General features: G+C 48.3%; 53 protein-coding genes and 1 tRNA gene (1 of these 54 only partly in view). 25 read left to right on the forward strand and 29 right to left on the reverse strand.

All coding sequences use genetic code 11. The features are described 5' to 3' along the window. Positions 1-411: 411 nt before the first annotated feature. On the reverse strand, positions 412-1,419 hold the full coding sequence (locus H6G50_RS20175) for a UbiA family prenyltransferase (RefSeq protein ID WP_190720427.1): 1,008 nt from the start codon (positions 1,417-1,419) through the stop codon (positions 412-414). A gap of 232 nt (positions 1,420-1,651) precedes the next feature. Next, entirely contained in the window at positions 1,652-2,734 is a 1,083-nt protein-coding gene (locus H6G50_RS20180) for an ATP-dependent 6-phosphofructokinase (protein ID WP_190720429.1), read from the reverse strand. 402 nt (positions 2,735-3,136) lie between these two features. On the opposite strand from H6G50_RS20180, the gene H6G50_RS20185 reads away from it, so the two are divergent. Beyond that, a complete protein-coding gene (locus H6G50_RS20185) occupies positions 3,137-5,095 on the forward strand; it encodes an adenylate/guanylate cyclase domain-containing protein (protein ID WP_190720432.1) in 1,959 nt (652 codons plus the stop codon). Here the strand turns inward: H6G50_RS20185 and H6G50_RS20190 are convergent. After that, positions 5,069-5,317: a hypothetical protein gene (locus H6G50_RS20190; protein WP_190720435.1), complete on the reverse strand. Its 249-nt coding sequence runs from the start codon at positions 5,315-5,317 to the stop codon at positions 5,069-5,071. The two genes, H6G50_RS20185 and H6G50_RS20190, sit on opposite strands and share 27 nt — an antisense overlap. A 70-nt stretch (positions 5,318-5,387) precedes the next feature. Between H6G50_RS20190 and H6G50_RS20195 the strand changes: the two genes are divergently transcribed. After that, on the forward strand, positions 5,388-6,260 hold the full coding sequence (locus tag H6G50_RS20195) for an ion channel (protein WP_190720438.1): 873 nt from the start codon (positions 5,388-5,390) through the stop codon (positions 6,258-6,260). 71 nt (positions 6,261-6,331) lie between these two features. Here H6G50_RS20195 and H6G50_RS20200 read toward each other — a convergent pair whose 3' ends face one another. Then, positions 6,332-6,709 (reverse strand): hypothetical protein, encoded by a 378-nt coding sequence (locus H6G50_RS20200; RefSeq protein WP_190720441.1) that lies wholly within the window; start codon positions 6,707-6,709, stop codon positions 6,332-6,334. A 147-nt stretch (positions 6,710-6,856) separates the two neighbouring features. Between H6G50_RS20200 and H6G50_RS20205 the strand changes: the two genes are divergently transcribed. The 5 genes from H6G50_RS20205 (at position 6,857) to H6G50_RS20225 (ending at position 11,027) form a co-directional block, all read left to right on the forward strand. Beyond that, positions 6,857-7,339: a GtrA family protein gene (locus H6G50_RS20205; protein ID WP_347239974.1), complete on the forward strand. Its 483-nt coding sequence runs from the start codon at positions 6,857-6,859 to the stop codon at positions 7,337-7,339. Between the two features lie 103 nt (positions 7,340-7,442). Then, positions 7,443-8,165, forward strand: a complete 723-nt coding sequence (locus H6G50_RS20210; protein ID WP_190720444.1) for a Mo-dependent nitrogenase C-terminal domain-containing protein — start codon at positions 7,443-7,445, stop codon at positions 8,163-8,165. 92 nt (positions 8,166-8,257) lie between these two features. After that, entirely contained in the window at positions 8,258-9,247 is a 990-nt protein-coding gene (obgE, locus tag H6G50_RS20215; protein ID WP_190720447.1) for a GTPase ObgE, read from the forward strand. A 50-nt stretch (positions 9,248-9,297) separates the two neighbouring features. Then, positions 9,298-10,455 carry an AAA family ATPase gene (locus tag H6G50_RS20220; protein ID WP_242032917.1) on the forward strand — a complete coding sequence of 386 codons (1,158 nt, stop codon included), beginning with the start codon at positions 9,298-9,300 and terminating at the stop codon, positions 10,453-10,455. A 2-nt stretch (positions 10,456-10,457) separates the two neighbouring features. Continuing rightward, complete coding sequence (locus H6G50_RS20225) at positions 10,458-11,027, forward strand: hypothetical protein (protein WP_190720454.1); 570 nt, start codon at positions 10,458-10,460, stop codon at positions 11,025-11,027. A gap of 93 nt (positions 11,028-11,120) precedes the next feature. On the opposite strand, the gene H6G50_RS20230 is transcribed toward H6G50_RS20225, so the two are convergent. Next, on the reverse strand, positions 11,121-12,143 hold the full coding sequence (locus H6G50_RS20230; RefSeq protein ID WP_199303284.1) for a pentapeptide repeat-containing protein: 1,023 nt from the start codon (positions 12,141-12,143) through the stop codon (positions 11,121-11,123). 183 nt (positions 12,144-12,326) lie between these two features. Here H6G50_RS20230 and H6G50_RS20235 point away from each other — a divergent pair, with 183 nt between their 5' ends. Next, positions 12,327-12,776 carry a tellurite resistance TerB family protein gene (locus tag H6G50_RS20235; RefSeq protein WP_190720457.1) on the forward strand — a complete coding sequence of 150 codons (450 nt, stop codon included), beginning with the start codon at positions 12,327-12,329 and terminating at the stop codon, positions 12,774-12,776. A gap of 59 nt (positions 12,777-12,835) precedes the next feature. Here H6G50_RS20235 and H6G50_RS20240 read toward each other — a convergent pair whose 3' ends face one another. The 3 genes from H6G50_RS20240 to ileS form a co-directional block, all read right to left on the reverse strand. Beyond that, a complete protein-coding gene (locus H6G50_RS20240) occupies positions 12,836-14,410 on the reverse strand; it encodes a B12-binding domain-containing radical SAM protein (RefSeq protein ID WP_190720460.1) in 1,575 nt (524 codons plus the stop codon). A 488-nt stretch (positions 14,411-14,898) separates the two neighbouring features. Further along, the gene (locus tag H6G50_RS20245; protein WP_190720463.1) at positions 14,899-15,513 is read right to left on the reverse strand and encodes a Uma2 family endonuclease; all 615 of its coding nucleotides are present in this window, start codon (positions 15,511-15,513) and stop codon (positions 14,899-14,901) included. Between the two features lie 109 nt (positions 15,514-15,622). Then, on the reverse strand, positions 15,623-18,496 hold the full coding sequence (gene ileS / locus H6G50_RS20250) for an isoleucine--tRNA ligase (protein WP_190720464.1): 2,874 nt from the start codon (positions 18,494-18,496) through the stop codon (positions 15,623-15,625). A 359-nt stretch (positions 18,497-18,855) separates the two neighbouring features. Here ileS and H6G50_RS20255 point away from each other — a divergent pair, with 359 nt between their 5' ends. The 3 genes from H6G50_RS20255 (at position 18,856) to H6G50_RS20265 (ending at position 21,587) form a co-directional block, all read left to right on the forward strand. After that, the gene (locus H6G50_RS20255; protein ID WP_190720467.1) at positions 18,856-19,878 is read left to right on the forward strand and encodes a CBASS cGAMP-activated phospholipase; all 1,023 of its coding nucleotides are present in this window, start codon (positions 18,856-18,858) and stop codon (positions 19,876-19,878) included. A gap of 4 nt (positions 19,879-19,882) precedes the next feature. Then, the gene (locus H6G50_RS20260; protein ID WP_190720470.1) at positions 19,883-21,139 is read left to right on the forward strand and encodes a cyclic GMP-AMP synthase DncV-like nucleotidyltransferase; all 1,257 of its coding nucleotides are present in this window, start codon (positions 19,883-19,885) and stop codon (positions 21,137-21,139) included. 139 nt (positions 21,140-21,278) lie between these two features. Continuing rightward, the gene (locus tag H6G50_RS20265) at positions 21,279-21,587 is read left to right on the forward strand and encodes a DUF2442 domain-containing protein (RefSeq protein WP_190720473.1); all 309 of its coding nucleotides are present in this window, start codon (positions 21,279-21,281) and stop codon (positions 21,585-21,587) included. A gap of 67 nt (positions 21,588-21,654) precedes the next feature. On the opposite strand, the gene H6G50_RS24495 is transcribed toward H6G50_RS20265, so the two are convergent. After that, complete coding sequence (locus H6G50_RS24495) at positions 21,655-21,786, reverse strand: hypothetical protein (protein WP_277882712.1); 132 nt, start codon at positions 21,784-21,786, stop codon at positions 21,655-21,657. Between the two features lie 53 nt (positions 21,787-21,839). Between H6G50_RS24495 and H6G50_RS20270 the strand changes: the two genes are divergently transcribed. From H6G50_RS20270 to H6G50_RS20295, 7 genes are all read left to right on the forward strand, one after another. Next, the gene (locus tag H6G50_RS20270; RefSeq protein WP_190720475.1) at positions 21,840-22,082 is read left to right on the forward strand and encodes a hypothetical protein; all 243 of its coding nucleotides are present in this window, start codon (positions 21,840-21,842) and stop codon (positions 22,080-22,082) included. Continuing rightward, a complete protein-coding gene (locus tag H6G50_RS20275) occupies positions 22,082-22,546 on the forward strand; it encodes a type II toxin-antitoxin system VapC family toxin (protein ID WP_190720476.1) in 465 nt (154 codons plus the stop codon). The genes H6G50_RS20270 and H6G50_RS20275 overlap by 1 nt, the downstream gene beginning before the upstream one ends. A 113-nt stretch (positions 22,547-22,659) precedes the next feature. Further along, the gene (locus H6G50_RS20280) at positions 22,660-23,430 is read left to right on the forward strand and encodes a class I SAM-dependent methyltransferase (protein ID WP_190720478.1); all 771 of its coding nucleotides are present in this window, start codon (positions 22,660-22,662) and stop codon (positions 23,428-23,430) included. A gap of 127 nt (positions 23,431-23,557) precedes the next feature. Beyond that, positions 23,558-23,686: a hypothetical protein gene (locus H6G50_RS24500; protein ID WP_277882713.1), complete on the forward strand. Its 129-nt coding sequence runs from the start codon at positions 23,558-23,560 to the stop codon at positions 23,684-23,686. An 83-nt stretch (positions 23,687-23,769) separates the two neighbouring features. Further along, complete coding sequence (locus H6G50_RS20285) at positions 23,770-24,558, forward strand: cupin domain-containing protein (RefSeq protein ID WP_190720480.1); 789 nt, start codon at positions 23,770-23,772, stop codon at positions 24,556-24,558. A 388-nt stretch (positions 24,559-24,946) separates the two neighbouring features. Next, positions 24,947-25,504: a GNAT family N-acetyltransferase gene (locus tag H6G50_RS20290; protein ID WP_190720484.1), complete on the forward strand. Its 558-nt coding sequence runs from the start codon at positions 24,947-24,949 to the stop codon at positions 25,502-25,504. A 295-nt stretch (positions 25,505-25,799) separates the two neighbouring features. Next, positions 25,800-26,372, forward strand: coding sequence for an Npun_F5560 family protein (locus H6G50_RS20295; protein WP_190720487.1), 573 nt, complete (start codon positions 25,800-25,802; stop codon positions 26,370-26,372). A 169-nt stretch (positions 26,373-26,541) separates the two neighbouring features. Here the strand turns inward: H6G50_RS20295 and H6G50_RS20300 are convergent, their stop codons facing one another. From H6G50_RS20300 to H6G50_RS20310, 3 genes are all read right to left on the reverse strand, one after another. Beyond that, the gene (locus tag H6G50_RS20300) at positions 26,542-27,654 is read right to left on the reverse strand and encodes an FAD-dependent oxidoreductase (protein ID WP_190720490.1); all 1,113 of its coding nucleotides are present in this window, start codon (positions 27,652-27,654) and stop codon (positions 26,542-26,544) included. A 7-nt stretch (positions 27,655-27,661) separates the two neighbouring features. Next, a complete protein-coding gene (gene psbQ / locus H6G50_RS20305; protein ID WP_190720493.1) occupies positions 27,662-28,111 on the reverse strand; it encodes a photosystem II protein PsbQ in 450 nt (149 codons plus the stop codon). Positions 28,112-28,296: 185 nt separating this feature from the next. Continuing rightward, positions 28,297-30,330, reverse strand: a complete 2,034-nt coding sequence (locus H6G50_RS20310) for a phosphodiester glycosidase family protein (protein WP_190720496.1) — start codon at positions 30,328-30,330, stop codon at positions 28,297-28,299. A gap of 457 nt (positions 30,331-30,787) precedes the next feature. On the opposite strand from H6G50_RS20310, the gene H6G50_RS20315 reads away from it, so the two are divergent. Further along, the gene (locus H6G50_RS20315; protein WP_190720499.1) at positions 30,788-31,594 is read left to right on the forward strand and encodes a DUF4344 domain-containing metallopeptidase; all 807 of its coding nucleotides are present in this window, start codon (positions 30,788-30,790) and stop codon (positions 31,592-31,594) included. Positions 31,595-31,834: 240 nt separating this feature from the next. Here the strand turns inward: H6G50_RS20315 and H6G50_RS24505 are convergent, their stop codons facing one another. The 4 genes from H6G50_RS24505 to H6G50_RS20335 form a co-directional block, all read right to left on the reverse strand. Continuing rightward, entirely contained in the window at positions 31,835-31,927 is a 93-nt protein-coding gene (locus H6G50_RS24505) for a cytochrome b6-f complex subunit PetL (protein WP_190720502.1), read from the reverse strand. A 79-nt stretch (positions 31,928-32,006) separates the two neighbouring features. Then, the gene (locus tag H6G50_RS20325) at positions 32,007-32,861 is read right to left on the reverse strand and encodes an alpha/beta hydrolase (RefSeq protein WP_190720505.1); all 855 of its coding nucleotides are present in this window, start codon (positions 32,859-32,861) and stop codon (positions 32,007-32,009) included. Positions 32,862-32,917: 56 nt separating this feature from the next. Then, complete coding sequence (gene gatA / locus H6G50_RS20330) at positions 32,918-34,378, reverse strand: Asp-tRNA(Asn)/Glu-tRNA(Gln) amidotransferase subunit GatA (protein WP_190720509.1); 1,461 nt, start codon at positions 34,376-34,378, stop codon at positions 32,918-32,920. Between the two features lie 117 nt (positions 34,379-34,495). Next, positions 34,496-35,224 (reverse strand): Bax inhibitor-1 family protein, encoded by a 729-nt coding sequence (locus H6G50_RS20335; protein ID WP_190720512.1) that lies wholly within the window; start codon positions 35,222-35,224, stop codon positions 34,496-34,498. A gap of 246 nt (positions 35,225-35,470) precedes the next feature. Between H6G50_RS20335 and H6G50_RS20340 the strand changes: the two genes are divergently transcribed. After that, a complete protein-coding gene (locus tag H6G50_RS20340; protein ID WP_190720515.1) occupies positions 35,471-37,762 on the forward strand; it encodes a GAF domain-containing protein in 2,292 nt (763 codons plus the stop codon). Positions 37,763-37,801: 39 nt separating this feature from the next. Here the strand turns inward: H6G50_RS20340 and H6G50_RS20345 are convergent, their stop codons facing one another. Next, complete coding sequence (locus H6G50_RS20345) at positions 37,802-38,374, reverse strand: hypothetical protein (protein ID WP_190720517.1); 573 nt, start codon at positions 38,372-38,374, stop codon at positions 37,802-37,804. A gap of 509 nt (positions 38,375-38,883) precedes the next feature. Here H6G50_RS20345 and msrA point away from each other — a divergent pair. Together msrA and H6G50_RS20355 are read left to right on the forward strand one after the other, a co-directional pair. After that, complete coding sequence (gene msrA / locus H6G50_RS20350; RefSeq protein WP_190720519.1) at positions 38,884-39,546, forward strand: peptide-methionine (S)-S-oxide reductase MsrA; 663 nt, start codon at positions 38,884-38,886, stop codon at positions 39,544-39,546. 221 nt (positions 39,547-39,767) lie between these two features. Further along, positions 39,768-39,841, forward strand: a tRNA-Val gene (locus H6G50_RS20355). 127 nt (positions 39,842-39,968) lie between these two features. On the opposite strand, the gene H6G50_RS20360 is transcribed toward H6G50_RS20355, so the two are convergent. From H6G50_RS20360 to fba, 6 genes are all read right to left on the reverse strand, one after another. Then, on the reverse strand, positions 39,969-41,312 hold the full coding sequence (locus H6G50_RS20360; protein WP_190720624.1) for a HAMP domain-containing sensor histidine kinase: 1,344 nt from the start codon (positions 41,310-41,312) through the stop codon (positions 39,969-39,971). Between the two features lie 42 nt (positions 41,313-41,354). Beyond that, a complete protein-coding gene (locus H6G50_RS20365) occupies positions 41,355-41,558 on the reverse strand; it encodes a DUF2949 domain-containing protein (protein ID WP_190720626.1) in 204 nt (67 codons plus the stop codon). A gap of 656 nt (positions 41,559-42,214) precedes the next feature. Continuing rightward, the gene (locus H6G50_RS20370) at positions 42,215-42,787 is read right to left on the reverse strand and encodes a DUF192 domain-containing protein (protein WP_190720521.1); all 573 of its coding nucleotides are present in this window, start codon (positions 42,785-42,787) and stop codon (positions 42,215-42,217) included. Positions 42,788-43,008: 221 nt separating this feature from the next. Further along, on the reverse strand, positions 43,009-43,704 hold the full coding sequence (gene nblR / locus H6G50_RS20375) for a response regulator transcription factor NblR (RefSeq protein WP_190720524.1): 696 nt from the start codon (positions 43,702-43,704) through the stop codon (positions 43,009-43,011). A gap of 117 nt (positions 43,705-43,821) precedes the next feature. Then, complete coding sequence (locus H6G50_RS20380; RefSeq protein WP_190720629.1) at positions 43,822-44,739, reverse strand: NAD(+) kinase; 918 nt, start codon at positions 44,737-44,739, stop codon at positions 43,822-43,824. Positions 44,740-44,935: 196 nt separating this feature from the next. Continuing rightward, on the reverse strand, positions 44,936-46,015 hold the full coding sequence (fba, locus tag H6G50_RS20385; RefSeq protein WP_190720527.1) for a class II fructose-bisphosphate aldolase: 1,080 nt from the start codon (positions 46,013-46,015) through the stop codon (positions 44,936-44,938). A gap of 231 nt (positions 46,016-46,246) precedes the next feature. Here fba and sipA point away from each other — a divergent pair, with 231 nt between their 5' ends. Continuing rightward, positions 46,247-46,465 (forward strand): regulatory protein SipA, encoded by a 219-nt coding sequence (gene sipA / locus H6G50_RS20390; protein ID WP_190720530.1) that lies wholly within the window; start codon positions 46,247-46,249, stop codon positions 46,463-46,465. 2 nt (positions 46,466-46,467) lie between these two features. Here sipA and H6G50_RS20395 read toward each other — a convergent pair whose 3' ends face one another. From H6G50_RS20395 to H6G50_RS20400, 3 genes are all read right to left on the reverse strand, one after another. Further along, positions 46,468-51,342, reverse strand: a complete 4,875-nt coding sequence (locus H6G50_RS20395) for a transporter substrate-binding protein (protein WP_190720533.1) — start codon at positions 51,340-51,342, stop codon at positions 46,468-46,470. Between the two features lie 161 nt (positions 51,343-51,503). Further along, the gene (locus tag H6G50_RS24510; RefSeq protein WP_277882714.1) at positions 51,504-51,632 is read right to left on the reverse strand and encodes a hypothetical protein; all 129 of its coding nucleotides are present in this window, start codon (positions 51,630-51,632) and stop codon (positions 51,504-51,506) included. A gap of 415 nt (positions 51,633-52,047) precedes the next feature. After that, positions 52,048-54,300 carry a bifunctional (p)ppGpp synthetase/guanosine-3',5'-bis(diphosphate) 3'-pyrophosphohydrolase gene (locus tag H6G50_RS20400; RefSeq protein ID WP_190720536.1) on the reverse strand — a complete coding sequence of 751 codons (2,253 nt, stop codon included), beginning with the start codon at positions 54,298-54,300 and terminating at the stop codon, positions 52,048-52,050. Positions 54,301-54,450: 150 nt separating this feature from the next. On the opposite strand from H6G50_RS20400, the gene patD reads away from it, so the two are divergent. Then, the gene (gene patD, locus H6G50_RS20405) at positions 54,451-54,804 is read left to right on the forward strand and encodes a heterocyst frequency control protein PatD (protein WP_190720539.1); all 354 of its coding nucleotides are present in this window, start codon (positions 54,451-54,453) and stop codon (positions 54,802-54,804) included. 64 nt (positions 54,805-54,868) lie between these two features. Here patD and H6G50_RS20410 read toward each other — a convergent pair whose 3' ends face one another. The 3 genes from H6G50_RS20410 to H6G50_RS20420 all read right to left on the reverse strand — a co-directional run bounded on the left by H6G50_RS20410 (position 54,869) and on the right by H6G50_RS20420 (position 56,760). Then, a complete protein-coding gene (locus tag H6G50_RS20410) occupies positions 54,869-55,675 on the reverse strand; it encodes a class II glutamine amidotransferase (protein WP_190720542.1) in 807 nt (268 codons plus the stop codon). A gap of 7 nt (positions 55,676-55,682) precedes the next feature. Beyond that, a complete protein-coding gene (locus H6G50_RS20415; RefSeq protein ID WP_190720545.1) occupies positions 55,683-56,126 on the reverse strand; it encodes a DUF202 domain-containing protein in 444 nt (147 codons plus the stop codon). Between the two features lie 115 nt (positions 56,127-56,241). Beyond that, positions 56,242-56,760, reverse strand: coding sequence for an MgtC/SapB family protein (locus tag H6G50_RS20420; RefSeq protein WP_199303286.1), 519 nt, complete (start codon positions 56,758-56,760; stop codon positions 56,242-56,244). 119 nt (positions 56,761-56,879) lie between these two features. Here H6G50_RS20420 and H6G50_RS20425 point away from each other — a divergent pair, with 119 nt between their 5' ends. Beyond that, positions 56,880-57,243 carry the 5' portion of a Crp/Fnr family transcriptional regulator gene (locus H6G50_RS20425; RefSeq protein WP_190720548.1) on the forward strand. The gene runs 224 nt beyond the window's last position, so the window shows 364 of its 588 coding nt (coding positions 1-364); its start codon is at positions 56,880-56,882; the stop codon falls past the right edge of the window.

The raw sequence follows: 57,243 nt of genomic DNA on the forward strand, positions 1-57,243 counted from the left end.
AGTCTCCAGGATTTTTTGACGAAACTCCGTCGAATAGGCTTTCATAATGGCATTTCTAACCTTCTCTTTGACTGTACCTCACTCACGTGAAAATTGCTATACATCACTAGAACTTATTCTATCTCGATAGAGATGGAGTAAGTTCTCCCTCAATTTCGAGTGGGTTGGATTTGGCGTTCCACATGGAGTCTAGGGTCAGATTAGCGAACCGTCATCGATAAATAGGGGCTAGTCCACTGATAACTGTCAACCGATTAATGTTCCCTGTCAACTGTCAGAACTTGTTCAAATTTCGTTTAAGCGTCAGAAGTATAGCTTACCTTTTTACATAGAGCGATACTTGCCCGATAATGAGTGGCACTAAAAGCACAAAGTCTTGACTGGTGGGCGCTGCCCACCCTACCGAACATTTCAAAGTAGAAACAATCGGAGCGCGTTTCCTAACCTGTTTTTGATAACCGAGTAAAAGAGAATCATGTGCAAAGCTTGAACGATTAAAAACTCGGGTCTTTGCCAAGACAGAAGGGTTAACAAACTCAAAGGCAACCAAACTTCATAAAAGTCGTATAAGGCAACTTCCGATTTTTTGGGCGGCGAGGGGTCTAGTTTGTTAGCATCAATTCTCACCAGCGTTACACCGCAGTAAACTGCGATGACAATAAAGAGATGAATTGAAAATTGAAAAGTAAAAAAAATAATGACGACAACCAAAAAAGTTTCTAGGGGAAACAGCGCGTAATTAATCCAAAATCGAATCGACGCTACTTTAAACTTAGTCGCAAAGGTTTTGACTCCTGACTTTAAATCATTATTACGATCCCAAAGTTGATGAACGAGAATGCCTCGAATGCCGACTACCGATGCCCAAACTGTAGCTATAAGTCCAAGGGAACTGCCTCCCGATCGCGAAGTTTCGTTTAAGTTATAAAAGGCGGTGGCAATGAAGAAGGTTGGGATAGTGTGTGCAGTAGCAGCATCCGCAAATACGCCCCAGAGATACCGTTCTTTTAGTCGTAGCGGTGGAGCAGGATAAATGATTAATAGTAGATAAAGAGCAAACAAAGCAATTGTCAAAGGTAAAGTTAAACCGATAATTAACCAGGGAATAAGTCCGGTTAAGGCACAACTTAAAACTAAGAACAGTCGTTGCTTTTTTGAGAGCGAAGCCATTCGATTCAGCTTGCCTGCTTTACGATCGACTTCAATGTCGCAAATATCATTAATAAGATAACCGTAAGCGCCGATTGAAAATATTGAGACTAAGATAGCAAATAGAGTTTCTAGCGATTGCTCAAAAGGCAAATACTGTGTGATTATTTCGAGGTAGGCGATGGTGAGGAGTGGGGGGGTTTTATAAACCCACCATTCGCTTCCTCGAAATAAGGAAAACATCGAGCTAACGGCTCTTATTAGAGGCATGATTTCTGTTGAGTCGGTGAGCGCTGTATGCTGTGTTAATAAAATTCAACGCTCAGCGAAGAGAAAGCCTCAATAAAAACTCTACAAAAAACAGTATGCTCTTTGACTGTTGACTGCTCGCTAATGACTGAGGGCAGGTTTTCTCATCAATTCGATCGCGCGAATTTTACTAATTTTAGGTAAACCCACCCTTACAGACAGATAACAGACAGATAACGAATAAACCGAGGTTTTAGTCTCCCAAACAGATTCCCAAACCCCGCGCCGTTTTCACGAGAGTATCGTTAAGGTCTACAGCGCGGTAGTCCTTAATCGCATCGGCAATCGGTACGCTGACGACTTCTCGATTTTTCCAAGCGACCATGCGATCGTACTGCCCCGCCGCGATTAAATCAACCGCCGCCACGCCAAAAGAAGAAGCCAGCAAGCGATCTTCGGGGGAAGGAATACCGCCCCGCTGCGTGTGTCCCAAAACCGTAACGCGGGTTTCCGCTCCCGTTTTCTCGGTGATTCGATTGGCGATATATTGACCGATCCCGCCCAAACGCCGCTGTTCTCCCTGCCAACCTTGAGTCACCGTTTCTCCAGTTTCGGTACAAACTGCTTCAGAAACGACGACTAGGGTGTAGTTTCGCCCCAGATTTTTGCGTTCGTGAATCTTTTCGCACACTTTTTCGAGGTCGTAGGGAATTTCTGGGAGCAGAATGATATGCGCGCCGCCTGCGATGCCAGCATTGAGGGCGATATGACCCGCATCGCGTCCCATGACCTCGAGGATCATAACGCGACTGTGACTAGCGGCGGTAAAGTGGAGGCGATCGAGCGCTTCGGTGGCAATGCTAAAAGCAGTATCGAATCCAATCGATCGCTCGGTACTCCCCACGTCGTTATCAATGGTTTTGGGGATACCGACTAGATTCATTCCCCCTTGTTGGGCGAGTTTGCGGAGAATGGCTAAACTGCCATCGCCACCGATCCCGATTAACGCATCCAAGTTAAGAAGGTGGTATCCCTCGATGATTTCTTCAGAGCGATCTTTGAGCGAGCCGTCCGGCATTGGGAAGGCAAAGGGATTCCCTTTATTTGTCGTCCCTAAGATCGTGCCGCCCATAATGAGAAGCGGTTCGGTATGAGGCAGCGTAAAGTCGCGATATTGAGGGGGACGACTCATCAAGCCCGCTGTCGCGCCTAATATCCCGATCACTTCCCATCCATACGTTAACGTTGCACGGGACGCAACCGCCCGAATGACTGCATTGAGTCCGGCGCAATCTCCTCCACTGGTTAAAATCCCAATTCTTTTGTGTTCTCCCATGACTGTACGGTCTCCGCTGAGTCGGACAATTCTGAAATAGGATACAGCACGGATATTGGAGGGGAAGGAATTTTCATGATTTCTTCGCGAGTGTCGTAGGGATTTGAGGGACGGGATGACCTGCGAGCGAGAATTTGCGATCGTATTTTCACAAAATTTTTGGATTTTTAGAGTACAATTCGAGTGTTTTCGCCGACGCAACGTCTCCCTCGAGAATGTTAAAAAATTCAGCACCTGCTGAAGGCGAGAGTGCAAGAGAATTCGAGGTGCATCTTCGAGAGCGGAATGAAGAGTAGTTCGGGAAGTGGATCGAGAACTTGCTTTTCTAAGTTAAGGCTCTGCCGCTGTCCCTCCCTCCGACTCTAGAAAAGCTTTTTAATATTTCTCAACGCCTGGTCGCCCATGAATTCCAATCCTCCCGCGACCCCGACGAAAAAAATCTTGGTGGTAGACGATATGCCAGCAAATTTGAGTTTGCTGGCTCAATCGCTGTCGGGACGCGGTTATGACGTGCGGTTGACTCGCAGTCCCGTCTTCGCCTTGCGATCGATCCCGTTTTCGCAGCCGGATTTGATTTTACTCGATATTTGTATGCCGGAGATGGACGGTTATGAAGTCTGCGAGCAGTTGAAGGCGGACGATCGCACCTCCGAAATTCCGATTATATTCATTAGTGCCTTAGATTCGCCCTTAGATAAAGTCAAAGCCTTTGAAGTGGGGGGCGTGGACTATGTTGCCAAACCGTTTGAGATGGTGGAAGTGCTAGCGCGAGTCGAGACGCACTTGCGCTTGCAGGAGCAAAAGGCGCGCCTGCAACTGGAAATTCAGGAGCGCCAACAAGCGGAGATGGAAAGTTCTTTAATGCTGATGGCGACGCAAGCGATCGAAGTAGCGGAGAATGTATCGAGTGCGATCGCGACTTTACTCAGCCCGATTTGCGAAATCCTCGAATGCGATCTCGCCGAAGCTTGGAAACCGAGTGCAAATGGTAAAACCTTCGAGCGCATCTCTAATGCTTGCTGTAACCCTTCTAGCTGTCCGATCGCGCGGTTGTCGGAACCCCAGTTTTTTTCTGCCGATAGTTTTTTCGGGCAGGTTCGCGATTCCGGTCAACTGCAATGGCTCGAAGATCTCTCGCTTTATCCCGAATTCAAGCAGATTGATTTGCAAATCGAAGCCGTTTTGGGCGTGCCGATTCTCAGCAAGCAGGAAGTCGTCGCCATTTTGATTTTCTATCACCACAAACCCCGCACTCGCAAGGACAATCTCCTTGAAGCGATCGCTTCGATCGCCCGACAACTGGGTTTTTTGGTCGAACGCAAGCGCGCTGAAGCAGCACAGCGCCTTGCCGAACAGAAGTATCAAAATATCTTCGAGAACGCGATCGATGGGATTTTTCAATCGAGCGTCGATCGCCGCTTTATTAGCGTCAATCCCGCTCTAGCGCGCATTTATGGCTATGACTCGGCCGAAGAATTAATGGAAAGCATTACCGATATTGCCGAGCAGATTTATGTCGATCCCCAAGCTTACCGTCAATTTGTCGCTGCGACGAACAAACGAGAAGGCGTATCGGGATTTGAGGCGTTGGTTTATCGGCGGGATGGAAGGAAGATTTGGATTGCGGAGACGGGGCGGGCGGTGCGCGATGGTTCGGGTAACGTTCTTTACTATGAGGGAACGGTTGCTGATATTACCGAGCGCAAGCGGATTGAGGAAGCCTTGCAAGACCAGAAAGCCCAAACCGAGCGCTTGCTGCTTAATATTCTTCCCCATTCGATCGCCCAGCGCTTGAAAAATGGCGAAAGCCCGATCGCTGACTATTTTGAAGAGGTCAGTATTTTGTTTGCCGATATTGTCGGTTTTACCGAATTTGCGGCCCGGAAAACGCCCGTGGAATTGGTTGAAATCTTAAGCGAGATCTTTTATGAATTCGACACTTTAGCCGAGCGATTGGGCTTAGAAAAAATTAAGACGATCGGCGATAATTATATGGTGGTCGGCGGACTGCCCAGCCCCCATCCCAGCCACGCCAACGCGATCGCACACATGGCCCTAGCCATGCAGGCGACGATTGCCCAGTACAATCAAGAAACGGGTCAGAATTTTCAGTTACGCATCGGCATTAATCTCGGTTCCGCGATCGCCGGGGTCATGGGACAAAGTAAAATTCTTTACGATCTCTGGGGCGATGCCGTTAATACGGCCTCGCGTATGGAATCGACGGGTATGGCGGGTAAAATCCAGGTTTCCGCCAGCGTTTACGAACGCTTAAAAGAGCGATTTTACTTCGAGAAACGCGGCGAAGTCCAAGTGCGGGGTAAAGGCAAAATGTTAACCTATTGGCTCGTCGGTTGTTGAGGCGCGTTTCAGCGCTTCATTGCCCGCAACTGCCCCTAAAATCGAGGTGAGTGCGATCGCGCCCACCCATCCCGGTAACGGTTGCCGTCCAGCTTTGGACTTAAAATAGCGACCGCCGCAAGCCAAACTCGGTGCAATTGTTACCGCCATGACTCCTGCACCCAGCGCTACTACGACCAGCATTTTTCCCAAAACTTTAACCTTCGTCGTTGTGGTACTCATGGTTAACTTGTGACTCACCTACAGCATTCATTCTATTCGCTCTAAAAATTAATCGCACCTACGATCTTATATGAAGCGACAAAATCAACGCCGTTTAGACAATAAAGAAGATAAAATCTTTCGCCTCGACAGCGATCGCTTCCATTGGGGAGACTTGTATCATCTCTCCTTTATCCTCCCACTCCCTGCACTCCTCGGCGCGATCGCCTCGAGCTATCTGGCGCTGAATATTCTCTTTGCGTGCGCCTACTTGCTCGACTCCAAGGGGATCGCTAACGCCCGTCCCGGTTCCTTTCAAGATGCTTTTTTCTTCAGCGTCCAAACCCTCGCAACCATTGGTTACGGCGCTATGTCGCCCCAATCGACCTATACCCATACTCTCGTGTTCGTCGAGGCCTTCATTGGTTTGCTGGGCGTAGCAATGGCGACGGGGTTAATGTTCGCTCGTTTCTCGCAACCGACCGCCAGAGTTCTGTTTAGCAACATCGCCGTTATTTGTCCCTACAACGGCGTTCCTACCTTAATGTTTCGCGCTGCCAATCAACGCAATAATGCGATTGTCGAAGCGGGGATTAACGCCCGGGTGCTGCTGCCGGAACTGACATCAGAAGGTCATAGTTTGCGGCGACTTTATGACTTAGAGTTGGTGCGATCGCACACCTCGTTATTCATCCTCAGTTGGATGGTAATGCACCCCATTAACGAACGCAGTCCGCTGTACGGTAAAACGGCTGAAATGTTAAGCAATTCGGGCGCTCAAATCGTCGTCACCTTGCAAGGATTGGATGAAACCGTCAAACAAACGATGCACGCCCGCAAAATTTACCAAGCGGACGATATTGTGTGGGATCGGCGCTTCGTCGATGTTGTCTCGTTTCGGGATGACGGAATTCGCGCGATCGATTACAGCCACTTTCACGACGTAATCCCCCTCGATCTGTAGCTCGGAAATTGAAGATAAGGGGACAGGGAGAGGAGAATGACTCGCTCTTCCCCATTCCCGATTCTCCTAAACTACCGTCTCAGCAAGCGGTTGAGAACTTCCCGCCCGTTAGGAGCAAACACTTGAACGCGAACCACATTCGGATCGCTCGGTCGCCAAGCGACTTGATAGCGAGTTTGACCGTTGTACCACGTATAGACGCGGCGTTGAGCGTTTCCAGATGCCTGCGCGCCGTACAACTGAATCGAGTCCCCGGTTCTTTTATTGCGTCCGGAATAATTAAAGGAATCACCATCCGACCAGCTAAAACTTACTGCCCAAGTCCCATCTTGGTAGCTGCCGCTGGGGTAAGCGTTTTGAGCTAAAACTGGCGTATTAGTGGCGATATCCGCGATCGCAGGAGTCGCAACGCCGAGAATTGCAGCTAGGGTCAGAGCTTTAAGATTCATAATCGTTTCCCGTGAAAAATGTATCGATTGAGTTCAGAAAACAACTACACGGGCAAATCGCTCGATTTCGCACTTCGGTTAACATTTTGATAAAAAGGATCGTCGCGAGCTATTCTTAAAATTCGAGATCTCCTGAAACCTAACGCCGTGAAAGCCAAAAAAATCTCCCTCAAATCCTTCGCCTCCTCCAAAATGGTTCGCTGGTGGATTGTCGGACTCTTCTTCACTGGAGTCAATATCCCCCTGCTCGGGATTTTAGTCCATCTCCTTAAACTAGAAAGTTGGCTGGCCACCCTGATTGCAGCCGAACTGGGGACGGCGTTACGCTTTTTCGTTAACGACCGTTGGGTTTTCGGCCATCCGCGTCCCACCGTGGAACGCTTCTGGCAATATCATGTTGCGAATGCGAGTAGCTTTGTTATTTGGTGGTCGTCGGCGAATATCCTCACCTACAAATTTGGGCTAGATCCCGTACTCGCTTCTATTCCGGCTACTGCTTGTTCCGTCGGCTGGAGTATGATGACTAACTTTTTGTGGATTTGGCGTAAAAAAGAGAAAACGCAACAAGTTGTGGAATTGCCCGTTCCCGTCTCAAATCAACTTCCCGAGGAAACCTCCCGCCATATGTGATGCAAACCGACCTGCCAATGTGAGGTAAACCCTAAGTCAAGCCCACCTAGAAAAGTTAGGATCGATAACAGAGCAAATTAGTTATTGAATTCTAAACATTATCATGGCAAGTGTTGCTCATTTTCACTATACGACAGAGCAAATCCAAGCTTGGCTGCGCGGTTTGCTTACTATTGCTTGGGCTGACGGACAGTTCGACCCCGAAGAACAGGAGTTAATGACCCAATTAACTCAGGACGAACTTGCCCCAGCGACGGATCTCGGCGAGTTGGAGGTTATCTCGCCGCACGAGTTAGCCGCAGCGTTAGGTCGCGACAAACATACAGCGGAAAACTTTTTGAGAACTGCGGTTATGATGGCGCTGGCGAACGGCGTTTATTCGATCGAAGAAGCGAAAGTCATCAATGAATTTGTGGAGGCTTTAGGGTTAGAAATTCAGGCGCTTAAAGTTTTAGAACAAACGCTTTACGACCCGGATAAACACCATTGCGAAGGAGAAGTTCTCGAAACTGGGGTCTGTAGTGCGGCTGCATCTCCTCTTTCTCCGGTTCGTCCTTCCCACCCTCATAGTGATGTTTTAGAACCCGTGCGCCATTGGCTAGATGGGATGGATATTAAAGATCCGCGCGTGGCGCGATTTGTGTGTAAAATGATTCCTCCCCAGTGTCCTTTCGAGCGAGACATTAAGTTATTTGGACGCAAAATCGTGCATATTCCGCCGATGTGCAAGCTGAATCCACTCTACGAGCAGTTGGTCGGGTTGCGTTTCCGTTCGTTGTGCTATCTTGCGGACGATTGCGGCGAAGATGTCTCTCAATATTGTTAACGTTTCTGAGTCATTTGCGGCCTGTCTGTTGCAATTCGTTCGAACGTTAGTGCCAAATAATTTTTAATTTTTAATTTTTCACTTTTCACACTATGCAATTTATCGATCGCGCTAAAATTGAAGTCGTCGCTGGCAAAGGAGGCGATGGATTAGTTGCCTTCCGACGCGAGAAGTATGTCCCGGCGGGAGGACCGGCGGGCGGAAATGGCGGCGGCGGCGGTTCGGTACTGCTGGAAGCAGCAGAAAATTTGCAAACGCTGTTGGATTTTCAGTACGAACGTCGGTTTAAGGCAGATGACGGACAGCGCGGCGGGCCGAATAATTGTACCGGGGCGACGGGGCGCGATCGCGTCGTCCAGGTTCCCTGCGGTACGATGGTTTACGATGCCGAAACCGAAGAATTGCTCGGCGATTTAGTCGAACCGGGACAGCAACTCTGCGTTGCCCAAGGGGGTAAAGGCGGATTGGGGAACAAGCATTTTTTGAGCAACCGCAACCGCGCCCCAGAATACGCGCTACCGGGACTTCCGGGCGAAGAACGCTTTTTACTGTTGGAATTGAAACTGCTTGCTGAAGTGGGGATTATCGGACTGCCCAACGCGGGTAAATCTACCTTAATTTCCGCCCTTTCCGCCGCCCGCCCCAAAATTGCTGACTATCCCTTCACCACCCTGATTCCTAACTTAGGAGTCGTCCGCAAACCCAGTGGCGATGGTACGGTTTTTGCAGACATTCCCGGATTGATTGAGGGCGCGCACGAGGGGGTTGGTTTGGGCTACGATTTTCTGCGCCACATCGAACGCACGCGCCTGCTGTTACATTTAATCGACGCGGCGGCCGAAGACCCCATAGCCGATTATCGTACCATTCAAAGCGAACTGGCTGCTTACGGACGCGGCCTGCAAGAACGCCCGCAAATTATTGCCTTGAATAAGTTAGATGCGGCTGACCCAGAACAAGTCGAAATTGTCAAGCAAGAACTGACCCAATTAACCTCGCACCCGATTTTTGAAATTTCCGCCGTCACTCGCCTCGGACTCGATGCACTCTTACAAACGATTTGGCAGATGTTAGAGGGTTAATTCCCTAAAGGCTGATTTGCTATTTCAATGATTAGTTTTCAGGGAATTTCATGCTTAGAAGAATTTATATAAACAACTATCGAGCTTTAGTTAACTTTGAGCTAAGAGTCGATAGTATGAGTTTATTCTTAGGAAAGAATGGCTCCGGAAAAACGACAGTTTTTGAAGTGATTCTGAAGTTACAGAAATTCATTTTGGGCGATCCTCAAAATGATTGGAAATACTACCAAGTCTCCGAACTTTTTACGTCAGATTGCTTGACGCGATGGCAGGATTCATTAATCCAACGCTTCGAGCTTGAGATTGAAGGAAATGGTGGGATTTATACTTATACCCTTGAAGTCGAGCATCAATCTCGTTCCAGTCAGTCGGCGAGAATGCGAGTCGAAAACTTAAAATTTAACGAACAAGTTTTGTTTGATTTTTACATAAAAAAGGAACAAGATACGATTGTTGGACAAGCGAGAATTGGCAACGATAATCCCGAACACAACGGACTATTTTTACCTGCTTTCGATTGGTCGAGATCGGGAATAAATTTTGCTCGAGAAAGAAAAGACAATCAAAGATTAATTTGGTTTAAAAAACGCATACAAAATATTTTCCTTGTCCAGATTAATCCTTTCGCAATGAAAGCCGATAGTAGTAAAGAAGTTAGCCATCCAAGCTGGGATATGTCGGACTATGCGGCTTGGTACAGTTATTTAGTTCAAGAGAATTTTAATGGCATTAGTCAATTAACGGCAGAACTCCAGAAAATATTCAAAGGTTTTGATTCTTTCCAAAATTCTCAATCTGGAGATGTTAAAGTTCTCTCAGCTTTTTTCAAAAGTCCGAGCAAAGTATCGTATAAGTTGAATGAATTGTCTGAAGGACAAAAAGTTACAATTGTTTTATACACTTTACTCTATTGTATTTCCGAAGACCTGGATTGTACCCTTTGCATTGACGAACCAGAAAGCTTTCTCGCATTGCCAGAAATTCAACCTTGGCTCAACGAATTAATGGAGCGCAGTCAAGAGCAAAAACTTCAGTTTTTTTCGATCTCTCATCATCCATCTTTAATTAATTATTTAGCCTTAGATTCCGGCTATTGGTTTGAGCGTCAGGACGGGGGTACGGCTCGTGTAGAAAAAGTGACTGAAGATTCAAAAGAAGGCTTATCTTTAGCTAAGCTCATCGAACTTCGCTGGATTTATGACGAGTGAAAATGCCGAAAATTACAATTTTGTGCGAAGACATCGACCAAGAACGGTTTATCCGGCAATACTTAATTTGTCGAGGAGTGAGCAAACGAGATATTTCTACTTATCCCAATGTTAAGAGAAATAAAGTTGAAAATAACAATGCCTCTATTTTGAGGGATTATCCCAAGCTCGTCAACAGTTATCGAAGTAAGAAGCATCAGGATTTAGCAATTGTGGTAATGATTGACGCTGACGATACGAGTCCCGAACATCGACTCCGCTCTCTGAATATGGCATTAGATGAGTCAGAAGGGAAACTGAATAAAGAGCTACGGATACCTGGGGAAAAGATAGCGATTTTTGTGCCAGCCCGGAATATCGAAACTTGGTTTACCTATATTAATGGTAATGGAGACTGTGATGAGACAACCGATTATAAAGATAGTAATCTCTCCAAAAAATCGAGGATTGAATCAGCACACCAAGCAGCGACTAAGCTGGCGACAGAAATCTGCCCAAAGGGGATCGACGAGATTTCCTTAAATTCTCTCCAGCTTGCTTGTAAAGAACTCCAACGATTACAATTAAAATAAACTGGATTAAAGCTCAAAAATCGCGACAACTTAAATATATAGGCTCTTACGGAAAGTTGGGTAAATATTAAAGAGTGGGTATGTTTTTTGTTCTCAAAAAAGTTTCCCGATTAGCCAGCCGCTTGTTAATCCTAAGCCGGTGATGCCAGCAAAAATTTGCCAAGTTTGTCGGGGACTAAATCGTTCTGCGCGCAGATGAAGGGCGCTTAAGGAACCAAAACCCGCCGCTGCGATCGCGAAAATCAAGATAAAAGTTAAAATGAAATAACTATCGAACAAACACCATTGAAGCATAGCAGTGAAGATTGCTGAGAGCGCGCTGAGAAAGCAAGAGTCTATTAGCGTTTTTTTAAGTTCAAAGCCGCTGCCTATCATGCCTGCAAACATAATGACTAACGTGATTCCTGCTATGAGCAAGGTTAATACTGATAAATTGAAGGAAGCCACAACTGTAAGGGCTGCTGTTATCGGTACGAACCAGATTAAAGATTCATCAAGCGTCCAAATTAAGGAACCCGCCCAAGCGATAAAGATAAGGGGTGCGCTCCCATTCCCAAATGCCAATAATGCCCCCCATAAAATGTATCCCAGTCCGAGAGAACAGAGGGGTATTTTGGGCAATCGAGCCAGAGGTTTGGGTTGAACGGTAGAAATTTCTTCGGCAGCAAGAAGGGGAGGAAGGGGAGGTTCTTCAACACCGGCGAGCGCTTCAGTTTCGGGTTCGGGTTCCTGTTGGCGGGCTAACCATTCTTCGTAAGTGGTTCCGTCGGGCATGATGGTATCTTGTAAGAGCGCCGCCTCTAAGTTGGCTCCGGTTAAGTCGGCACCGAGAAAGTTAGCGCGATCGAGATTTGCTCCGCTGAAGTTAACTTTATAGCATCGAGCGCCCGCTAAATTTGCGCCCTGTAAATTTGCGCCGCTCAAATCTGCTTTAATTAAGTTGGCACTGTTTAAATTGATGCCTAACGCGATCGCATCGCTTAAATTTGCCCTCGATAAGTTAATTTCTGGCAATTCTAGGTCGCTCAAATCTGCCCCTTGTAAGTCTGCCCAAGTAAAATTTCGCTTCCGAGCCACATACTGTTTGAGTAGTTCTTGCCGATCCATTGCAGTCATCAACAATTGAATACACCTGCGGATACCTACAGCGTATAATTTTCAAATTCCTGAAAAACAGTTTTTTGAATGCTCGATTCGAGAGCCAAGAAAGAAGGGCGCGAGGAGTAGAATTAGGATAGCGTTCCCTGCGAACTCGATAATGAAAAAAATTTTTCTCGATTAATTTAAGCCATCCTCTCTATGAGCATATTTGATGAATTTCGTCAAGCCGGAGCTTTAGACTCGCAAATTACCCTCGGGCCTGCTGAAGGATTTGGGGCGATTATGCTACTCGCGATCGCGGCAGACGGGCGTTTATCCCAGGACGAGATGGCCCTTCTCAACACGACATTAGGGCGCATGAAACTTTTCCAGAGCTACCCCTGGGAGGTCATGGGACGAATGTTTGAGAACCTTTCTGAAATTTTGCACCAAAAAGGGCCGCAAGCGTTATTTGGTGCGGCGATGGCGACACTTCCCCACGAACTCTACGATACAGCTTTCGCGATCGCGACGGATTTAGTTTTAGTGGATGGCGAAGTTACCCCTGAAGAAGAACACCTTTTAAACAGTTTGTGCAGGGCCTTAGATTTACCGGACGACCTAGTACAAAGCACGATCGCGGTTATGTTAATCAAAAACAAAGCATGAGCGCCCTTAAAGTAGGGTGCGTTAGCGAAGCGTAACGCACCATTACTTCAATCGACACTTCAAACAGCAGCGACTTGATTTTCTTTCAATTCTTGCCGCGTTTCCTCCCAATAAAACTCGGCGAGTTGAGCCTCAACTTGTTCTCGTACTAATTGGCGGAATTCAACAAAATGTTCGGCATGGGCGCAAACAGTTAAATAATGCGTCCAAACTTTAGGATTGTGGCGCAAAATTCCCCAGAGATTTTGCCAGAATTTCCAGCGCGTGTCTCGTTTGAATCCTTGCCGCCAAACCACGGTAGCGAGGGCTTTAAGATCGATCCAACTCGGCATTTGGGCGGGTGCTTCGCAGGGCGAGGGCGCGAGATTGAGAAAATGGCGATAGGTGCGATCGAGAAATTGCTTGGGTTCGTAAAGCGTACAAAACGCATGGATGTACTCGCGAGCGATTTCTTCAACGGGGCGAGTGGGGATAAAATTCATTAACGTCATTTGATCGCCCTCGCTATTATGGCCTAGCAGTCGCCCTTCTTTTTCGAGGCGATGCCAAAGCGCGGTGTGGGGGAGGGCTTGCAATACGCCAAAGACGGCGGTGGGAATGGTGGTTTGTTCGACAAATTCAATAATGCGATCGCCCGCTCCCGTTTTTTCGCCGTCAAAACCGATAATAAAACCGGCCATCACTCGCAGTCCGGCACGGTTAATTGCCAGCACCGAATCGACGAGGGAATTGCGCGAGTTCTGAAACTTTTTCGTTAACTGCAAGCTATCCGCATCGGGCGTTTCAATGCCTAAAAAGACGGCGTTAAAGTTACATTCCACCATCAACTGCATCAGGTCTTCATCTTGCGCTAAGTCTACAGAAGCTTCTGTATTAAACGTGAAGGGATATTGATGCTCTGCCATCCAAGTTTTTAGCTCGGAAAGCAACAACTTAACGTTGCGTTTGTTGCCGATAAAATTATCATCGACCATAAACACCGCTCGCCGCCAGCCCAATTCGTAGAGGCGATCGAGTTCTGCAAGCAACTGTTCCGGGGTTTTTGTGCGCGGTTTGCGACCGTAGAGAACGATAATATCGCAGAACTCGCACTGAAAAGGACAACCGCGCGAGAATTGCACTGACATCGAATCGTAAGCATCGAACTCCAGCAAATCGAAGCGCGGGACGGGGGTTGTGGTAACGTCGGGTTTATCCCCATCAGAACGAAAAGTACCGCATTCTTCGCCGTTTTGAATCGCTTCGACAAACATCGGCAGCGTAATTTCTCCCTCATCGAGAATGAGGTAATCTGCCCCCGCATTGAGGCAATCTTCGGGGATGGAGGTGGGGTAAGGGCCGCCTGCTGCAACCCGCTTTCCACGGCGTTTGGCTTCGACAATCGAGGCAAGTAAATCTTTCTTTTGTACGATCATCGCCGAAAAAATGACGACTTCTGCCCAATCCCATTCCGCCTCAGTGACAGGGCGAATATTTTGGTCTACGAGTTTAAATTCCCAAGTTTGGGGTAAAATCGCAGCTACGGTAATCAATCCCAGAGGCGGAAGCAGGACTTTGCGATCGACCAGTTCTAAAATTTTCTCAAAAGACCAAAACGTTTTCGGAAATTGAGGGTAAACCAGGAGAACCCGCATAAGTTTTAAGTTGTTTTTAAATAGTGTTAAGCCTTAGCTTAGCTCAATCTCGCCAGAAGCGTGAGGATCGGTTATGGCGATCGCCAATCGCGATGGACTAAATTTTAGCAGTCGGGGCGCTGGTTCGCAGGGTTATCAAGACTCCCGCGAGGAAATCTCGTCTAGCACGCCCCTTGAAGATATAGCGCTACGCAACTCGGTTAGGACATCGGGTAGGGTGGGCAGCGCCCACCAGCCAAGATTTTGAGCGTTTAGAAACGTACATTTACGTTTTCAGTAGCGCTATATCCTGTTGCACCCCTACCTGCCCCGTTCCAATTTTCGAGGAAATCTCAAACGATTGGGGCGGATGGTTTTTAATGTCGCTCGGGTAAGGTTAATAGTTCCGGGTACAATGGCTCTGAATTTTTAATGGTGGGAATCAATTTTGGGCAGGAGGAAGGTTGAATTTAAGATTTTTACGTTGAAACGGACTTACTGTAAAGGTTTCAGAGGCTAACGACGGGTAAAATATCGTCTAATCGCAGTTCGATTTCTGGGAACAATAAGGAAGAAATCGCTTCTCCCAATCGATATTGCTGCTGGCGATATTCTTCCCCTTCTAGTACGCAGACTGTAAAAGTCGGTTGCTTGGGTTTGCCGATAAATGCAATTCCTCCTAAGCCCAGAAAATCAACAACCCAATATTCAGCGATTCCCAAAAGAGCATATTCTTCAACCTTACGAGCATAATCAGTTTCCCAATTGCTACTAACAATTTCAACGACTAATTTAACCGATCGCCCCAAGCTAATTACGGGTTCTCGCTGCCACAGCGGTTCGTTAACTAGGAGCGTTTCGTCGAGAATGACTAAATCGGGGCGGCGAACCGTGGCAATATCACCAAAAGGTTGAATGAGACAAGTTCGAGGAATAACCCAAGGAAGTCCTACTTTGAGAATTTCTATACCAATGCGAATGGCAAGTTTACCGCCAACCGTTTCATGAGGGCCAGTGGGTTCGAGATCGATCGCTTCTCCATCGGCAAGTTCGTAACGAGAATCGTTGCCATATCGAGCAATGAATTCTGCAAGGGTTAATGGTTTTACGGGCGTATATATCAATTTAATCCGCCTCCTTTTTGTAAATGCTCTGCTCAAGAGATTCTCTGTGTAGGGACGTTAAATTTAACGTCCCTACAGTAGAGATGTTCCATGCAACGTCCCTACAGTTTTAAAACGCTCCTTTTAACGCCTCAACGCAGCGATCGCAAATGGTGGGATCGTCGCTTGCTTCGCCGACATGGGTTGAATAGTTCCAGCAGCGATCGCATTTTTGCCCCTCCGCTTTAACAATTCCCACGGCGATTTGCTCGGATTCGCTCTTAAATTCGGCTGCTTGCACCGCTTCCATCCCTTCGACTAACTCGACTTGCGAGGCGAGGAAGAGGTAACGCAACTCATCGACGCGATTACCGCTCAAACTGTCGCTGGGGTTCATTTGTTGCAACTTAGCGCGCATCCCGGCATCCGCCACATACAGCAACACCTTAGCATCCAGCGACGAACCGATCGCCTTAGCATTGCGCGCCGCTTCCATCACCTTGTTCGTTGCATCGCGTAACTCGCGCAAAAACGCCCAGGAAGCCGCTAATTCCGGATTTTCCCAGTTTTTCTCCGTTTTTACCCATCCAGACTCGAAGACGGACGCGCTAGGGGTCTTGTAGGGCAGATATTGCCAGATATCCTCGGCTAAATGGGAGAGGACGGGCGCGATCGCGCGGGCTAAATTTTCTAGCGCTACAGCTAATACCGTTTGACAACTCCGTCTTCGCGGCGAATTCGCATCGGAAATATACAAGCGATCTTTGGCAATATCGAGATAGAAATTCGACAAATCGACGACGCAGAAATTTTGCACCGTTTGGAAAAAGCGGAAGAATTGGAAACTTTCAAACGCATCGGTAACTTCTGCGAAAATTTCCGTCATTCGGTGCAGCATATACCGATCCAACTCCGGCAACTCCTCATAAGCTACCGCATCTTGTTCGGGATCGAAATCGTGCAAATTTCCGATTAAAAAGCGCGCCGTATTGCGAATCTTACGATAAACATCCGACAACTGTTTGAGAATATTTTTCCCCAGCGGGACATCGGAAGAATAATCCACCGAAGATACCCACAGGCGCATCACATCCGCCCCGTAAGCTGGCTCTTCCTTCTGATTTTTGCCGCCATTAATAATCGTATTCGGTTCTACCCCATTGCCCATAGACTTACTCATTTTCCGTCCCTGTTCGTCAAGGATAAACCCATGCGTTAGCACCGTTTTATAAGGTGCAATTCCATTCGTTGCTACGCTGGTTAATAAACTCGATTGGAACCAGCCGCGATGCTGATCCGAACCTTCTAAATACATATCGACGGGATATTCTAACGCCTCCCGTTCCTGCGCTACTGCTGCCCAAGAAGAACCGGAATCGAACCAAACATCCATCGTGTCGGTTCCTTTGCGATACTTCTTACCATTGTTGCGATAACTTTCTGGCAGCAACTCTTCAACGGAGAGTTCCCACCAAGCATCGGAACCTTTTTCGGCGATAATATTTCTTACATGGTCGATTGTTTCGGCATTTAACAGCGGTTCGTTCGTTTCTTCCTCATAGAAAACGGGAATCGGAACGCCCCAACTGCGCTGGCGAGAGATGCACCAATCCGAGCGGTCTGCTACCATTGAAACGATGCGATTTTCGCCTTGAGCGGGAATCCAGCGTACTGATTCAATCGCTTTTAAAGCTGCGTCGCGGAATCCTTCTACTGAGGCAAACCATTGCTCCGTCGCGCGGAAGATAGTCGGTTTTTTGGTGCGCCAATCGTAGGGATATTTATGAACGTAGGCTTCTTCAAGGAGTAAAGAATGCTCCTCTGTTAAGGCTTGAATAATCGCTTCGTTGGCATCCTTTAGCACGTTTAAACCGGCAAATTGTCCCGCTTCTTCGGTGAAATTTCCCTTATCGTCAACGGGGGAAAGAATCGGCAAACCGTAACGCTGTCCGACGATGTAATCTTCCTGCCCGTGTCCGGGTGCGGTATGCACTAAGCCCGTACCGGAATCCGTGGTGACGTAATCGCCGCCGACGAGAATTTGACTGACGCGATCGTATAGGGGATGCTGGTAAGAAGTATGCTCTAAATCCTGACCTTTTAACGTTGCTTTCACCGTTAAATTCGTCCCGAATTTTTCCGCTAGAGTAGCAACTAAATCTTCAGCAACGATGAGATATTTAAAGGTTTGAACTTCGCCCGATTCAACCACGGCATAAGTTAAATCGGGATTCACTGCTACGGCTAAATTTCCCGGCAATGTCCAAGGCGTTGTCGTCCAAATCGCCACACCTAAATCGGGTAAAAATTGCTCTAAAACCTTGGCATTTTCTCCCGCTTCTGTCACCTTAAAGGCAGCATAAACGCTGCGGGAAGTATGTCCTTCCGGATATTCTAATTCTGCTTCTGCTAGCGCCGTTTGCGAACTCGGACTCCAATGCACGGGTTTGAGTCCGCGATAGATATATCCCTTCAGTGCCATCTCGCCAAATACGCCGATTTGCGCCGCTTCGTACTCCGGTTTCAGGGTAAGGTAAGGATGTTCCCAATCGCCCCAAATCCCGTAACGCTTAAACCCCGCGCGTTGTTCTTCCATTGCAGCGAGGGCAAAATCCCGCGCTTTGTGGCGCAAGGTTAAGGGGGTGAGGGTTTCGCGTTCTTTTGATTTGAGATTTTGCAGGACTTTGAGTTCAATCGGCAACCCGTGGCAATCCCAACCGGGGACGTAGTGGACTTTGTAGCCGCGCAGGATTTTATACTTATTGATGATATCTTTGAGAATTTTATTGAGGGCGTGGCCCATGTGAAGCGCACCGTTGGCGTAGGGCGGGCCATCGTGGAGTATAAAGGTTTCGCCGGGATTTTCCTGTGACAAGCGATCGTAAATTCGCTGTTCTCCCCAGAAAGCTTGCAATTCCGGTTCGCGCTTGACGGCGTTGGCGCGCATATCAAACTTGGTTTGCGGGAGATTGACGGTATCTTTGTAGCTTTTGGGTTCTGTCACAGTCGGATGCGGGGGATGATGGGTTGAAGTTTGCGTCTCTATTATCCTACAAAAGCTCGGAAGGGGGGAGCGTGGTGGCGCTATTGCTTCTGGGAAGGGCGATCGGGTTTCAGCTTTTGGGACGATAGGGTAACTGCTAGACTGGCACTCAACGTCAAGTCGCCATGACGATCTGATGAGATGACTTGGCTAGTTGCTAGTTCTACATTTCCATAAAACGTGTACGGTTATCCCTACTATTCAACTACTACACGCATATTAGGACAGTCGCTAAAATTTCTATGGATACAATATCTTCTAAGCAAAGATATTTACGCTATAGGTGCAACTCTCTGGTTTAAACAATCCATTACGTTAGCATGGTTCATCTTTCTTCCTCCGATCCTTCTGAATCACAAACATTTAAAGTTCTATCAATAGATGGGGGAGGAATTAAAGGTTTGTATTCAGCCAGAATCTTAGAGAATTTTGAGGATAGATTTAAGTGTCATATCGCTGATTACTTTGATCTAATTTGTGGCACTTCAACCGGAGGTTTAATTGCTTTAGGTCTGTCTCTCAATATTCCTGTTGGATTAATCAGTAATTTGTACTATAGGCGAGGCAACAAAATTTTTCCACAGCGAAATGTTCTTCTAAGTTCGCTTCGACAAATTTTCCTACGAAGCAAATATGATAACAGCGAATTAAGGAGAGCATTAGAAGAAATGTTCGGAGAGCGAACCCTTGCAGACTCCCGCTGTTTACTGTGCATCCCTGCGTTTTCTTTAACTGATGGTAGACCCTTCATTTTTAAGTACGACCATAGTGAAGGTAATCTATGCAGAGACGGTAAAACAAAATATGTTGATATCGCTCTTGCAACAAGTGCAGCACCTGCATACCTTCCCATCGTTACTGTTGACACTTATGATCGCAAACAATTTATTGATGGTGGAATTTATGCAAATAATCCAACTCTAGTTGGAGTGGTGGAAGCACTTCGGTACTTCGTCGGTAGTGGTAAAAAATTTCAGAAGCTAATGGTGATGTCTATTGGTTCTCTGGAGCCAAATCCTGGTAGACGATTCGTTGCTAAACATCATCGTTCGGTTATCGACTGGAATAAAGATTTGATTGCTACGTTTTTTGAGGGACAGGCATATCTTACAGGTTACTTTGTAGAAACTCTAGCGCAGCATTGTGATTCTCCATTTGATTATGTGCGTATTCCTGGCGCTCCTTTATCTCCAGAACAGGCACGAATCATTAACATGGATAACACTTCGAGTGAAGCACTAAACTTAATGTCTCAGATGGGGAATGATCAGGCGTATCTCTGGGGCAAAAAACCAGAGGTTTCCAATTTTTTTAAAGACTATAAGCGATACATAATCAGGTGAAAGTGTGGCAAACTGTCATAAATTATTTCTGGATTTTAACGCAGCTATCGCCTTAGAATCTAATTACAAAAAGACATTACGTAAATCCCGTGATGCCGTTCGTGACAAAATCAGAAAGTATTTTCGAGATAAGCAGAACGGCTTTTCTCCAAAGTTTCATGGACAGGGTTCATTTATGATGAACACTATTATTGAACCACTTGATGGAGAGTTTGACATTGATGATGGTGTCTATTTTAAAGTGGAAGTAGAACCACTTCAAAGTATTAGCACTTTTCATCGTTGGATTTGTGAAGCCATAAATGGGCATACGAAACAAGAGCCTATTGATAAACAAACTTGTGTCAGACTTGTTTATGCCAGACAGTATCATCTTGATTTTCCTATTTATTACATTATAGAAGGTCAAACTCCATATCTGGCTCATAAAGGACAGGGGTGGATTAAAAGCGATCCCAGAGAATTCATTAAATGGTTTAATAGCAAGGTAGATCAAGATGGTCAACTAAAGCGAATTGTGCGTTATCTAAAGGCATGGAGTGATTACAGAAAAGGTGATTTACCAAGTGGTTTAATATTCTCGATTTTAGCTGCTAATAATTTCGTTTTTGATGAACGAGACGACATAGCTTTTTACCAAACTTTAGTCAGGATTAAGAGTCAATTGGAACAGAATTTTGCCTGTTACCGCCCAACTACTCCTGCTGATGAAAACCTATTAGAAGATTATAGTAGGACTAAAAAAAATTACTTTTTAGGACAGCTTGGCAGTTTCATTAAATCCGCTGAAAAAGCCTTGAGCGATAAGTCAAGTCAAAAAGATGCCTGTAAAGCTTGGCAATCTCATTTTGGAAAAAATCGATTTCCCTTTGAATCCGAAGAATTTATTGAAGATTATCATCAAGTTAATATTCGATATAACTTAAAAATAGATTGCCTAGTTTCACAAAAAGGATTTAGAACTCATTCACTAATTCAGATGATTTTCAATAAATTACCTTTACTTCGGAATAATACCTTAAAATTTTATATTAAAGCCTGTAATGTGCCAAAGCCATTTCAAGTCAAATGGAAAGTTCGCAATGTTGGTAAAGAAGCAATCAGAAGAAATCTAATTCGAGGACAAATTCTAAACGATAGTGGAAATCATCAAAGAATTGAATCAAGCGAGTTTTATGGTTCGCATTTTGTGGAGTGCTATATCATCAAAGATAATGTTTGTGTGGCATGGTCTAGAATTGATGTGCCAATTTCGGATTAGTATGGCTATTATTAGCTGTTAAATGAAATGCTATTTGGCTTTATACTAGAACACTCAGTCTGAAATAACCTCGCTTACATTAGAGTAGCGCAGCAGTATAACAATCCCATTGCACACCGACCATTGCTAAAAGGCTGGAATGACTTCTTTAACGGTTGAACTGCTAGAAGTACCTAAGATTCAGACAGTTGAAATTACAGATGACACTTTATCTGTAGATTTGTCTGATGGTCGCACGATTTCTGTGCCGTTGGCATGGTATCCGCGCCTCTTACATGGCTCAATGGAAGAACGGAATAACTGGCGATTAATTGGTAGCGGGGATGGTGTCCATTGGAATCAACTTGACGAAGATATCAGTGTCAAGAACGTAATCCTTGGGCAATCATCAGGGGAAAGTCAGAAATCATTCCAACGATGGCTAAACGAGCGTCAAGCAACGGGCTAACAAATCGTTGCAGCAGCAGAAGAGAGATTATCGGTAGGGCATCAAAAGTTCCTTAATGCCGCCGAACTCAATCATTATCTGAAATAAAGCCGCGATACTCCGTGCCGCTTCGCGGGGCGCGCTTTTCCTTCGCGCTACAGTAAAGGTGGGGAGGTGCGATCGCGTGATTGATGCCGTTCCAGTTAAGTCTGTGACTCACGAGGTTTGCACATCGGTTATTATAAAGAATCGCCATTTTCTCAAAATTGACCGATGCTGAGAGAAGACATTAAAAAAGAATTAGACAAGCTAAATGACGAGCAACTTAAAAAAATTGCTGATTTCATAGCCTTCCTTGAATTTCAGTCTAGACAGGTTGCCTTGTCTGTTCCATTTTGGCAAAGAGCAAAACCACCTGAGAGGGCTAGAGAATTCCGTGAATGGGTTTCACAACTGCCTAAAAATAGTCCGAGTCTACGAGACGAAGCCTTTAGCCGCGATAGTATTTACGAATAATGACGAGATATTTGCTTGACACTAATGTTGTTATGCGATTCTGCAATTCTTCCGACGTGCAGCATCAGCTTGCAACGGATGCAATCTCTCATTTACTCATGCGATCGGATGAATGTTTACTGGTGATGCAAGTTATTATTGAATTTTGGGTTGTTGCCACAAGACCCACTCAAGTTAATGGCTTGGGTTGGACTGTAGAACAAACCAGAAGCACGATAGAGCAGCTTTTAGATCGTTTTCCCTTCTTGGAGGAATCTCCGCAGATATTTCCAAATTGGTTGAATTTAGTCACAACTAACAGAGTGATGGGTAAACGAACTCATGATGCTCGTATCATTGCCATCATGCTTGCCAATGAAATTACACATCTTTTGACCTTCAATCCTAGTGATTTTTCAGGTATATCGGGTATTACAGTCACTCATCCGCAAGACTTGACTCCGTTTAAAACCGATCGGCTATAGTGTTGGCGATCGCGGTACAATTAATCGTTATCCGACAACGCCGGAACTGCGCTTTTCCTTAATAAATCGTTAATATGGTACTCTAGACGGAGTTTTATGCTTCTGTAAAAATTATGCGCGAGTTTCCTACCCCATCTTTCTTAGCCAGTTCTTTAGAGAATTCATTTAACTTAAAAGAGCATCTACAAGAATTTCTCAATTGCGATAGCCAAACATTAGAGAGTAATTTAGAAACCAAGCAGAAAGAGATTATAGAGTTAGGACATAAAGACTTTAATTGGGAGGAAGTTAGCACATTTTATCGGGAGAAGGTTGGGGAACTTTATTTATTTGAACTAGGTGCTTGGCATTTGTCAAGTTATGACTATATTAATGATACATTGCGTTTAATAGCAGATTTTGCTAAAGGGCGCGTGTTAGATTTTGGGGGTGGGATAGGAACTCATGCTCTTGGTGCTGCCCTTTGTCCTCAAGTCGAGCAAGTCGTTTATTGCGATATTAATCCTATCAATCGTGATTTTGTACAGTATCGGGCTGAACAACTGGGATTGAGTCAAAAAATTAGTTGTTATGTAGAATTGCCAGCACTGGAAACATTTGATACGATTTTGTGCTTTGATGTTTTAGAGCATCTGCCAGACCCAAGCCAACAGTTATTGCAATTCTATCAAGCTTTGACAGATGAAGGCAAAATTATTCTAAATTGGTATTTCTTTAAAGGATTCGATCGAGAATTTCCTTTCCATTTAGATGACCCTAAAACTGTAGACGAATTTTTTCATACATTACAAAGTAATTTTTTAGAAGTATTCACGCCTTATTTTATAACATCTCGTTGCTATAAAAAACAACACCAAAATGAGATCGCGATCGCCAAAAGTTAAAGATACGATTTAAAGATTTAACACCATTCCGTCAGACTCCCGTTGCTCATCTCATCTTTTCGGAGTCTGACAGAACAGGGATACCCCTCGAACGGCTCGGTTCGCGGCGATCGCGAAAACTGTAGAAATGTCCAAATATGGGATTGTTCGCATTGGTTCTCATGCGGTTCGTCATTGGGTGGAGGCAGCCGGAAAACTGCATGATTACTGGAGCGGAGCTAGTCAATTCGCCCCTCGGATGGCAACGTCTTTATAGAGGAATTAATTGGCAAATGTTCTGACAAAGTGGAATAATAATACAAAGTAATTTTTAGGTTCAAAAAATAAGATTTAGGAACGATGACTTCTGAATCTCTGTGGAAACCCCAAAAAGTTCACGCAAACTCACTAAGCCGCGTATCTGTACTTCCCACCTCACTAACTTGGTTTCAGACAAACTTTACCGGAATTTGGTTTGGCTGTTTTGAGTCTGACCACGAAATCCAGGAACATCCGGTAACAATGCTAACTCGATTCGATCCGGGTGGTTTTTTCCCACTGCATGGACATCCGGGTGGTGAAGAAATTTTGGTGCTTGAAGGAAATTTTGCAGATGAAACAGGGGTACATCCACCAGGTACTTATATGCTTAACCCTGAAGGCTTTATCCATCGCCCTTATAGTGAGGAAGGATGCCTGACTTTTGTTAAATTACGGCAACATGGTGGTAAAACTCGCCAACAAATAAGAACGAACATTTTCACGGGTTCCTGGCAAGCAGGAAGAGTACCGCAAATTCAGGTTCAACACCTCTACGAGCAAGCAGATTTCTCAGAGAAAGTCTGGATTGAGCGTTGGTTGCCTGATACTCAGTTGTTGAACGTTGTAGAAACTGAGATCAAAGAAATCTTTATCATTGAAGGGATCTGGAAGGATGAGTTCGGTAGTTATCCACCAGGCAGTTGGCTGAGATACCCCCCCAATTGCCCCTACAGCCCTTCCTCAACAACAGGTTGCCTGATTTATGTGAAAACCTATGCCGATACTGATACAACCGTAAGATTTGTTGTCGGTGATGATTTCCAACATCCTGAAGCAACTCTCCTATGGGATCGAGAGTCGGGTGTAGTACGCTCGCTGACCCAATAGGTTGGGTTGGTGCAGGAAACCCAATCCCTTCTTATCCGAATGGCACTGACTTAGGGCTTAAGGCTGGTGGGCGCTGCCCACCCTACGAAATATCAATAACGACGTTGTATACAACGTCTCTACGGCGATTTTTTAACTCTTATTTCAGTGCCATTCACTTATTATCCCATTGATTCAGCTACTAGCGCGATCGCGAGCTAATCTTGGGTGGTAGCGGACAGTTGAAAGCTGTTGACCCTAAGTTTGAGTTCATCTGCCGCTGCTGCACTTTATCGTTATTTTGATAAAGCTCAAATCGCGCTTTTCCTTCGAGCTACAGTAAAGTGAGGAATGCGATCGCATTTCACTCTAAACTATTCAGCGGCAATGATTAAAATCTTTGCGTACAATGGAAATTATCACGAAAAGGTTTTTAATCCGCGACTTTAGACGGGCTGACGAATCGGCTTTGTTGGCTTATCGCTCTGACCCACGCTATCAAGAGTTTTGTTCGGCAGAAGAAGTGTCTCCTGAATCTACTCGCAAACTTCTCGACCTTTTTATGCAGTGGGCAACCGAACACCCACGCCGCAATTATCAGCTTGCCATTACCGAATTAGAAAATCAATGTAAGTTATTGGGCTGCTGTGGTTTGCGCTGTGAGGGCTATAATATCGGGCAAGCGGAATTAGGTATTGAGTTGGCACCAAAGTATTGGGGTCGTTACCGCTACGCGATTGAGGTTGTAAGCGCTCTGCTGGAATTTGGTTTTCGCGATTTAACCTTGCAAGAGGTGCGAGGTATTTCTATAGATGCGAATACGCGCGTCACAAAATTGGCGCAACGGTATGGTTTTGTGGGGGTTGCCACGCGCTGTGAGTCAGAATGGTTGCGTGCTAAAGGCTGGAGTCAGACGGAATGGCAACTCACGCGAGAAAAGTGGGAGAGTAGATCTGCCGTCAAATAACTTCAACCAGACTCACTAATAAGCGAGAACTGAAATTTTTCGTCGTCCGCGATCGCGCCCTAATATCCTCCCCCAAGAGTAAAATGAGTCGGAGGGACAAAATTTTGTATCCAAACACTTCCCACTGAGGTAAACTCGCACTAAGATGCTTGGGTAGGATATTAAAATCTTGCCAATTCTTCTAAAATCCGGGAGTGCATCCAGCCTTAAGTCCTGGGGACTGGGGATGTAGAACCGACAAGCCGCGATTCAACCGTCAACCATTTGTTTGTTAAGATTGGAGTTTTAAGTCACCGTGAACTTGACCGATAACTTAAACGTTAAGAATATACGCAGCGAAGTCGCCCGGATGCGCGAGGAGCTACAACTTCGCGAACAACTGGTGCAGCAATTGTCGCAAGAACTCTTCCGCTTGGTGAAGGGGAATGCTAATTTTATGCCGCAGCCGGAGGTTTCCGAGCGCCATCAGTCGGAGATGCGGGCGCTGCGCGAACAGTTGCAAGAGGTCGAGCAGCAGGTTAAGTTTTATCAACAACAGATTACGGTGCGCGATCGCGAAATTTATCAGTTGCGCCAGTCCGTCCAAGAATTAACAGACCGCAGCCGCACCTTAGAGAAAACGATTCAGGAAATGCCGCAAATCTACCGCCGCAAGTTTGCCGAGCGAATCGCGCCGGTTCGCGAAAGAATCGAGCAGCTACAGCGGGAGAATCGCCAATTGCACGCAGAGCTTCAGAGCGTCAGTTATCGCTTAGCAGTGAAGAATCGGCGCACCAATAGTAAGGTCGATCTGCCGACGTTTTCCCGTCCGATTCCCGGCCCCATCCCCGCTTTAAGCCCGGTTCCCATTAGCCTGCGCGCGCTTTGATTAATGAATAATGAATAGTGAATAATGGAATCGCCTAGTCGTTGAGGACAAGGTAAAAGATACGCCCTCATGACTAATAACCGATCGCTGAAATGACTGCCTCTGAAAAGATAGAGCGATTTTTTTGAAACCAGAGGATAGTATTTAGCCGCAAGAGGGACTCGAGCCTTTATTCCTCGAGTAATTCTCGCACTCGGATGGCGGTTCCGGGAGCGAGGAGAACGCCGTTGCGATAGTGTCCGGTGGCGACGATAACGTTGCTGTATCCCGGTAAGCGTTCGATGATGGGGGCGGGACGACCTTCGGGGCGGGGGCGCAAACCCGACCAACTGCTGAGGATTTGGGCTTCTTCGAGTTCGGGACAAAATGCGATCGCGCTTTGCCGGACTTCTTCAAGCAAGCTCGCTTCTGCGGTGACGTTGCCCTCGGAATCGGGAAATTCAACGGTTGCACCCACCCAATATTCGCCTTCACCGAGGGGGACGATGTGAACGTCGTCGCCGGTAATGACGGGTTGAAAATGCGAATCGCCGAGGGGTTGGGGAAGCTTTAAGTGAAGCGCTTGCCCTAAAACGGGTCGTAGGTCATAGGAAGAAGAAAGGGACGGCCCGATCGCGGCAGTCAGGGGAGTCGAACCTAAACCCGCCGCTACGATTAATCGGTCGATTTCTAGGGGGGTATCCCCCACTTGAAGGGCAATACAGCGGCGCTCTGGAGCGTCATTGAGGGCAGTTGATTCAATTTTTTGAATTTCACAACCAAAGGAGCAGCGAACGCCGCGTAGTTGGGCAGCAGCAGCGAGGGCGAGAGTGAGGGCGGTGGGATCGACTTGGCGATCGCGGGGCGAATAGATAGCGCCGATCGCGCGATTGCATTGAACTTGAGGGCAGCGCGCTTGCAGGCGATCGCGATCCCAAATTTCCAATGGCCAACCCTCAGCAAGGCGCTTTTCTTGTAACTTTTGCCAAGATTCCAGGTCATCTCCGGCAAAACGTAACAGCAGAATTCCTTGACGATTGAAGGGAATGGTCAGTCCGGTGAGGCGTTCCAGTTCGGGAATCAGGGTTTCGTAGCGCTGGATGCTAGCACTGCGTAACTGCCATGCCCTGCCTTTAGTTTTGCGGCTGATGGCTCCCATGAGAACTCCGAGCGCGGATCGAGTTGCGCCAGAAGCGGGAGTAGCGCGATCGCACCAAACAATTTCCCATTCATCGAGCGCGCTCAACTCGTAAGCAATCGTCGCTCCGACAATGCCACCGCCAACAATCGCCAAGCGTCGCATCTAAGACTTAAGATTGCGAAGGAATCAACTTCAGAAACGCATCAAAATCTTTGAGGGCTTCTTGATACTGCTGGCGAGCGAGAGGATAATTGCGTTCCTTCGCTGCGCTGTCAATATTGTTGAGATGCTGGAAAACTTCATCGGCAGCTTTTGTCGCTTCGGGTTGGTCGTTGGGAAGGAGACTGCGCGATACATAGCTCATGCTACCTCGCAATTGACCCAAGGGGCCGTGAATGAAGTTGCGCGCAAAAATCCAATTTTCCTTTTCAATCAAGGTTTCGAGTTCATCCATTCTCGATCGCGCCGTCGTAATCGGAGTCATGTAGCGCTCGATCGCTGCAATGGTATCGGGGGTATAAGTGGGTGGGGCTTTCGCCTCAGTCGCTCCGCCGCAAGCGACGAGAACGGTTGCGACAACCGCCAAAACTACAGAAAAAATAGCTCGCAAAAGTTTCATAACTTTCTAATTCATCAATATTCTGAACTTGCAATCGGGAGGGTCAAAACCTTCCAATACAATCGTAGGATACAGGGGCCTAAGAGTAGCAAAACATCAATTGAGGCCGCGATCGCTCCTACTGAAACTTAACTTAACGTTCTATTACATTCTGTCTTTACAGCCCGTCACCCTTCAGACGGAATTTACTGCCCCGAGGGGGGTAAATAAACCCCAATCCCATTGTGGACGCGGGCGGCAGTGGACGGATCGCGATCGATGAGGTGTCCGCCCAGGAATAGGGAAGTCGAACTGCCGCCATCGAGGTTGAGGGCATTGACAAAACCGAGCTTTTGTGTTAGCTGTGCGAGTTCGGCGAGAGTCGGGCCGCGACGGTTGGGGGGGTTATGGATAGCCGCGATAACAATCGTGCCGCGATCGCTCGTTGCAATGATACTGCGCGGAGCGGCTTCTTGGTTAAAAGCGGCGCTAAACTTCTCATCGGTTGCATCCAGGACAATTTGGCGATTGAACAGCAACAGCGGCCCAGCGCCGATAATTTGAGGGTAATTAGCGAAATCGGGCGGAAAGGTTTGACTGTCGATGGCGACGGGCGTTCCGGGGGCAAATGCGTCGAAGGAAGCGCTATTAGAGCGCAGGGCGAGGATGTAGCCGCCGGGAGGGATGGGAAAAGCGGTTTTGCCGTGTTCGCCGCCGGGATAGCGTTCCAGGACGAGATCGTTTTGTACCAAAACGACGATTTCGCCATCGGTGAGGGGCGTGTAATTAATGCCCCATTCCGGCGTGTAGCGGGCAATTCCGGCTTGCACGTAGCCGCTATTGAGATGGGTAATCGGGAGTCGCTGACCCGTGGCGGTTGTAACCGTTTCTTGGAGCGTCAGGCGATCCACTTTAACATTACCGCGATCGTCCCACGCGATCGCGCCCCGGTGGAGGATCGGCCCGGAAAACCAGCGTCCGTCGCGCCGCACTGCCCCTAAAGGCTGGCGAATATTGCGATTGAAAAAGCCCCCATTAATCGCCGCCACCGCCTGCCAAGTCCTGCCCATTTTGACTAACGGTTCGGTTCCCGTCATGCCTTCGGGGTTGCCCCAAATCGGGCGCAAACCAATGCCAGAGCGGGGATCGAGTTCTAGGGAGGTGACAGGAAAGCGGTTCTGTCCGACGCTGACTTGTTGAGAACGCCAAATTACGCCCGGTTGCCAGACAATAGCGCGTTCGACGAAGGCATTGGCGGTAATATCGACAATCAAACGATTGGGAAGGGTAGAAACTTTTAAGTGCTTACTTTCCGGAATTTTTAGCCGCAGCGTCACCTGCGAACCGGAGGATTCGACTTTGAGAATTTTGGCTTCGGCGTTTTCGAGTTTGGCTTTAAGGAAAGGGAGAACCGATTCTAGCTTTTTGCCGAGGGCGGTAATTTCGGAGGAAGGCTGCGCGGAAAAACGTTGGATTAAAGCGGGATCTGCGGTTCCGGTGAAGGTGAGGGTTGCGGTATTTTCTTCTTCATCGACTTGCCAAAATGTAGCGCGATCGAGGTCGATAACGAAACGCTGTCCCCCTTCTCCTTGTCCTTCGCGGATATTAACCACTTTTGCCGGTTGCGAGGTTAAAGTCAACGTCTCCCCGGAAACCTGCCATTTCAGATTGCTCTGGGGAGCAAGAAACGAAAGATCGAGGTAGCGGTAGGGATTGCGAAAGAGCGTTTTGAGGAGAATGGGAGAAGTTTGAGGATCGGAGAACCAATTGACGGGTTGAATGTCTGGATTGCTCGAATTTAGCAGTTCGATTCCCAACCAAGCCGCCGCCGTATCGCTAATACCAAAATGTTGCTCGTTACCTTCTTGCCAACGCAACCATGCGACGGGCAGCGTTTTACCGTTGAGGGAAATTTGAGTGCCTTGTTGCAGAACTTGCGGCGGGAGTTGGGCAATAACTGGAGGTTGCGCTGCGGGGGCGGGGGTAGAAGCGATTTTTAAGGTTTGGGACGCGGGGATGGCACGGGGAAGGGTAGTCGCGGCGGAAAGCGGAATTTCGCGCGCTACGGGGGCGATTTCGTTACTACTGGCTTGAGAGGCTTCCGCTGACTGTTTTTTGGAGTTTCTAGCCTCGGCTAGAGAACAACTTGCAGAACTAAAGAATAAAGCCGCTAACAAAAGACTAAACGGGAGGCGAGTTCGTTGGTTAGTGCTGTGAGGGAAGGTTGCGAAGATATTCATCGAAACTTGCTCGTGATGTTAGAGGCGATTGCAGCTATAGAATCCCCAGCATAGCTTAACGGAGGTGGTGTTGCGGGGAGGGGAAGGTCAATTGCGATCGCGCTTAATCGTAGATCGCCAATTCTGAAAATACAACGCGATCGCGATGCTGTATTAATTTAACCGAAGTGGCAGAGGCTTAAATCTACGAGGGCTTTTAGGTTGAATAGCTTATAAAGAATTGTTGCTTAAACGACTTATTTTAAGTTGTTTTAAGAAATATCTAGCCCGCCTTAATCAATGGTAAAACGCGATCGCGTAACCCTTGCTTTTCGATCCTCTGCCCAATCCTCCGTTATCGCGCGATCGCGCCATCACAGGAAGAATCTTCGCGCGCGGCAGTCGTTGAGCAAGTGCAATCTCGACGAATCGTAAAAGCGATGTTAGAATCCTGAAATCTTTATCAAAATCATCGAGTATGCCCCCAGGAAAATCCTTTTTAGCGACGGCATTAACGACAATGGCTTGCGTTGTAGGTAGTTCTGCAATTCTATTACAAAACCCCATCGTTAAAGCCGCCGATATTAAAGATGAGGGTGATTTTTCCGTCATTTACGAAACGCCCCAAAACCCAGAGTTTGCTCAGCTTAGCCAAGATTTGAAGAAATCAAACTTCTACAATGAATTGGTCGCTTGGTTAAATGAAAGCTATGCCCTCCCGCAGGATATTCCGATTTACTTTGAAGAATGCGGTGAGGAGAATGCCTTTTATGACCCCTCAGAAGTCAAAATTTCGATGTGTTATGAGTTGATCCAAAAATACGTCAATATTTTTGCAGAAGGTGCAACTTCTCGAGACGAGTACCTCGCTGAAGTTATCGATGCAGGCTACTTCACTTTGTTACACGAACTCGGTCATGCTTTAATCGACCAGTACGATTTGCCCGTACTCGGAAAAGAAGAAGATGCAGTCGATAATTTAGCTGCGATTCTACTCATCGATTGGGATGAGGCGGATTCTGCCATTTCGGGAATGTTACAATTCGCTGTCGATGCTGAAGAAGAAGCCGAGTTTGAAGAACTTGCTTATTGGGACGAGCATAGTTTAGGCGAACAGCGTTTTTATAATATGGCTTGTCTGATTTATGGTAGCGATCCGGCAACTCATGAGTATCTCGTTACCGAAGAAATACTACCTGAAAGCCGTGCGGAACGCTGCGAACTGGAGTACGCACAAGCAAGTAACAGTTGGAATACGCTGTTAGAACCTTATCAAAAGGAGTAATCAACGAAATCATTAAGCTTTCAGTATCAAACGAAATGGGGTTTGAGCATCTGTCGAACCCTCGTTAAAAGTCGATTAGAAAGTTTATAGGGGCGCGTTTATCAAAACTTTGGTGACTACCGCGAATATTAAAGTCTGAAAACGCGCCCTTACTCAACCTACTCTACCGATTTAAAAAATCAGCAATTCGGAAATTAAGCGAATGTCATATCCCCCTGCATCGAAGGATATAAAATTGCTCTAGATTAGCTTGATAGCGCGGAAGGTGAAGTACATTCCCATCACGATTGTGGTGAAAGCAGCCAAAATTCCAAAGTAAGCGACAACAGCCATGATTATTCTTGCTCCTAAAGCGGTTTTTTAACTCGAAAACGAGAACTTTAGGTATTGTATCCCAGGCGGCGATCCCTGCTTAACGGCTCAGAGATTGCTGTTCGCTCTGGAGGTGCTGCGCGAACTCGTCGATGGCTTGTAAATACTGTTGTGGCGCGACTTCGGCAACATTATTATGACCGGCATCGGGAACGAGGAGCAATTTTTTCGGTTCGGGGGCGACCTCAAAGAGTGCTTGACTCATCGTATAGGGTACAGTGCGATCGCTAGTACCATGAATCAACAAAATGGGTATTGACAAAGGCCGTAGTTTGTGTATTGAATCGAAGCGTTGGCTGAGGAGCAGGGAAACGGGAAACAGAGCATAAATGCGCTGAAAAGCGACCATTTCTTGCATTGAAGTAAACGACGCTTCCACGATTAAACCGCCGAGTTGGGGATGGCGCGCTGCTAACTCAATCGCCACCGCACCCCCCAAAGAATGTCCGTAAAGAATAATTGTTTGGGGAGCGATTTGTCGGGTTTGCAGCAAATAATCCAGCGCCGCGCCCGCATCTTCGTACACTTGCGCCTCCGTCGGGAAACCGCTCGTACTCAGACCGTAACCGCGATAATCGAATAAGAAGACATTAAAACCCAGACTGACAAAACGAAGCGCCGCACCCAAATTGCCACTAATATTACTGCCATTGCCGTGGCAATAAAGGATTGTGCCTCGGGCGGGCGCAGTCGCGGGCAACCACCAGCCGTATAACTGCCCCGGTGCGTCATCAGGAAGGGATAATCGAACTTCTTCGTAACGCGCCCCAAAATCGCTCGGAGTCTGCGTTATGGTCGCAGTCGGAAAAAAGATGAAACGATTTTGCCACGCTCGCAGCATTAAGCAAAGCGAAAGATACGCGACTAAAACCGCGCCAGCGACAAATCCTAACATTTTCGATTTCCTCGAGAACAGCAACACAAAAGCGCGAAAACCTCAAGACAAATTCCTCAATCGAACTTCGGCTTTGGAATATGCCAAGTCGTAGCTTTCTCGTAAGCGTAAGCCACTTGTAGTAACAAATCTTCTCGTAGCGCCTTACCAATTAGCTGCATTCCAATGGGCAGTCCTCGCGAGTCGAAGCCGCAGGGAATACTCAATGCGGGCAAACCGGCTAAGTTCACCGGAATCGTCATCAAATCGGAAAGATACATACTCAAAGGATCGTCGGTTTTTTCTCCGACTTTAAATGCTGTTGTCGGCGAAGTCGGACACACCAAAATATCGACCTTTTCAAAAGCGGTATCGAAGTCCTTTTTAATCAACTGCCGCACCTTCATCGCCTTCAGGTAATAGGCATCGTAATAGCCTGCGGAGAGGGCATAAGTTCCCAACATAATGCGTCGTTTGACTTCGGTGCCGAAGCCTTGCGCGCGCGTTTTTTTGTACATCGAAATCAGGTTATCCGGTTCTTCGGCGCGGATGCCGTATTTCACCGCATCGTAACGCGCTAAATTTGCCGATGCTTCCGAAGGCGCAATGATATAGTAAGCGGGCAAGCCGTAACTAAAAGTCGGACAAGAAATGACTTCAATTTCTGCCCCTAACTCCTGAAGTTCGACAATTGCCTTTTTCACCCGTTCTTCGACTTCCGAATCGATACCGCTGCCGAAGGTTTCTTGAATCACGCCAATTCTGAGGCGCGATTGCGGGCGAAAGTGAGGGCGCAAGAGTTGAGTGTAATTGGGGAGAGCGGTTTTAATACTGGTAGAATCTTTGTTATCGTACCCCGCGATCGCGCTTAACAAAATCGCTGCATCTTCCACCGTCCTTGCCAGCGGCCCGATTTGGTCGAGGGACGAAGCATAAGCAACCAAACCGTAACGCGAGACTAACCCATAAGTCGGCTTCAATCCGACTACGCCGCAGAGCGCTGCGGGCTGGCGAATCGAACCGCCCGTATCCGAACCCAAGGCAACGATGCACTCATCTGCGGCTACGGCTGCGGCAGAACCGCCGGACGAACCACCGGGAACCCGCGATAAATCCCAAGGATTTGCCGTTACCTGATAACCCGAGTTTTCCGTCGAACTCCCCATCGCGAATTCATCTAAATTCGTCTTACCGACGGGGACGGCTCCGATATCCTTTAACTTTTGGGTAACAGTAGACTCGTAAGGCGGGACAAAATTTTCTAAAATCCGAGAGCCACAAGTCGTCGGGATACCCTTGGTGCAAAGATTGTCTTTCAAACCAATTGGAATCCCAGCTAGGAGTCCAATTTCCTCACCTGCGGCAATTTTCGCATCCACTTGCTTAGCCGTCGCAAGGGCTAGATCTGCGGTGACGTGGAGAAAGCTATGCAGTTTGGGTTCTAGCTTCTGAATGCGCTCTAGCGCTTCGGTCGCGAGTTCGACGGCAGTACGCTCTTTACGGACTAACTGTTTGTTTAATTCGCGGATAAATGACATTCGCTTCTAAGGAGAGCCAAGGGATTCAAATTAACAGTTTACAACCAATTGAAAATTCAAAAAAATGGGCTGCGCTTCGGGGTCGCAACCCAATAGAGTTAAAGGCAGCGATCGCGCTTAGTCTCGACTATTGAGCGCAATCAGCAGTCTTAAAATAAAGATAAACAGGTTGATATACGTTAAATACATCGACAGCGCCGCCAGCAGGTTTTGGTCGTCGCGGTAGGTGCGGGGCAAAATGTAGAAATCGACCACCGACGCACCTGCAAACAGCACGACTCCCACGCCAGAGATAGCAATCTCTATCCAACTGGGCGTGCCGAAGCCAAAAACGGTAAAGAGCAGTTGAACGATTAAGACGACAAACAGCGCGATAATGCCGATTTGCACGGTTTGCGTTAGCGCCAGTCCATCTTTGTCGGAAAGGTTAGAACCGATACTGCGCGCCGCGATAAAAGTTATCCCGCAGGCGATCGCGGCGACTCCTACGCCCTGAATGCCCACTCCCGAAGTTCCCAGCGCTACGGCGACAAGCCCGCTGAGGGTATAGCCGGAAAGCAAGCTGTAGAGCGCGAGTAAGGGGAGGGCGACGGTATTATTGCCGCGTTCGGCAATCCCGCGCACGACGAAGTAAAGAGCGAATTCGGCAACGAGGGCAATCCAGAAGGTTGTCATAAACAAACCGGGATTGTTGCCCAACATCCCGAGTCCGCCGTAAGTACCGACAGCGGTTAAAACCAGCCCGCCGCCAAGGAAAGGTAAAGCTCTGGGGATGACATTCGGGCCGAGTAGCGCTGAAGATTGCGCTTGGCGAATGGCATCGCGAAAGTTCGTTGTATTAGCCATATCTCACAGAAATGTCGATCCGAATCGGTATAGGTTGAACTACTACTAGCATAGTCTTCAGAGCCGGGAAATGGTTGGGGCAATACGCTGGGTTGGCAATGCGCTGCAATTCTGGAGAGGAAGGCACTCCTATCGCATCGTTAAATATATTTAACAAGCACTGGATAAAAATCACCGTTTTCCCTGAAGGGTTGTGATAGTCTGAAATGGCATATTTCCGATCGCTGTGCATCGACCCCTGGCGCTATGATTTCCCCGGCCGCACCTACCCCAAGCCCAAACGAAGATAGTCCTTCTGGAGTTCTCCTGGCGAAGGGATTGACCGAAAAATCGACGAATTATAAAAAGCTGATTGCGGCGGTTTTGGGCTGGACGGGAAAGGAACCTTTTCTGACGCAAATGCTGTGCAAGTTAATCGTGGATGCCCCGGATAAGCCATCAGAAGGCGGTGAAGGGGAATGGGTCGATAACTTGGTGCGATCGCAATGGCTGGAAAATTGGGAAAGTCGCGATGAGCTAAAATCCTTACGAGCGACGCGCGATCGCCTCAGACAGCCCAAACCGCGCAGCATTAAGATGTTGCAACTCTATCGCGAAATTTTGCAACAAGGCGAGATAGCCGCGAATAACAGCGCCGAACAGAAGGAACTGCAACTGCTGGGCTTGGTGGCAAAGCAGGGGACAAAACTGAGGGTTCATAACTGGATTCAAGCCTCGATTTTTAACCTGGAGTGGGTGGAGAACACCCTCGAAAATTTGCACGAAAAAGTCGAGTCCTCGGATGCGGAATTCGTGCAAGGGTTTGCAGAATTAGAACGCAAGCTGTTAATCGCCCAAGTCGATATCCTGGCGCAAACCGATCGCGCGGCGGCAGACGATAGCAGCGTCGCGCAAACCTTGTACGAGGTGTTGCGAGATGTGACGGCAAAGGTTGGCGAAATTCTGGCGGCCGAGCGCACGACGATTTTTCTGCTTAACGAAGATAAAACCGAGTTATGGTCGTTGGTGGCCCAAGGACAAAGCGGCGAATTTCTCGATATTCAATTGCGCATCGGCGAGGGAATCGCCGGTCAAGTGGCAGCCGAGCGGCAGATTATTCATATTCCGGATAATGTGTATAGCGACCCGCGATCGCAGTTGGTTAAGGAGTTTGATAAAAAGTACAACTACCAAACTAACAATATCCTCGCTTTTCCCATTCTCGACGACCATCAAGAGTTGATTGCGGTGATTCAACTCCTTAATAAAGTGCCGCAGGCGGAAACGGCGATGAAAGGGTTTACCGTAACCGATATCGAACGGTTGGCAAAGTGCGTCGTGCCGATTCGCCGTATTTTGGAGATTTGTCAGTCAGCTTATGCGGCGACGAAGAAGGTGCGGGCGACGGCAGCGCTGGCGGAGGCGACGCGATCGCTCGACAGTCTCGATTTGGCCGATGCAACAACCGTATTGCAAACGATCATGCAGGCGGCTAAAAAGCTCATGAATGCCGATCGCTCGACTTTATGGCTAGTCGATCGCGATCGCGGCGAGTTATGGACGGAATTGCCGCAAAAAGTTATTATTCGCTGTCCCATCGGCGTAGGGTTTGCCGGGAAAGTCGCCGAAACCCGCAAACCAACAATTATTCCCTTCGATCTCTACGATAATCCTCACGCAACAAATGCGAAGAAAACTGACGAAAAAACACGCTATCGCACTTGTAGCTTATTATGTATGCCGGTGTTCGGTCCCGATGGCGAATTGTTGGGCGTGACGCAACTGGTGAACAAGCGCAAGCCGGGAACGAATCTGGAGTACGATCCCGTCTCTTGGCCGATGGTGCCGGATTATTTTAAGGCGAGTTTTGATAAGAACGATCGCCAATCGATGCAGGTGTTTAACGAACGAGTCGGTGCAATTCTTAATTACGTCCGCACCCACCAAGCGGCTAAGCGGAGTGCTGAGGAAACGCCGCGAGAGACGTTCTATCAAGCGCTGGTTTTGTTGAGTGAGGCGATCGCATTTCGCTCGACCTCCAGCTACGAAACGCTTTATGCTTGGCTGGAATTGATTGGTACTGCCCTTCGCCAAGCAGTGAATTGCGAGGCTGTAACGATCTTTTTGTTCGATCGCGCGGCTCGGGAATTGGGAACGTTAGTGGCAGATTCGCCGGGAGATGCGGTTCGCGAAACGATTGTACCGTGCGATCGCGGTTTTGCGGCGCGGGTTCTGGCCGATCGCTCGGTGCGGCTTAACAATAACCTCGACAGCGATCCCGCCGCGCTACGATCGGAGGAATACCAAACCGTCAAAGCAACTTCCCTGCACCACATTCTCTTATTTCCTTTTTTTGATAGCGCGGAAATGCCTGTGGCGATTATTCGCTTTCTCAATAAACTAAACGATCCGCTCGTTGCAGGCGTTCCTCTTTCCGAGCAAATCGATCCGGAGGGATTTCTTAAAGCCGATGCGAGATTGCTTCACAAGCATCGAGAAAACCTTCTTCCCTTACTCCTCGCCTGCCAAACTTTCTACAGCAACATTCGACAGCATTAAGAGCGCTGCCGGGATGAACAATTGCTCTCATTTTTAATTTTACTTAAGTAGCGTCGCTAATTCGTTAGTCGAGGTTCCTAAAATGCGCGCCAGCATTCCGATTTCGTTATTGCTGAAGCCGTCTCGAATTTCAATGAGTTCCTGAACGCTTTTGCCGAGGATTCTTGATAGCACTTTCAGTTGCTCGTTACTGACTTCCTTGCCGCGATAAATATCCCGCAATTCTTCGGGAGAAAGGCGGTAGGAGTTACAAAAGAAAATAAATTCTTTATCGGGGACATTTAATTCTCTTTGGCGATCGCGCAATAGATAAGCAATCGCTCGCGTTCCGTGTTCCGGGCGCTTAGCTTGCTCTAAATACTTTTGAATCAGTTGATTGACTTGGTTCGGCGTTTTTCCCGATCGCTTCAAAATATCCAGACAAGCGATATGGAGGGCTTTGGTTAAGACTTCCTTTTCTTCCCGCAACTGCTCGCTTTCATTGAACGTTTCGACAATCCGCGAGGCAAATTCGGGCGTACAAAACCCTACATCCAGATTATCGTAAGTAACCGCGATGTAGGCACGGTCTGGGTCGAATTCGATCTGAATGGTTTGGCTGTTTTGCGTCATTAATCTAAAGACTCTTGCTTGATGGCGCGAATGGGCAAAACCCAAGGCTTGAAGGATTAGCTCAACGTCGAATGCTAGCGAAAAGTGAAATGTTGTTTGTATCGCGATCGTCAATCGTTTTGACGCATTTGCGTGCAATCTCCCCGTTTTTGCTGCCTTCTGACTTTTTCAGGCCGTTGGAAGTCGTATTGTGTTCATTATGCTCGCGATCGCCGGTCTTGTCCAGTCGAAGTTTGACTGAGAGCCTTCCCGCTCGGTCGTCCAAGCCGCTGCAAGCTTTCTACAAATCATTGTACGCCATTACAAAGAAATTACTGAAATAGCACTAATTTATTTTTATTTGAGAAAAAAGATGAAAATATAAGTAAAAATACGGACGAGTGAATTTTTTGATAGATTCTACGGTCAAGTCCAGATAACCGATCCGCTTCTTTCCCCCCCTCCTCGAAAAAATCGCCTACTCTAAAGATTAAGGTAACAATCTTTAGCAAAATTTCAACCAACGACTCATGGCACTATTTGGATTTGGCAAAAAGTTAACCCTTCCCTCGGAAGCAGAAGCTTTACCGGGGCGCTCGGAATCGATGTCGGTTCCCGCTCAGCACTACGTTAACAGCAATCCCCTCAAGCCTCCCTTTCCCGAAGGCTTAGAGACCGCTATGTTCGGCTTGGGATGCTTCTGGGGAGCAGAGCGCAAATTTTGGCAGCAAGAGGGCGTTTTTGTCACGGCAGTGGGTTATGCAGCAGGCGTAACTCCAAACCCGACTTATCAAGAAGTCTGTTCGGGAAGAACGGGTCATAACGAAGTCGTTCTGGTCGTTTTCGACCCAAAAATTATCGACTATTCAGAGTTGCTGAAAGTATTTTGGGAAAGTCACAACCCGACTCAAGGAATGCGCCAGGGTAATGATACTGGGACGCAGTATCGTTCCGGTATTTATGTTTACAGCGATCGCCAACGCCAACTGGCAGAAACTTCCAAAGCCTCTTACCAAGAAGCTTTAAGTGCAGCAGGCTATGGCGAGATTACCACCGAGATTCTCGATGCTCCCGAATTCTACTACGCTGAAGCTTATCACCAGCAGTACCTCGCCAAAAATCCCAACGGCTACTGCGGTTTAGGGGGAACCCAGGTCAGTTGTCCGATTCCGACGGCAGTTCCCGCGCCTTAGAGAATCGGTTCGTTCCTCGCGATTGTACACAATAGCAAAGGTCAGAATTGCCGATTGTAGGGACGAATGCTGATTCGTTCCTACATCTTTAAGCTCTCCGCCAAGAACGGTAATGCTCGCTCTGTCCTAAACTTTCTTCCATCTCGAATAGCAGCCGAGCCGTATTTTTAAATAATGCTTGCTTGATTTTAGAGATATATGCTAAAATAATAAACCGTTACGGACGCATAGCTCAGTTGGTTAGAGTACCACGTTGACATCGTGGGGGTCACTGGTTCGAGTCCAGTTGCGTCCATTCAAGGCTACAGAAGGTTTTCAGCGATTTGTACCTTCTAATTTGTATCGTGCTAACTTCTAATGCGACTAATTTGTGTCTGAAGCATTAGGTTTACTATACGACTCGCGAGACTCAGTTTATTTCATTATTTAGCCGCTGGAAGTAGGACGGTAAAGGTCGTGCCGCGATTGAGGACGCTGCTGACGCTAATCTGTCCGCGATGGCTTTCGACGATCGCGCGCGCGATCGCGAGTCCCAATCCCGTCCCCATTTCGCCTTCAGGATCCCTAGCCCGCGCCGGATCCACCCGATAGAAGCGCTCGAACAAATTAGGAACCGCAGATTCGGGAATGCCCGCCCCAGTATCGCGCACCTGCACCTGCAACCAAGTCGTGCGGTCTTTTTTGACGCGCTGCAACTCAACTTCTACGGCTGCTTCTTGCCCCTGTTGGCTGGATACTTCTTGTAAATTAGCGTGTTCGAGCGCGTTGCTAATTAAGTTGGTAAACAAACGCGCCAACCGATCCCAATCGCCCTTCGTCTCAAAAACCGCTTCGCCCAAAGCACAAGCTTCTTCTTCGGGTTCGACAATGCGCGCCGACAGATAAATTCCTTGCTGTTCGGCGATAAGGCGCTGTTCTTCAATCGCTTCAATTAAAAGCGCATCGAGGGGTAACTCTTGTTCGTCGCCTAGCAGCATTCCGCTATCGGAACGGGCTAAAAATAACAAATCGTTGGTTAAGCGCCCCAAGCGGCGCGTCAAGCGTTCGATCGCTTGGAGTTGGCGTTGCCGTTGTTGCGGTTCGGCATCGGGGTAGGCGAGGGCAGTTTGGACGTTGGTTTGAATTGTTGCGATCGGATTTCTCAGTTCGTGGGAAGCATCGGCGGTAAATTGTTTTAAGCGCTGGTAGGAATCGCGCACGGGTTGAATGGCTAGCCCCGATAGCCACCAACCCACCCCGGCAGAGCAGCCGACCATCGCGATTGTTGCCGCGCTTAAGTCTACAATCAGTTGGTGGATCGGTTTGGTGACTTCAAACCAAGGATGGCTGACGCGCAGGTAGCCAATAATCGCCCGCTGGCGCAGGGGTTCGGCGATGTTGCGTTCGATTGGTTGCGTAACTTGTCGCAGAAGTGTATTGCCGGGGACGCGAACGGTATGACCTCGCGAGTAGGGTTGTAGGGGAAGCTCGAGGGGTTCGGGAAAGGTAGACCAAAGTAGCTGTCCGTTGGAGTCGAACCATTCAATCTCAATCCGATCGTCGCCCACAACTTCGACATTGCGATCGAAATTGACTTTCGCGCCTGCTTCGGTTTGGAGAACGAGCGATCGCTCCACAACCTCGACGACATGATTGAGCGTATCGTCAATGCGATCGATCAACGTACTGCGGACATACCCATAAACCCCTGTCGCAAAGACAAGCAGCAACAGCGCCGTAACGCCTGCATACCAGAGTGCTAAGCGACGGCGAGTTGCTTGAAACATTAACGAACCGTTGGACATCGGGCAAACGCCCCTCGGACTCCGTTAGCTCAACCCTTGGGGACTTTCCATCCAATCGAAGATGCGATCGAGTTGTTCGAGCGTGACTAAGCCATACTGCCACAAAATCATGGGGAGAGGGCTAGGGCTTCTTTTATACTGGCGTTCGGCAATCGCGATCGAATCCGTTGAAAGCGCTAATTCTTCTTTAAGGAAGCGAATAAATCGACGATAAGTCACTGGTTTCATCATGGTATTTCACCACCCGGTTTTTAAAATTTTGAAAAGTATTAAACTGAGATTTTATCTAGCAACTTCAGTAGAGACCGAAGGCAATGCCCATCGGTTCCGTATCGTTTGGTTAACTTGACGATGGGTTCATCGAGCGATGCCGTTGAGCTTCGCTATCACTGGAAACCGCGATCGCTCGAGAAGACCTCAAACGCTGTCCTTGGTTCTTTCAGAACAGAAGTTTTCGCAGTATCGTTTTTGCGAATACAACTCCTCTCGATCGCCGGTCTTTTATCGCCCCAATAGCCTATCGAGTGAGGCCGATCTCACACCTAAATTCCGAGGCTGACTACTACCGCCACCAGTTTACTCGTCTCGTCTCGCGAAATCGAATCGGTTTGCGAGGCGTGTTGGAAACTTAACCGTACATCTCATCCGAACGATCTCAGAACTCAATGTAGGATGTTAATCGCGTCAGGCTCACTTGGTTGCGCATCATTCTACCATCATTTTTGCGTGACAATTCTACCTATAAAGAAAGATATCCTTTAGAATTGATTGAAGCTATCTTAAGCGATCGACGATCGGGCTGAAGTCTCGGTTTCCAATTTTGAAACGGAATCGAGCCGTAGAGGAAGTTAAAGATAGAAGCCAATCGAGCCGACACAAACGATTTATTGTCCGCTTGCATCTGCCCCCAAGCGAAGCTCGACACCATCGCCAATTTTCAACCCCAACTCTTCAGCGCGCCCCTCCCGCAGTTCGATCACGCCATCGATGGGTTCTGCCGGACCGTAAGTGGGGCAAGGATCGTCGGTGCAGGGCGGTGCGGTGACAATCGCGCGAATGACTCCCTGGCGAACAAACACCATATCCAGCCCCACCGGTACGTTTTTCATCCAAAACCCAACTTCCCGCGCTGGAGTAAAGGGAAATAGCATTCCTCGATTATCCGGCAAGCGATCGCGAAACATCAGACCGAGGGACTGCTGGGCGGAAGTACGCGCTACCTCCAACTCAATCGTTTCGCCGCCCAAAACCGCTGTGGCTTCAATCGGTAACACCTGTCCTCCCGGTGGTGTTGAAATGATAGACGTACCTGTACTCGCAGAGTTGGAGCTACTAGGAGTCGAACCCGGAGTCGCACAACCGAACATGAATATGCTAATCGCTAGTATGGTACTCAGTTTACCCAGCCCGCAGAAGTTTTTTTCTTTTTCGATTGGCAATTGTCTTTCATTCTTCATTCATTTTATTTCCCATTCATTCTCAATTTTCCATTATCGAATGGCCCTGACTTAAAGCTGGTGGGCGCTGCCCACCCTACGAAACTTCATTCATTCTATTTCAATCTTTATTCTCAATTTTCCATTATTGAATGGCCCTGACTTAAAGCGGGTGGGCGCTGCCCACCCTACAAAACATCTAACTCTTCATTCATTATCAATTATCCATTATCAATTAATAACTAGGTTTCCCGAAGAACGTAACCTACGCCTCGTACCGTCTGAATCAAACGCTTCTCGCCTTCATCTTCAATCTTAAGACGCAAGTAGCGAATATACACCTCAATCACGTTCGACTCCCCTAAAAAATCGTAGCCCCAAACATTCTCGAGAATTTGCTCCCGCGTTAAAACCTCGCGAGGATGACCCATTAAATACTTTAACAACTCAAATTCCTTCATCGTCAAATCGATGCCCCTGCCGTTCCGAAAAGCACGGCGCGTTGATAAATCGAGGCTTAAATCGCCAAAGCGCAACTGTTCGCTTTGGGTTTCTGGCGGTTGTAGGTAGAAGCGAACTACCTCTAAAAACGTTTGCCGACAATTCAACTTCAACAGATAGTCATCTGCCCCTGCTTCCAGACAAGCAATGCGAGCTTCCACCGAGTCCGTTGCCGTCAGCATCAGAATGGGAATGCGATTGCCGCTACTTCTAATTTGGCGACACAATTGCAATCCCGCATCGCCTGCAAGAGCTTGATCCAATACCATCATCGCTGGTTGAAGTTCGTTGACGCGGTGCAGTCCTTTGTTTGTATCGGTGACAATGGCTGTTGCGTAGCCTGCTTCTTGCAAATCGAGGCTTGCCTGTTGCGTAAAGTCCTCATCTGTTTTGACTAACATAACGCAGGGATGGGGGTCAACAGAAGCAACAGACATGGGGGTGAATTATAAATTATGAATTATGAATGCTGAATGCGCTCAATGCTCAATGATGAAAGGGGGACGGGGTGAGAGACTAAAACCTAAGACCTACCCACTATTCGCGATTCCCCGTTAAGGGAGTTCGACGGAAGTCGGCTTAGCAATGTGCGGCAGTCCCCAACCGAGCTTTTCGCGTAAAATGCGGAAAAATTCGGGTCTTTGCAAGCGAATGAAGCGAGCCGAATAGGGCGATCGCTCGACTTCAATGCGATCCTCTGGCAAAATGTAACATCCGCCATTCCCATCGACCACCATAATCATTGGGTTGGGCGTAGCTGGAAAAATCTTGACGGGTTCGCTGTCGGAAAAGACCAAAGCACGCGATGCCAAAGAGTGGGGACAGATGGGTATTAATTGTAGCACTGGCACATCGGGCGTTACGACAGGCCCGCCCGCGCTCAGAGAATAGGCAGTCGAGCCAGTGGGAGTCGAAACAATTACACCATCAGCCGCGATATCGACGGCTGCGTGCTGACCGATTTTAATTTCAAAATGGCACATACTCGTGAGTGGTTCGCGATGGACGACCATTTCGTTGAGACAGAGTGCCTCCCATACAGCTTCATCATTTCGACAGACGCGAACGGTTAGCATCGAGCGCTTTTCGACCCGATAGTTCCCTTCTAACAATTGTTCGAGAACTTTGGGAAGTTGGTTGACATAGGATTCGGTGAGAAATCCCATATGTCCGGTATTAACTGCCAGTAAGGGTAACTTGCAGGGCGCGACTTGACGAAAGGCTGCTAATACTGTGCCATCGCCGCCTAAAACAATTCCAAATGCCATTGTTTCGTCAAAACCCGGAGGAACTAGACCATCGACAGGCGTATGGCAGAGGGGGTTTTCCGGGCGAGCGTATCCGAGGATGCCGCTAAAGCTGGTGGCCATGCAAACCTCGCAGCCCAAACTGGCGAGTTGCTCCTTGAGTTCGTGGGCAACGCGAGTAGCAATGGGTTTAATGTTGTTGTAAATAATGCCTATTTTCGGCACGGCGGATCGTTCCATCTGAAAACCGGGGCTATGTGTTGAATTATCAGCGATCGCGACACCCTCGGGCGCGTTTGTTAAGATTTTGACGCGATTTTCCCGATCTTCCACCCACAAAAAAAGGGCAGCCCAATCGGCTACCCCCATTTTTCAATCGAGTTCCGACAAGCAGAACGTCGATGCTTTTTCGACTCTATGCTTAAGCAGTAGCGGCAGCTTTGCTCTTAGCAGCCAATTCACCTTTAGCATATTTTGCTGCGTAATCTTCCAGCGTCATTTGCTTGATTTTGCTGGCATTGCCCGCAGTACCGAACTGTTGGTAGCGCTCCAAGCAAACTTCTTTCATCATCTTAATCGACGGTTTCAGGAAGTGACGGGGGTCGAAGTTCTTCGGATCTTCTGCCGCCGCTTTCCGGAATGCAGCCGTAATCGCCAAACGGTTGTCGGTGTCGATATTCACTTTACGAACGCCGCTCTTGATTCCCTTTTGGATTTCTTCGACGGGTACGCCGTAGGTTTCGGGAATTGCGCCGCCGTATTGGTTGATGATGGCAATCAAATCTTCGGGAACCGAAGAAGAACCGTGCATGACCAAATGGGTATTCGGTAAGCGGCGGTGAATTTCTTCAATGCGGCTAATTGCGAGGATTTCTCCGGTGGGTTTGCGAGAGAACTTATACGCGCCGTGGCTGGTTCCAATTGCAACGGCGAGCGCGTCAACTTGGGTTTGTTCGACAAAATCGACGGCTTGGTCGGGATCGGTTAAGAGTTGGTCTTTCGAGAGCGCACCTTCAAAACCGTGTCCGTCTTCGGCTTCTCCCATTCCGGTTTCTAAAGAACCCAAACAGCCGAGTTCGCCTTCAACGCTTGCGCCAACCGCATGAGCAACATCAACAACTGCTTTGGTGACAGCAACGTTGTATTCGTAGCTAGCGGGCGTTTTTGCGTCGGCTTCTAAGGAACCGTCCATCATGACGCTGGTGAATCCGTTCCGAATGGCCGAGTAGCAGGTTGCTGGCTCGTTTCCGTGGTCCTGGTGCATCGCAATAGGAAGGTGAGGATAGGTTTCTACTGCGGCGACGATCAGGTGACGCAGGAAGTTTTCCCCAGCATAGCTGCGGGCACCGCGAGAAGCTTGTAAAATCACGGGGCTATCGGCTTCGTTGGCGGCCTGCATGATGGAGATGATTTGCTCCATGTTATTAACATTGTATGCAGGGATGCCGTAGTCGTTTTCTGCCGCGTGATCCAAAAGCAGCCGCATAGGGACGAGGGCCATAAAATATCCTCCTATCTATTTTTTAGCGAGCAGTTGGGCTGTGAACTCAACTATCGTTATTTCTTTTTACTTAGTCAATCTTAAGATAAATTTCAACTTTTGACGCAGGATTTTTGGGGAGGAGGGACGGGGCGAGTCTCGATCGCGGACTTTTAGAGTCAGTGCCATTGCACAATGGATCGTAATCTAGAGAAAATATTGAGGTCATGCCAACCGGCCGCTAAAATTTCTATGAGCAATCCAGAATTTCCGATTGGAGCTAAAGTTAGAGCGATCGCGCTTCCCCCTTACCTGAAAACCGCAGAACCGATGCCGATGCTGCGTCCGCCGGATGTTATCGAAGTCGGTGAGGAAGGAACGGTTCTCGATCGCCGTCCGGGAGGGTTTTGGGGCGTAAGATTCGCTCGAGGCGCATTTTTGCTCGAAAGTCAATACTTAGAGTTAGTTTAAAATCAGGAACCTTCAAAATTGTTGTTAAATTTTTCGAGCAGCCAATAAGTCATCATACCGCCGCGACCTTTGACTTCAATCAATCCTCGCGGTTCGAGGCTGTAAAGATCGCATAAAAGATCGTAAGTTTGAGCGGTGACTTGAATTTTACCGGGAAGGCCGTGAGATTCCATTCTCGAGGCGATGTTGACGGTATCGCCCCAAAGGTCGTAAATAAACTTATTCATGCCGATTACGCCCGCGACAACCGGGCCGCTGTTAATGCCGACGCGCAGACAGAAGGGTTCGCCGTTGTCTTGGTGGAATTCAAGGATGGTTTGCTGCATGGCGAGGGCCATATCCGCGATCGCGCGGGCGCTTTGAAGGCCGGACATTCCACTAAAACCGCCGGCTACCATATACGCATCGCCGATGGTTTTAATCTTCTCGAGGCCGTACTGCTGGGCGAGGCGATCGAAGGCTGAGAAAATTTGATTGAGCATCTTCACCAGATCCGTTGGCGAAGTTCGTGCCGATAGCTGAGTAAAATTAACGATATCGGCAAATAAGATGCTGACTTGATCGAAACGTTCCGCGATCGCCTGCGGTTCTTGTTTCAAGCGTTCGGCAATTCGCTTCGGTAAGATATTCAACAGCAAGCGTTCCGACTTCTCCCGCTCTAAATACAGGGCATCTTCAGCCCGCTTGCGTTGGGTAATATCTTGAGCCGTACCTTCGTAATACATCGTATTCCCTTGTTCGTCCCGCACGACTCGCACGTTCTCCGAAATCCAGATGCGCTTGCCATCCTTACGATAAATGCGAACTTGGAAGCCCGAAACTGCGCCCTCGCGTTCGACTCGTTCGAGCAATTCTACCCGCTGTTGGGGGTGGACGTAGAGTTGTCGCCCGATATGGGAGACGTTTCCGGCCATATCCGCGAAGGTTTCGTAGCCAAACATCTTCACTAAAGCCGGATTGGCGCTTAAATACTGTCCGTCGGGGGTACTCTGGAAAATGCCTTCGGCGGCATTCTCAAAGATGCTGCGATATTTCTCTTCGGCTTCTTGAATGGCTTTAACCACCCGACGGCGCTCGGTAATATTACGGGCGACCCAAATCACGCAATTATCGGGCAGGGGCGAGATGCTGGCAGCAAACCACACCTCGCGCGACTTGGTTGTGTGGGAACTAGAGGGAAGATAGCTCAAATGACTGCTCGAGTCGAGCATTAACGAATATTCCACATAACCTGTCTTGTTGGTTTGCAAGACTTGTTGAATTTGCCGCAGAAATAGGTCTGCGATTTCGTGGGGAAAGACTTCATGGACGGTTTTACCGATGCGATCGTCAGTGGGACTGTAAAGTAGTTCGGAGTTGGTGGCAATAATTTTCACGTAGCGCCCTTCGGCATCAAAAACGCTAATTACGTCTGTCATCGCCGCGAACAAGGCTTTAAGTTCGGCTTCGGATTGGCGCAAGGCGGATTCAATGCGCTGCCGTTCGCCGATTTCGAGGATGAGTTGATGGTTGAGTTGCTGAAGTTCTTCGGTACGCTGGATGACGCGGCTTTCTAACTCTTCATTTAACTGTCTGAGAGTTTCTTCGGCTTGTTTGCGTTCGTAAATATCTTCGACTGTTCCTTCGTAGTAGAGGATTTTTCCCTCGGTGTCGCGCACGGCGCGCGCGTTTTCGGAAATCCAAGTCAGGGTTCCATCGCGACGATAAATCTGCGATTCAAAGCCGACGATCGCGGTACGTTCTTGGATTAAGTCTACAAATTGCTGGCGGCGTTCGGGATTCACGTAGAGTTGTCGTTCGATGGAGCCGATCTCGTTCACGAGTTGCTCTGGGCTGTTGTAGCCGTAAATTCTCGCGAGCGCGGGATTCGCGCTAAGATAGCGACCGTCGGGGGTGGTTTGATAGATGCCTTCGACGGTATTTTCAAAGATGACGCGATATTTTTCTTCGGCTTGGCGCAATCCTTCGATGGCGCGAATGCGATCGCTGACATCAATACCAATGGTAAAGGCGGCGCGTCCTTCGTCGTACTTCTGCGCCACGATTAAATAATGGCGCGTCTGGTTGCCGACGCGGGTGGCAATTTCGCGCGAGACTTCATTGTCACCACAGGCGAAGAATTCGCGCACGAATTCGTCGAAGCTGGAACTGGCTTGTAGGAATCCAATCGGCTGTCCGACGAAGGTTTCGACGCTTAAGCCGAAGGTATTGGCAAGGTGGCGATTGACTCCTAAGTAGCGCAAGTCGGAGCTTATCCAGGAGACGACTCCGGGAACGGCATCGAGGAGGGTGGCGAGTTGATTGCGGGTGGCGCTCAGGTTTTCGCTGGCCCGGACGCGATCGCTGATATCAATGCCGATGATAAAGGCCGCGCGTCCTTCGTCGTATTTCTGGGCGACGATTTGGTAGTAGCGGAGTTTGTTACCGACGCGAGTACAGACTTCGCGCGAGACTTCATAGTCGCCACAGGCAAAGAATTCGCGCAGGAATTCATCAAACCCGGAACTGCCTTGTAGGAAGCCGAGGGGCTGACCGACGAAGGCTTCGACGCTTAAGCCGAAAGTCTTCGCGAGGTGGCGATTGACTCCTAAGTAGCGCAAGTCGGAACTAATCCAAGAAACGATTCCGGGAACGGCTTCGAGGACGGCTTCGAGTTGAGCTTTAGTAGCGCTCAGGCTTTCGGTAGCGCGAACGCGATCGCTGATATCGATGCCGATAGTGAAGGCAGCGCGCCCGCCATCGTATTTCTGGGCGACGATTTGATAGTGTCGTTGTTGGCCGCCGACATTTACAGCAATTTCGTAGGAGACTTCATTGTTATCGGAGGCAAAAAATCCGCGTAGGAAGTCGTCGAAGCCGGAACTGGCTTGCAGGAAGCCGATGGGCTGACCGACGAAGGTTTCGACGCTTAAGCCGAAAGTCTTCGCGAGGTGGCGATTGACTCCTAAGTAATGCAAGTCGGAGCTAATCCAGGAGACGATTCCGGGAACGGCTTCGAGGATTGCTTGCAGTTGGGAGCGCGTCGCTTGCAAGATGTTAGCGGTTTGACGGTGCTGAACGACTTCGGCGATCAGATGGTCGTTAGTATCGAGCAGGGCTGCGGTGCGATCGGCGCATTCTCGTTCGAGTTCGCGTTTGCTGGCTGCTTCTGTCTTTTCGAGGCGTTTTTGTTCGGTAATTTCGCGGACGACCCAAACGACGGATTCATCTTGAACGATCGGGGATAAGCGGACGGAGAACCAAGTTTCTCCGTCGCTGAGAGGGGAGGAGCGATCGCTCGGAAGGCAGTATTCAAAGGCAAGGGTTTCGCCAGTTTCGAGGGTTTTCTGTAAGTGTTGGAGGAAGGCATCGGCTAGGGATGCTTCAAAGAGATCGTGAAGGCATTTTCCGAGGAGTTCGGCGGTCGGTTTGTAGGGATTTTGAGGGTTGGTGGGTGCGATGTTGAGGAATACGCCGCGCGCGTCGGTGATGAAGATGCTTTCTTCGAGGGCGGTGAAGAGGGCGCGCAGTTTGAGACCGTAGTTGAGCATTGCATCTTCCATTTGCTGGCGCGAGGCGATTTCGTTTTGCAATTGGGAGATGGTGACTTCGAGTTCGCGGTTGCGGATTTCGAGTTCGTGACTGCGGCGTACCCACTGGGAAACGTCTTCGAGAACATCGACGAGGACGGTGGAGAGGTTGAGTTGTTCGTTTTCGTGGCCGAGGGAAGGCAGGGGTTTGAGGGCGCGATCGCTACGGGCGACGATTTCAACGAGGTTGGGGGAGTCGATGCGACCGATGTAAATGGGTTGGCTGAGGTGGTGGTTGGTTTCGAGGGTGACGATGCCGTTGGGCGCAATGCAGCGCTGGCTGTAGGCGGCGGCGGCGACGCGATCGAGCTTGAAGGATTCGGCGAGTTCGACGGCTTGTTTCCAGAGTTGGACTTGGGTATAGGCCGCAACCATTGAGGCAGAGGGAAGTTTTTCCGTACCGAACTGTTTCTCGCAATCGGCGATAAACTGGCGATTGCCAGCAGAGTCTAAGCTGGGGAAGTAGGTGCTGAGGCTGTAATGTCCGATCGCGGTTTCGCCGAGTTCTTGCAGTTCGATTTGGCTGAGGTTGAACGCGAGTGTTGGTAACTGCTGGGGGCTAATTCCGGCTTGGTGGAGTTGTTGGTAGAAGGCGATTTGACTGTTGCGGTTGAGGGTGTTGATAATGAGGTCGGGACGGGCGTTCTGGATGCGCGCGATCGCGTCGGTGAAGTCTGTTCTGTTAGGAGCGAGGTAGTCTTCGCCGACGACAATTCCCCCTTGACGTTCGAGTTGCAGCCTCAGCAGCGGATCGTGGAGAACGGCTGCACTTTGGGGGATGGATTTTTTGAGCAGGTAATGGCTGGTTTTGGAAAATAATTCGTCGGAACCGAGGAGGTAGACGCAGTGCTTTTGTTGCTCGAAAAGCCAGCGTGCGGTCAGTTCGACGAGTTGGTTGGGGCAAACGCCGGTATAGAAGATGCGATCGCAGTTGTCTAATTCTTCGTTGGGGGCCGGACACCACAGGAGCGCGTCGTAGCGTTCGAGCCACGGAATCGCCGTTTTACGCTGTTCTACCGTCCACGCGCCAAATAGGGTTGCCATTGCTGGCGATTGCAGGAGCGTTTGCAGTTGGGCGAGATTTTCGATCGCGATCGGTTCGATAGTGCGCCCTAACAGACCGCCCTGTTCGTTGATTTGCGCGATCGCCATTAATGTTGCCGATCGCGCTAGCGAGTCTTCTTTTGAATCGAGAATCCCCACTTGTATCGAGCTATAAACTGATGAATTCGTCCAGTTCGACTCGACCTCTGCGGGACGGTTTAAGACTTCTCTATGCTTAGGATTTAAGTTAGTTTGACCTGACATTGGGCTTAAGTCTTAGAAGCATCCATATTGTGTTTTCAGCGACAGAATTTAACTCGCAATCTTTTGAATTTTATTGCTGCACGCCCAATCCCTGATTGTGTTCGAGATGCCCCTAATTTTAAATACGGTTTTGCCCCTAGCGTTTCCGTCAATTTTTTGACCTAACGCTCTGGCGTATTGGTCTGCCCTGAATTTAAAGTTTTGGTGCTAATGCTTGCCAAGTTCGGCGTTTGGCTGGTTTTTGTAAGTTCCGGCAAAACTCGAGCAATGCACCCGCTCGGCTTCATCATAGCTGAAAACTTCCATCCCATGCCACTGAAATACTCCCTAAGTTTGCCACTCTTAAAGGCTTTTTAGCTCTCGATTCGTTGACGAGCGCGAGCCGGGAGAAGGGGCTTTTTTCAGTGTTATTACGCATGGTTTGTCAAATCTTTTTGAATTTTCTCGAGGTCATTCTAAGTCGAGTGGGACGGGCGCAGCCAACGCCCAACCCCTTTTGGTATTTTTCCAGCACAACCGACGGTGGAAACCTTGCGAGCGAGCCAACATAATTTTAAATTCCGTTGTCTGACTGAGAGCAAAAAGTTGCCAGAAAATCTTGACAAAATCAATTTTTTATGCAACTGTCGATCGCGAAGATTTCCAGTGTCAGCTTAGCATTAGCCTTTCCGGAAATCGACCCCAAACCCGTAGGGAACTGGCTTTTTACAAAACGCTCTCCTCGCTCGCCGAACTGATGCGCCGCAAGTTCAGGATGTCGCTCATTTTGCGGATTTGGTTGCAGATCGTCTCGAGTTGTTCGCGATCGCGGATTTGAATGCCAAGATCGATAGAAGCGGGCTTCCCGATGCTGGTTCTCACCCCTGCGTTACAAACATTAATATTCTGGTCGCTCAAGCGTGCCAAAATATCTTTAAAAATACCGACGCGATCGATCGCTTCGATTTGCAAATTCACCAAATAATTTTGCTGGCGCGCCTGAGCGTTGAGTGGGTTCCAACTGACGGGAACTAAACGTTCGGCTTCAATATTCTCGAGATTGCAGCATCCCTGGCGGTGAATTGAAATTCCCTTCGATCGCGTCACTACCCCAATAATCGCTTCTCCCGGTATGGGATTGCAACAGTTGGCAATACTATAGAGCAACCCTTCCACTCCCACAATTGGCGAGGTACTATCGGTGGGCAGAGGCGCATTGCGCAAGAGCGCTAAGTTAGCTTTAGGGAACTCTGGGACGGCAGGGGTCAGCGGTTGCAAGGTTTTTACCGTATCGCGCAGGCGATTCACCACTTGATTGACGGTTACTTCCCCATAACCGAGGGCGGCTAGCAAATCTTCGACGCTATGGTAATTGCAGCGTTCGGCAACGGTTTGCATCGGTTCGGACTTGAGTACGGTTTCCAGGTTACTTTTTCCGAGTTCTTTTTCTAATAAATCCCGTCCCCGATCCAAGTTTTCGTTGCGGTGCGATCGCTTATACCACTGCCGAATCCGGTTGCGCGCTGAAGGCGTTACCGCATAGTTCAACCAATCCAAACTCGGATGGCTATTTTTCGCCGTAATAATATCGACGATATCGCCATTTTTCAACTCTTGCTCCAATCCCGACCAGCGCCCGTTAATCCGCGCCCCTTTCATATGGTTGCCGATCTCCGTATGGATGCGATAAGCAAAATCTACGGCTGTCGCCCCCCGACTGAGAGACATAACATCTCCTTTCGGGGTAAATACATAAACTTCGTCGTCGAAGAGATTATCTTTCAGGCACTCGACATACTCCCGCGCATCTTTGAGATCGTTTTGCCATTCCAGCAGTTGGCGCAACCAAGTAAATTTTTCGTCGCTTTGGGTGAATTGCGTCATTTGCGAACCGCCGGTTTCTTTATAAACCCAGTGGGCGGCGATTCCGTATTCGGCGATGTAGTGCATCTCTAGGGTGCGAATTTGCACTTCCAACGGGCGACCCGTCAGCCCGACCACAGTAGTATGTAAGGATTGATAGCGGTTGGGTTTGGGCAAGCCGATGTAATCTTTGAAGCGGCCGGGAATCGGCGTAAACTGGTCGTGGACGACGGCAAGCGCGCGGTAACATTCGTCTTTGGTTTGGGTGATGATACGAATCGCAGCGATATCGAAGATTTGGTGAAATTCTTTTTGCTGATTCGTCATCTTTTGGTAGATGCTGTAGAGGTGTTTGGGTCTGCCTTTAATTTCCCAAACGTTAATCCCTAATTCTCGCAGGCGCGATCGCAGCTTTTCAATGACGTTTTCGATGCGTTGTTCGCGATCGATCCGTCGTTCGGCGACTAACTCTTGGACTTGGCGGTAGGCATCAGTTTCCAGGTATTTAAAGCATAAATCTTCTAATTCCCACTTAAAATGCCAAATCCCTAAGCGATTCGCGAGCGGGGCGAAAATATCGCGCGTTTCCTGGGCGATGCGTTTTTGTTTCTCCGGTTTCAAGGCTTCTAGCGTTCGCATATTGTGCAGGCGATCTGCCAGCTTCACCAAAATGACGCGAATATCCTGCGCCATCGCCACGAACATTCGTCGGAAGCTTTCGGCTTGACGTTCGGTTTTGCTCGAAAAGTTGAAGCCCGAAAGTTTGGTGACTGCTTCAACGAGTTGCTGGACTTCGCTACCAAAGCGTTCGCCAATTTCTTCGATGGTGACATCGGTATCTTCGACGACATCGTGAAGGAAACCGGCGGCAATCATGGCGCTGTCGCCGCCGATGTCCCGTAGTAAGCCAGCAACGGCGACGGGATGGGCGATGTAAGGTTCGCCGGACTTGCGGTATTGACCTTTGTGCAATAAGTAGGCAAACTCAAAGGCGCGACAGATTAAGTTATTATCGTCCTCGGATAGGAGATTGCCATTGCGATCTGCGATCGGACATTGACCCAGCCAGTCGGGAATAGCGAGGTCGGTGGGTGCGGTAACGGTAAGTGCAGCCATAAGTTTAGGGGAGAATATATAAGGGTTAGGTTTCGGATAGAAAATTCCTAATTTTAAAAATCTTGCGAGACTGCAAACGGCTGTATGTTACATATTCTCGCTTAAAAAGCAAGCGTTGTTATAGAAAGTTTAATTTAAGGGACGTTGTTAATGCTGCCCGCTTTACATTGTCAGCACTACGAAGAATGGTCGAACGCCCTCGAAAGATTGAAGGATCGGGTTGAACGAGGAGTCAACCTTTCAGAAGAATTTACGGCGGTGCAACAACTATACCAGGAGAAAATTGTAACGTTAAGTCATCAAGGGATAGATTTTGCAAGCGCACCGCGCTACCAATCCCTGCAAACCGAAATTCACCGCACTCTGCGCCTGTTGCAAGCCGATCTTCTTTTCCTCAAGGCCGCGCGCAAAAGTGATACCGTTCTAGAACGGCAACGTACTTGCTTGCAGCACGTCAAGCAACTAATCGGGTATTGCAGCGCGATTTTAAATTTGGGGGCTTAATGTTAGGGTGCGATCGCGTTTAAAATGCGATGCCAGCCACGCCCTTTTAGGGGGACTTGAGAATTTACTGGAACGAAAAGTATTTGGCTTCGGGTTGGCGCAGCCCGTACTGGGGTAAACCGTCCTGAAAAGCCAGCAGTTCCCCCGGTTGGAGTTGCGTCCAGATTTCATTATCGGTGAGGGGCGCAGTGGCGACAACCGCTACGCGATCTTGCGGGCGCGTTAATTCGCGGAAATCGACGGTTAAATCGCGATCGATTAAATGCGCGGCGGCAAAGGGCGCTTGGCGAATAATATAGTGTAGATTTGTCGAGCAATGGGCGAAAAATGACTCGCCATCCGACAGTAAATAATTGAAAACTCCTTGTTGGGCTAAGGTTTCAGTGGTCGCTTTTAAAATTCTATACAATTGCTCTAAAGGGGGTTTTCTCTGGGGAAATTCCTGTCGCCATCGATCTAAAATCGTACAAAACGCTTTTTCGCTATCTGTATCTCCCACGGGTTGATAAAACTGATACCCTATGGGTTCAAAGTCGGGCAGGTTGCCGTTATGTGCGAAAACCCAATATCGTCCCCAAAGTTCCCGTCGGAAAGGGTGACAATTTTCGAGCAAGATTTCGCCTTGGGTGGCTTTGCGAATGTGGGCGATAACGTGGGTGGAATGAATGGGGTAATGGCGTACTAAATCCGCTGCTGGCGAAGCGACGGACGGATTGGCATCGATAAATAAACGACAGCCTTTCCCTTCAAAAAAAGCAATTCCCCACCCATCTTGATGGTCGTCGGTTTGCCCGCCTCGGGCGGAAAATCCTTCAAAGGAAAAGCAGATATCGGTGGGAACATTGCAGTTCATTCCGAGGAGTTGGCACATAACTTTTTTAACCTAAGTCTTCAAAAATCATTAATTCGCCGGGATTGCTGGAACTGACGGCGACAAAGTACAGAATTCCCGTTCCTAAAAAGGTAACGGCGAGACTGAATAAGATTACCCAGCGATCTGCCGGTTGGTAGGTATCTTCATCGATATCTCGCCGCACGGCAAAGTAGTGCTGCGTACTCAGAATAACGGTTAATAAGCCGACGATCGCGAATAAAAAGCCGAGTTGACCGCCGTAACCGGGACGGGGGACTAATGGCGGGTGATAGGCTCTTATTCTTAGGATAACGACCCCGAACCCCATCAGCGCGATCGCGGTTCGCATCCAAGCTAGATAGGTTCGTTCGTTCGCTAAATGATCTCGAATCCGCGAAGAATTATATTTCTTTTTTGGGGGCGGGGCTTCTGACTCAATTTCGGGCGATTTTAGGAGCGGAAATTTCACGACTGATGTGGGATTTAAGATGGGTTAAAGGATGCGAGTTAAAAGTTGGATTTTCGGACAATTTGAAGTACAGTCGGCTCTGAAACCGAGTTTCTCAGAAAATCGTTGGGAAAAGTTATTCCTTCGAGCGGTATTCTTTTTCGACCTGTGGAGAGCGACCGTACAAAATCCAGTGCTTGTGTTTTTTGATTCGTTTGACTCCACTGAGAATGCCTAATGCGAGAAGCGTTCCCACTAATACCATTCGCCATAATCCACAACCAGCAGCTACTCCTAACCCTGCTACCAACCAAATCGTCGCAGCAGAAGTCAATCCTTTAACTCGAATTCGGTTCAGTTCTTGATGAGATTGTTGCAGAATAATTCCCGCTCCTAAAAACCCGACTCCGGAAGCAACCCCTTGAATCGTGCGGCTCAGAGCATTGGAAGAGGCATACCCAACATCACCCTCGGCTTGCAAGGGAATCATGACAAACATGGCTGCCCCCAGACTCACGATGGTAAAGGTTCTCAGCCCTGCCGGTCTGCCGTTGCGCTGACGGTTAATCCCGATTAGGCAACCTACGGATGCCGCAAGAATGAGGCGGAAGGATAGACTTTGCCAGTCTGCGGCACTAAAGAACATCGATTCCATGAGTTGTCCTCCAACAAGCCAGAATGCGATCGCGAGAGCCGTCAATCGCTTCGTAGATAGATTATGATACAATTCAAAATTAAATACAAGAGAATTATAATTCAAAGCTAGTAAAAAGCATGACCGTATTGCCCGCTTCGACTCAATCCCTTCAACCGATCTCCTTACGCTACGAACGCCGCAGTCAACTGCCTCCTAGAGAGGACGTATTCTGGAAAATTCGATCGGGAGCCGTGCGGACTTTTACGTGGTCGGAAGATGGAAGCCTTGTCACCTTGGGTGTTTGGGGTCAGGGAGATGTGGTATCTCGCCTGCTGTCGGGGGCGAATCCCTATCAAATTGAATGCTTGACGGCGGTGGATGCGATCGCGTTACCCTTGAGCCATTATGCTGAGGTGAATGATGCCCTCATTCGCCACGTCCGAGAACTTCAGGAATTTCTACAAATTCTTCGCAGTCGTCCCATCGATTTGGGGTTGATGC

Source organism: Oscillatoria sp. FACHB-1406 (assembly GCF_014698145.1).
Classification (GTDB): domain Bacteria; phylum Cyanobacteriota; class Cyanobacteriia; order Cyanobacteriales; family Spirulinaceae; genus FACHB-1406.

Excerpts from the sequence above, each read along its gene's own strand:
- H6G50_RS20420 (WP_199303286.1), bottom strand. The coding sequence starts at position 56,760 with ATGGAATCGATGTTCTTTAGTGCCGCAGACTGGCAAAGTCTATCCTTC.
- H6G50_RS20195 (WP_190720438.1), top strand. The coding sequence starts at position 5,388 with ATGAAGCGACAAAATCAACGCCGTTTAGACAATAAAGAAGATAAAATC.
- H6G50_RS20255 (WP_190720467.1), top strand. The coding sequence starts at position 18,856 with ATGGTTCATCTTTCTTCCTCCGATCCTTCTGAATCACAAACATTTAAA.
- H6G50_RS20285 (WP_190720480.1), top strand. The coding sequence starts at position 23,770 with ATGACTTCTGAATCTCTGTGGAAACCCCAAAAAGTTCACGCAAACTCA.
- H6G50_RS20265 (WP_190720473.1), top strand. The coding sequence starts at position 21,279 with ATGACTTCTTTAACGGTTGAACTGCTAGAAGTACCTAAGATTCAGACA.
- nblR (WP_190720524.1), bottom strand. The coding sequence starts at position 43,704 with ATGTCTGTTGCTTCTGTTGACCCCCATCCCTGCGTTATGTTAGTCAAA.
- H6G50_RS20210 (WP_190720444.1), top strand. The coding sequence starts at position 7,443 with ATGGCAAGTGTTGCTCATTTTCACTATACGACAGAGCAAATCCAAGCT.
- H6G50_RS20185 (WP_190720432.1), top strand. The coding sequence starts at position 3,137 with ATGAATTCCAATCCTCCCGCGACCCCGACGAAAAAAATCTTGGTGGTA.
- H6G50_RS20370 (WP_190720521.1), bottom strand. The coding sequence starts at position 42,787 with ATGAAGAATGAAAGACAATTGCCAATCGAAAAAGAAAAAAACTTCTGC.
- H6G50_RS20345 (WP_190720517.1), bottom strand. The coding sequence starts at position 38,374 with ATGACGCAAAACAGCCAAACCATTCAGATCGAATTCGACCCAGACCGT.
- H6G50_RS24505 (WP_190720502.1), bottom strand. The coding sequence starts at position 31,927 with ATGGCTGTTGTCGCTTACTTTGGAATTTTGGCTGCTTTCACCACAATC.
- H6G50_RS20275 (WP_190720476.1), top strand. The coding sequence starts at position 22,082 with ATGACGAGATATTTGCTTGACACTAATGTTGTTATGCGATTCTGCAAT.
- H6G50_RS20410 (WP_190720542.1), bottom strand. The coding sequence starts at position 55,675 with ATGTGCCAACTCCTCGGAATGAACTGCAATGTTCCCACCGATATCTGC.
- psbQ (WP_190720493.1), bottom strand. The coding sequence starts at position 28,111 with ATGAAACTTTTGCGAGCTATTTTTTCTGTAGTTTTGGCGGTTGTCGCA.
- gatA (WP_190720509.1), bottom strand. The coding sequence starts at position 34,378 with ATGTCATTTATCCGCGAATTAAACAAACAGTTAGTCCGTAAAGAGCGT.
- H6G50_RS20395 (WP_190720533.1), bottom strand. The coding sequence starts at position 51,342 with ATGTCAGGTCAAACTAACTTAAATCCTAAGCATAGAGAAGTCTTAAAC.
- obgE (WP_190720447.1), top strand. The coding sequence starts at position 8,258 with ATGCAATTTATCGATCGCGCTAAAATTGAAGTCGTCGCTGGCAAAGGA.
- H6G50_RS20225 (WP_190720454.1), top strand. The coding sequence starts at position 10,458 with ATGCCGAAAATTACAATTTTGTGCGAAGACATCGACCAAGAACGGTTT.
- H6G50_RS20340 (WP_190720515.1), top strand. The coding sequence starts at position 35,471 with ATGATTTCCCCGGCCGCACCTACCCCAAGCCCAAACGAAGATAGTCCT.
- patD (WP_190720539.1), top strand. The coding sequence starts at position 54,451 with ATGCTGCCCGCTTTACATTGTCAGCACTACGAAGAATGGTCGAACGCC.
- fba (WP_190720527.1), bottom strand. The coding sequence starts at position 46,015 with ATGGCCCTCGTCCCTATGCGGCTGCTTTTGGATCACGCGGCAGAAAAC.
- H6G50_RS20240 (WP_190720460.1), bottom strand. The coding sequence starts at position 14,410 with ATGCGGGTTCTCCTGGTTTACCCTCAATTTCCGAAAACGTTTTGGTCT.
- H6G50_RS20235 (WP_190720457.1), top strand. The coding sequence starts at position 12,327 with ATGAGCATATTTGATGAATTTCGTCAAGCCGGAGCTTTAGACTCGCAA.
- H6G50_RS20180 (WP_190720429.1), bottom strand. The coding sequence starts at position 2,734 with ATGGGAGAACACAAAAGAATTGGGATTTTAACCAGTGGAGGAGATTGC.
- H6G50_RS20300 (WP_190720490.1), bottom strand. The coding sequence starts at position 27,654 with ATGCGACGCTTGGCGATTGTTGGCGGTGGCATTGTCGGAGCGACGATT.
- H6G50_RS20200 (WP_190720441.1), bottom strand. The coding sequence starts at position 6,709 with ATGAATCTTAAAGCTCTGACCCTAGCTGCAATTCTCGGCGTTGCGACT.
- H6G50_RS20315 (WP_190720499.1), top strand. The coding sequence starts at position 30,788 with ATGCCCCCAGGAAAATCCTTTTTAGCGACGGCATTAACGACAATGGCT.
- H6G50_RS20335 (WP_190720512.1), bottom strand. The coding sequence starts at position 35,224 with ATGGCTAATACAACGAACTTTCGCGATGCCATTCGCCAAGCGCAATCT.
- H6G50_RS20310 (WP_190720496.1), bottom strand. The coding sequence starts at position 30,330 with ATGAATATCTTCGCAACCTTCCCTCACAGCACTAACCAACGAACTCGC.
- H6G50_RS20400 (WP_190720536.1), bottom strand. The coding sequence starts at position 54,300 with ATGGCTGCACTTACCGTTACCGCACCCACCGACCTCGCTATTCCCGAC.
- sipA (WP_190720530.1), top strand. The coding sequence starts at position 46,247 with ATGAGCAATCCAGAATTTCCGATTGGAGCTAAAGTTAGAGCGATCGCG.
- H6G50_RS20325 (WP_190720505.1), bottom strand. The coding sequence starts at position 32,861 with ATGTTAGGATTTGTCGCTGGCGCGGTTTTAGTCGCGTATCTTTCGCTT.
- H6G50_RS20190 (WP_190720435.1), bottom strand. The coding sequence starts at position 5,317 with ATGAGTACCACAACGACGAAGGTTAAAGTTTTGGGAAAAATGCTGGTC.
- H6G50_RS20175 (WP_190720427.1), bottom strand. The coding sequence starts at position 1,419 with ATGCCTCTAATAAGAGCCGTTAGCTCGATGTTTTCCTTATTTCGAGGA.
- H6G50_RS24500 (WP_277882713.1), top strand. The coding sequence starts at position 23,558 with ATGTCCAAATATGGGATTGTTCGCATTGGTTCTCATGCGGTTCGTCAT.
- H6G50_RS20230 (WP_199303284.1), bottom strand. The coding sequence starts at position 12,143 with ATGACTGCAATGGATCGGCAAGAACTACTCAAACAGTATGTGGCTCGG.
- H6G50_RS20290 (WP_190720484.1), top strand. The coding sequence starts at position 24,947 with ATGGAAATTATCACGAAAAGGTTTTTAATCCGCGACTTTAGACGGGCT.
- H6G50_RS20360 (WP_190720624.1), bottom strand. The coding sequence starts at position 41,312 with ATGTTTCAAGCAACTCGCCGTCGCTTAGCACTCTGGTATGCAGGCGTT.
- H6G50_RS20220 (WP_242032917.1), top strand. The coding sequence starts at position 9,298 with ATGCTTAGAAGAATTTATATAAACAACTATCGAGCTTTAGTTAACTTT.
- msrA (WP_190720519.1), top strand. The coding sequence starts at position 38,884 with ATGGCACTATTTGGATTTGGCAAAAAGTTAACCCTTCCCTCGGAAGCA.
- H6G50_RS20270 (WP_190720475.1), top strand. The coding sequence starts at position 21,840 with ATGCTGAGAGAAGACATTAAAAAAGAATTAGACAAGCTAAATGACGAG.
- H6G50_RS20365 (WP_190720626.1), bottom strand. The coding sequence starts at position 41,558 with ATGAAACCAGTGACTTATCGTCGATTTATTCGCTTCCTTAAAGAAGAA.
- H6G50_RS20280 (WP_190720478.1), top strand. The coding sequence starts at position 22,660 with ATGCGCGAGTTTCCTACCCCATCTTTCTTAGCCAGTTCTTTAGAGAAT.
- H6G50_RS24510 (WP_277882714.1), bottom strand. The coding sequence starts at position 51,632 with ATGATGAAGCCGAGCGGGTGCATTGCTCGAGTTTTGCCGGAACTTACA.